The organism is Trinickia sp. (assembly GCF_051954495.1).
Classification (GTDB): domain Bacteria; phylum Pseudomonadota; class Gammaproteobacteria; order Burkholderiales; family Burkholderiaceae; genus Trinickia.
In genome coordinates this window covers 1-55,733 of record NZ_JBQCHR010000036.1, presented here as the reverse complement: position 1 = coordinate 55,733, position 55,733 = coordinate 1, and the positions used below count along the sequence as shown (strand labels likewise).

At 65.4% G+C, this 55,733-nt stretch carries 51 protein-coding genes, 1 pseudogene and 1 riboswitch (1 of these 53 running past the window's edge); of the genes and pseudogenes, 32 read left to right on the top strand and 20 right to left on the bottom strand.

Annotation, left to right across the window (positions count from 1 at the left end; translation table 11 throughout):
- From miaB to ACTHNR_RS06145, 3 genes are all read right to left on the bottom strand, one after another.
- Nucleotides 1-825: the 5' portion of a tRNA (N6-isopentenyl adenosine(37)-C2)-methylthiotransferase MiaB gene (gene miaB / locus ACTHNR_RS06155; RefSeq protein ID WP_440546677.1), read on the bottom strand. The gene continues 543 nt to the left of window position 1, outside the view; the window shows 825 of its 1,368 coding nt (coding positions 1-825); it begins with the start codon at nt 823-825; its stop codon lies beyond the left edge, outside the window.
- 202 nt (nt 826-1,027) lie between these two features.
- Nucleotides 1,028-2,449, bottom strand: coding sequence for a heavy metal sensor histidine kinase (locus ACTHNR_RS06150; protein ID WP_440546676.1), 1,422 nt, complete (start codon nt 2,447-2,449; stop codon nt 1,028-1,030).
- 8 nt (nt 2,450-2,457) lie between these two features.
- A complete protein-coding gene (locus ACTHNR_RS06145; protein ID WP_440546675.1) occupies nt 2,458-3,144 on the bottom strand; it encodes a heavy metal response regulator transcription factor in 687 nt (228 codons plus the stop codon).
- A 332-nt stretch (nt 3,145-3,476) separates the two neighbouring features.
- Between ACTHNR_RS06145 and ACTHNR_RS06140 the strand changes: the two genes are divergently transcribed.
- From ACTHNR_RS06140 to ACTHNR_RS06130, 3 genes are all read left to right on the top strand, one after another.
- Complete coding sequence (locus ACTHNR_RS06140) at nt 3,477-3,815, top strand: DUF4148 domain-containing protein (RefSeq protein ID WP_440546674.1); 339 nt, start codon at nt 3,477-3,479, stop codon at nt 3,813-3,815.
- A gap of 76 nt (nt 3,816-3,891) precedes the next feature.
- The gene (locus tag ACTHNR_RS06135) at nt 3,892-4,557 is read left to right on the top strand and encodes a carbonic anhydrase (RefSeq protein WP_440546673.1); all 666 of its coding nucleotides are present in this window, start codon (nt 3,892-3,894) and stop codon (nt 4,555-4,557) included.
- Nucleotides 4,558-4,580: 23 nt separating this feature from the next.
- A complete protein-coding gene (locus ACTHNR_RS06130) occupies nt 4,581-5,936 on the top strand; it encodes a SulP family inorganic anion transporter (RefSeq protein WP_440546672.1) in 1,356 nt (451 codons plus the stop codon).
- Nucleotides 5,937-5,989: 53 nt separating this feature from the next.
- Here the strand turns inward: ACTHNR_RS06130 and ACTHNR_RS06125 are convergent, their stop codons facing one another.
- Together ACTHNR_RS06125 and ACTHNR_RS06120 are read right to left on the bottom strand one after the other, a co-directional pair.
- The gene (locus ACTHNR_RS06125; RefSeq protein ID WP_440546706.1) at nt 5,990-6,250 is read right to left on the bottom strand and encodes a hypothetical protein; all 261 of its coding nucleotides are present in this window, start codon (nt 6,248-6,250) and stop codon (nt 5,990-5,992) included.
- 69 nt (nt 6,251-6,319) lie between these two features.
- The gene (locus ACTHNR_RS06120; RefSeq protein WP_440546671.1) at nt 6,320-7,258 is read right to left on the bottom strand and encodes a LysR family transcriptional regulator; all 939 of its coding nucleotides are present in this window, start codon (nt 7,256-7,258) and stop codon (nt 6,320-6,322) included.
- 105 nt (nt 7,259-7,363) lie between these two features.
- Between ACTHNR_RS06120 and ACTHNR_RS06115 the strand changes: the two genes are divergently transcribed.
- Together ACTHNR_RS06115 and ribB are read left to right on the top strand one after the other, a co-directional pair.
- The gene (locus tag ACTHNR_RS06115) at nt 7,364-8,548 is read left to right on the top strand and encodes an MFS transporter (RefSeq protein WP_440546670.1); all 1,185 of its coding nucleotides are present in this window, start codon (nt 7,364-7,366) and stop codon (nt 8,546-8,548) included.
- Between the two features lie 63 nt (nt 8,549-8,611).
- A riboswitch (FMN riboswitch) is annotated at nt 8,612-8,780 on the top strand.
- Between the two features lie 163 nt (nt 8,781-8,943).
- Entirely contained in the window at nt 8,944-9,645 is a 702-nt protein-coding gene (ribB, locus tag ACTHNR_RS06110) for a 3,4-dihydroxy-2-butanone-4-phosphate synthase (protein WP_440546669.1), read from the top strand.
- Nucleotides 9,646-9,669: 24 nt separating this feature from the next.
- On the opposite strand, the gene ACTHNR_RS06105 is transcribed toward ribB, so the two are convergent.
- From ACTHNR_RS06105 to glpD, 4 genes are all read right to left on the bottom strand, one after another.
- On the bottom strand, nt 9,670-10,356 hold the full coding sequence (locus ACTHNR_RS06105; protein WP_440546668.1) for an HAD family hydrolase: 687 nt from the start codon (nt 10,354-10,356) through the stop codon (nt 9,670-9,672).
- Between the two features lie 124 nt (nt 10,357-10,480).
- Complete coding sequence (locus ACTHNR_RS06100) at nt 10,481-11,188, bottom strand: MIP/aquaporin family protein (RefSeq protein ID WP_440546667.1); 708 nt, start codon at nt 11,186-11,188, stop codon at nt 10,481-10,483.
- 52 nt (nt 11,189-11,240) lie between these two features.
- Entirely contained in the window at nt 11,241-12,740 is a 1,500-nt protein-coding gene (glpK, locus tag ACTHNR_RS06095) for a glycerol kinase GlpK (protein WP_440546666.1), read from the bottom strand.
- A gap of 169 nt (nt 12,741-12,909) precedes the next feature.
- Entirely contained in the window at nt 12,910-14,463 is a 1,554-nt protein-coding gene (glpD, locus tag ACTHNR_RS06090; protein WP_440546665.1) for a glycerol-3-phosphate dehydrogenase, read from the bottom strand.
- Nucleotides 14,464-14,660: 197 nt separating this feature from the next.
- On the opposite strand from glpD, the gene ACTHNR_RS06085 reads away from it, so the two are divergent.
- Entirely contained in the window at nt 14,661-15,029 is a 369-nt protein-coding gene (locus ACTHNR_RS06085) for a hypothetical protein (RefSeq protein ID WP_440546664.1), read from the top strand.
- A gap of 192 nt (nt 15,030-15,221) precedes the next feature.
- Here ACTHNR_RS06085 and ACTHNR_RS06080 read toward each other — a convergent pair whose 3' ends face one another.
- A complete protein-coding gene (locus ACTHNR_RS06080) occupies nt 15,222-15,419 on the bottom strand; it encodes a hypothetical protein (protein ID WP_206954244.1) in 198 nt (65 codons plus the stop codon).
- 297 nt (nt 15,420-15,716) lie between these two features.
- Nucleotides 15,717-16,502 (bottom strand): DeoR/GlpR family DNA-binding transcription regulator, encoded by a 786-nt coding sequence (locus ACTHNR_RS06075; protein ID WP_440546663.1) that lies wholly within the window; start codon nt 16,500-16,502, stop codon nt 15,717-15,719.
- A 98-nt stretch (nt 16,503-16,600) separates the two neighbouring features.
- On the opposite strand from ACTHNR_RS06075, the gene ACTHNR_RS06070 reads away from it, so the two are divergent.
- From ACTHNR_RS06070 to ACTHNR_RS06060, 3 genes are all read left to right on the top strand, one after another.
- Complete coding sequence (locus ACTHNR_RS06070) at nt 16,601-18,238, top strand: gamma-glutamyltransferase family protein (protein WP_440546662.1); 1,638 nt, start codon at nt 16,601-16,603, stop codon at nt 18,236-18,238.
- A 344-nt stretch (nt 18,239-18,582) separates the two neighbouring features.
- A complete protein-coding gene (locus ACTHNR_RS06065; protein ID WP_440546661.1) occupies nt 18,583-19,410 on the top strand; it encodes a ferritin-like domain-containing protein in 828 nt (275 codons plus the stop codon).
- Nucleotides 19,394-20,032, top strand: a complete 639-nt coding sequence (locus ACTHNR_RS06060) for a hypothetical protein (protein ID WP_440546660.1) — start codon at nt 19,394-19,396, stop codon at nt 20,030-20,032. The genes ACTHNR_RS06065 and ACTHNR_RS06060 overlap by 17 nt, the downstream gene beginning before the upstream one ends.
- Before the next feature lie 138 nt (nt 20,033-20,170).
- Here ACTHNR_RS06060 and ACTHNR_RS06055 read toward each other — a convergent pair whose 3' ends face one another.
- The 3 genes from ACTHNR_RS06055 to ACTHNR_RS06045 form a co-directional block, all read right to left on the bottom strand.
- Nucleotides 20,171-21,820 (bottom strand): DEAD/DEAH box helicase, encoded by a 1,650-nt coding sequence (locus ACTHNR_RS06055; RefSeq protein WP_440546659.1) that lies wholly within the window; start codon nt 21,818-21,820, stop codon nt 20,171-20,173.
- A gap of 210 nt (nt 21,821-22,030) precedes the next feature.
- A complete protein-coding gene (locus tag ACTHNR_RS06050) occupies nt 22,031-23,326 on the bottom strand; it encodes a c-type cytochrome (protein WP_440546658.1) in 1,296 nt (431 codons plus the stop codon).
- 20 nt (nt 23,327-23,346) lie between these two features.
- The gene (locus tag ACTHNR_RS06045; protein WP_440546657.1) at nt 23,347-24,078 is read right to left on the bottom strand and encodes a c-type cytochrome; all 732 of its coding nucleotides are present in this window, start codon (nt 24,076-24,078) and stop codon (nt 23,347-23,349) included.
- A gap of 621 nt (nt 24,079-24,699) precedes the next feature.
- On the opposite strand from ACTHNR_RS06045, the gene ACTHNR_RS06040 reads away from it, so the two are divergent.
- Nucleotides 24,700-25,617: a copper resistance D family protein gene (locus ACTHNR_RS06040; RefSeq protein ID WP_440546656.1), complete on the top strand. Its 918-nt coding sequence runs from the start codon at nt 24,700-24,702 to the stop codon at nt 25,615-25,617.
- Between the two features lie 295 nt (nt 25,618-25,912).
- Here the strand turns inward: ACTHNR_RS06040 and ACTHNR_RS06035 are convergent, their stop codons facing one another.
- Entirely contained in the window at nt 25,913-26,215 is a 303-nt protein-coding gene (locus tag ACTHNR_RS06035; protein WP_440546655.1) for a hypothetical protein, read from the bottom strand.
- 306 nt (nt 26,216-26,521) lie between these two features.
- Complete coding sequence (gene dgoD / locus ACTHNR_RS06030; RefSeq protein WP_440546654.1) at nt 26,522-27,670, bottom strand: galactonate dehydratase; 1,149 nt, start codon at nt 27,668-27,670, stop codon at nt 26,522-26,524.
- A 355-nt stretch (nt 27,671-28,025) separates the two neighbouring features.
- Here dgoD and ACTHNR_RS06025 point away from each other — a divergent pair, with 355 nt between their 5' ends.
- Both ACTHNR_RS06025 and ACTHNR_RS06020 read left to right on the top strand, forming a co-directional pair.
- A complete protein-coding gene (locus tag ACTHNR_RS06025; protein ID WP_440546653.1) occupies nt 28,026-28,706 on the top strand; it encodes a FadR/GntR family transcriptional regulator in 681 nt (226 codons plus the stop codon).
- A 157-nt stretch (nt 28,707-28,863) separates the two neighbouring features.
- Complete coding sequence (locus tag ACTHNR_RS06020) at nt 28,864-29,619, top strand: DeoR/GlpR family DNA-binding transcription regulator (RefSeq protein WP_440546652.1); 756 nt, start codon at nt 28,864-28,866, stop codon at nt 29,617-29,619.
- 30 nt (nt 29,620-29,649) lie between these two features.
- Here ACTHNR_RS06020 and ACTHNR_RS06015 read toward each other — a convergent pair whose 3' ends face one another.
- A complete protein-coding gene (locus ACTHNR_RS06015) occupies nt 29,650-30,759 on the bottom strand; it encodes a 2-aminoethylphosphonate--pyruvate transaminase (RefSeq protein WP_440546651.1) in 1,110 nt (369 codons plus the stop codon).
- A 200-nt stretch (nt 30,760-30,959) separates the two neighbouring features.
- Between ACTHNR_RS06015 and phnS the strand changes: the two genes are divergently transcribed.
- The 7 genes from phnS to ACTHNR_RS05980 all read left to right on the top strand — a co-directional run bounded on the left by phnS (nt 30,960) and on the right by ACTHNR_RS05980 (nt 38,605).
- Nucleotides 30,960-32,051: a 2-aminoethylphosphonate ABC transporter substrate-binding protein gene (gene phnS, locus ACTHNR_RS06010; RefSeq protein WP_440546650.1), complete on the top strand. Its 1,092-nt coding sequence runs from the start codon at nt 30,960-30,962 to the stop codon at nt 32,049-32,051.
- A gap of 34 nt (nt 32,052-32,085) precedes the next feature.
- On the top strand, nt 32,086-33,186 hold the full coding sequence (locus tag ACTHNR_RS06005; RefSeq protein ID WP_440546649.1) for an ATP-binding cassette domain-containing protein: 1,101 nt from the start codon (nt 32,086-32,088) through the stop codon (nt 33,184-33,186).
- Nucleotides 33,164-34,120 (top strand): 2-aminoethylphosphonate ABC transporter permease subunit, encoded by a 957-nt coding sequence (phnU, locus tag ACTHNR_RS06000; protein ID WP_440546647.1) that lies wholly within the window; start codon nt 33,164-33,166, stop codon nt 34,118-34,120. The genes ACTHNR_RS06005 and phnU overlap by 23 nt, the downstream gene beginning before the upstream one ends.
- Nucleotides 34,120-34,992 carry a 2-aminoethylphosphonate ABC transport system, membrane component PhnV gene (gene phnV, locus ACTHNR_RS05995; protein ID WP_440546645.1) on the top strand — a complete coding sequence of 291 codons (873 nt, stop codon included), beginning with the start codon at nt 34,120-34,122 and terminating at the stop codon, nt 34,990-34,992. Before phnU ends, phnV begins: the two co-directional genes overlap by 1 nt.
- Nucleotides 34,993-35,239: 247 nt before the next feature.
- On the top strand, nt 35,240-36,553 hold the full coding sequence (gene phnA / locus ACTHNR_RS05990; RefSeq protein WP_440546643.1) for a phosphonoacetate hydrolase: 1,314 nt from the start codon (nt 35,240-35,242) through the stop codon (nt 36,551-36,553).
- A 20-nt stretch (nt 36,554-36,573) separates the two neighbouring features.
- Nucleotides 36,574-38,028: a phosphonoacetaldehyde dehydrogenase gene (gene phnY / locus ACTHNR_RS05985; RefSeq protein WP_440546704.1), complete on the top strand. Its 1,455-nt coding sequence runs from the start codon at nt 36,574-36,576 to the stop codon at nt 38,026-38,028.
- A 4-nt stretch (nt 38,029-38,032) separates the two neighbouring features.
- Entirely contained in the window at nt 38,033-38,605 is a 573-nt protein-coding gene (locus ACTHNR_RS05980) for a phosphonate degradation HD-domain oxygenase (RefSeq protein WP_440546641.1), read from the top strand.
- A 20-nt stretch (nt 38,606-38,625) separates the two neighbouring features.
- Here ACTHNR_RS05980 and ACTHNR_RS05975 read toward each other — a convergent pair whose 3' ends face one another.
- Complete coding sequence (locus tag ACTHNR_RS05975; protein WP_440546639.1) at nt 38,626-40,065, bottom strand: sialidase family protein; 1,440 nt, start codon at nt 40,063-40,065, stop codon at nt 38,626-38,628.
- A gap of 433 nt (nt 40,066-40,498) precedes the next feature.
- On the opposite strand from ACTHNR_RS05975, the gene deoC reads away from it, so the two are divergent.
- The 8 genes from deoC to ACTHNR_RS05935 all read left to right on the top strand — a co-directional run bounded on the left by deoC (nt 40,499) and on the right by ACTHNR_RS05935 (nt 50,330).
- Nucleotides 40,499-41,503 (top strand): deoxyribose-phosphate aldolase, encoded by a 1,005-nt coding sequence (gene deoC, locus ACTHNR_RS05970; protein WP_440546637.1) that lies wholly within the window; start codon nt 40,499-40,501, stop codon nt 41,501-41,503.
- An 11-nt stretch (nt 41,504-41,514) separates the two neighbouring features.
- Nucleotides 41,515-43,905, top strand: a complete 2,391-nt coding sequence (locus tag ACTHNR_RS05965) for an aldehyde dehydrogenase family protein (RefSeq protein ID WP_440546635.1) — start codon at nt 41,515-41,517, stop codon at nt 43,903-43,905.
- A 63-nt stretch (nt 43,906-43,968) separates the two neighbouring features.
- Nucleotides 43,969-44,454, top strand: coding sequence for an RbsD/FucU family protein (locus tag ACTHNR_RS05960; RefSeq protein WP_440546633.1), 486 nt, complete (start codon nt 43,969-43,971; stop codon nt 44,452-44,454).
- Nucleotides 44,451-45,389, top strand: a complete 939-nt coding sequence (gene rbsK, locus ACTHNR_RS05955; RefSeq protein ID WP_440546631.1) for a ribokinase — start codon at nt 44,451-44,453, stop codon at nt 45,387-45,389. The genes ACTHNR_RS05960 and rbsK overlap by 4 nt, the downstream gene beginning before the upstream one ends.
- Before the next feature lie 64 nt (nt 45,390-45,453).
- Nucleotides 45,454-46,497: an ABC transporter permease gene (locus ACTHNR_RS05950; protein WP_440546629.1), complete on the top strand. Its 1,044-nt coding sequence runs from the start codon at nt 45,454-45,456 to the stop codon at nt 46,495-46,497.
- A gap of 95 nt (nt 46,498-46,592) precedes the next feature.
- On the top strand, nt 46,593-47,597 hold the full coding sequence (locus ACTHNR_RS05945) for an autoinducer 2 ABC transporter substrate-binding protein (RefSeq protein WP_440546627.1): 1,005 nt from the start codon (nt 46,593-46,595) through the stop codon (nt 47,595-47,597).
- Between the two features lie 76 nt (nt 47,598-47,673).
- Nucleotides 47,674-49,215, top strand: a complete 1,542-nt coding sequence (locus ACTHNR_RS05940) for a sugar ABC transporter ATP-binding protein (RefSeq protein ID WP_440546625.1) — start codon at nt 47,674-47,676, stop codon at nt 49,213-49,215.
- Nucleotides 49,216-49,295: 80 nt separating this feature from the next.
- Complete coding sequence (locus tag ACTHNR_RS05935) at nt 49,296-50,330, top strand: ABC transporter permease (protein WP_440546624.1); 1,035 nt, start codon at nt 49,296-49,298, stop codon at nt 50,328-50,330.
- 79 nt (nt 50,331-50,409) lie between these two features.
- On the opposite strand, the gene ACTHNR_RS05930 is transcribed toward ACTHNR_RS05935, so the two are convergent.
- A complete protein-coding gene (locus ACTHNR_RS05930; RefSeq protein ID WP_440546623.1) occupies nt 50,410-51,138 on the bottom strand; it encodes a DeoR/GlpR family DNA-binding transcription regulator in 729 nt (242 codons plus the stop codon).
- 213 nt (nt 51,139-51,351) lie between these two features.
- Between ACTHNR_RS05930 and ACTHNR_RS05925 the strand changes: the two genes are divergently transcribed.
- From ACTHNR_RS05925 to ACTHNR_RS05910, 4 genes are all read left to right on the top strand, one after another.
- Nucleotides 51,352-51,609 (top strand): DUF4148 domain-containing protein, encoded by a 258-nt coding sequence (locus tag ACTHNR_RS05925; RefSeq protein ID WP_440546622.1) that lies wholly within the window; start codon nt 51,352-51,354, stop codon nt 51,607-51,609.
- Nucleotides 51,610-51,878: 269 nt separating this feature from the next.
- Nucleotides 51,879-52,247 (top strand): response regulator, encoded by a 369-nt coding sequence (locus ACTHNR_RS05920; protein ID WP_440546621.1) that lies wholly within the window; start codon nt 51,879-51,881, stop codon nt 52,245-52,247.
- Nucleotides 52,240-52,869, top strand: coding sequence for a chemotaxis protein CheC (locus ACTHNR_RS05915; protein ID WP_440546619.1), 630 nt, complete (start codon nt 52,240-52,242; stop codon nt 52,867-52,869). The genes ACTHNR_RS05920 and ACTHNR_RS05915 overlap by 8 nt, the downstream gene beginning before the upstream one ends.
- A gap of 25 nt (nt 52,870-52,894) precedes the next feature.
- Nucleotides 52,895-53,848: a sensor domain-containing diguanylate cyclase gene (locus tag ACTHNR_RS05910; protein WP_440546618.1), complete on the top strand. Its 954-nt coding sequence runs from the start codon at nt 52,895-52,897 to the stop codon at nt 53,846-53,848.
- Between the two features lie 30 nt (nt 53,849-53,878).
- Here ACTHNR_RS05910 and ACTHNR_RS05905 read toward each other — a convergent pair whose 3' ends face one another.
- Complete coding sequence (locus ACTHNR_RS05905) at nt 53,879-54,409, bottom strand: TIGR00645 family protein (RefSeq protein WP_440546617.1); 531 nt, start codon at nt 54,407-54,409, stop codon at nt 53,879-53,881.
- 416 nt (nt 54,410-54,825) lie between these two features.
- On the opposite strand from ACTHNR_RS05905, the pseudogene ACTHNR_RS05900 reads away from it, so the two are divergent.
- Nucleotides 54,826-55,733, top strand: a pseudogene (locus ACTHNR_RS05900) (toluene monooxygenase); the annotation flags it as partial.

Below are 55,733 nucleotides of genomic sequence, written 5' to 3'. Positions count from 1 at the left end.
GATGCGATCCGAGCCGTGCTGCACGGGCAGGTGCAGATGCGAAACGAGCTTGTCGACTTTCGCGTAGACGTCGATGAGGCGCTGCGTGAATTCCTTCGGGTGCGACGTGGTATAGCGGATCCGCTCGATGCCGGGGATATCGGCGACGTATTCGATCAGCGTCGCGAAATCGGCGATGTCGGTCGAGCCGAGCGTGAGCGCGCCGCGATAGGCGTTCACGTTTTGGCCGAGCAGCGTGACTTCGCGCACGCCTTGATCGGCGAGGCCGGCAATTTCGGTGAGCACGTCGTCGAGCGGGCGCGAGACTTCGTCGCCGCGCGTATAGGGCACGACGCAGTAGCTGCAGTACTTGCTGCAGCCTTCCATGATCGACACGAACGCGCTCGGACCGTCGACGCGCGCGGGCGGCAAGTGATCGAACTTTTCGATTTCGGGAAACGAGATGTCGACCTGCGCGCGGCCGCTTTCGCGGCGCGCGTCGATCATCTGCGGCAGCCGATGCAGCGTTTGCGGGCCGAACACGAGGTCGACGTAGGGCGCGCGCGCGACGATGGCCGCGCCTTCCTGACTCGCGACGCAGCCGCCGACGCCGATCAGCAAACCGGGTTTCGCTTCCTTGAGCTCGCGCACGCGGCCCAGATCGGAGAAGACCTTCTCCTGCGCTTTTTCGCGCACGGAGCAGGTATTGAATAGGATGACGTCAGCGTCTTCGGGGGAATCCGTCTTGACGAGTCCTTCAGCGGCGCCGAGTACGTCGACCATTTTGTCGGAGTCGTACTCGTTCATCTGGCAGCCGAAGGTCTTTACATAAACTTTCTTGGTCATGAAGCTCGCCGTTCGCAGTGGTTGACCTGGGGGCGCGGGTAAGTCGTGGAAGCCGGCACGCGCGCCGCCTGGGGCGGGGGACGTGTCGCGACCGCGGGCGGTGCGGCCCGTCTCGCGCAGTGGGCGCGAAACCGCGGAACCGGGCCCAAAAGGCGCCAAACGGCCCGAGATGGCCCAAATGTGCCAGCCGCGTAACCACATATTATAGCGGGTCGACCGCTGCCGGGCCGTAGTGGCCGATCGCGGCTTGCGGCGGGGCCGGAAAGCGCAAGGAGAAGGCCGTTCTCACCCCGGGCTCGCTCTCGACGCCGCAGTCGCCGCCGTGCTCGTGCATGATCGATTTCACGATCGCGAGCCCAAGGCCCGTGCCTGAGGCGGGGTTGTGGCGCGCTGGGTCGACGCGGTAAAAGCGATCGAAGATGTGGGGCAGGTGTTCGCGGGCGATGCCGGGGCCGTGATCCACGACACGGATAACGGCGGCATCCGCTTCGTTACAACATTCGATCGTCACCGTGGAGCCGGCCGGCGCGTGCGCGCATGCATTCGACACTAAATTGCAGATCGCGCGCTCGACGAGCAGCGGTTCGCCGATGAAGCTGCACCGGCCGTCGACTCGGATCGCGACGTTCCGGTCTTCGCCGATCGCTTCGTAGTAGCCGGCTACCCGCGAGGCCTCTTGCTCTCCATCGAGAAGGCGCAGACGAGCATGGCGTTGACCCGCGTCGATACGGGCGAGCAGCAACATGTCGTCGATCATGTGCGAGAGGCGCTGCAACTCCTCGATGCTCGACTCGATGACCGCACGATACTCGTCGTTCGAGCGGGGCTGCGCGAGTGCGACCTGCGCTTGCGCCAGCAGATTCGTCAGCGGCGTGCGGATGTCGTGGGCGAGATCCGACGAAAATCGCGTGAGCCGCGTGAACGATTCGTGCAGACGTACGAGCATTCGATTGAACGCCTGGCTCAAGTCCAGGAGCTCGCCGGCGGCGAACCTATCGGGTAGCCGATGGGCGAGCCGGCTTGTCGAGATTTCATCGGCACATGCGGCGAGATCGGCGAGCGGCTCGAGCGCGAACGCTGCGATCCGGTGCGCGACGACGGCCGCGGCCAAGGCGCCGCCGAGCGTCGCCAGCGCGATGCACGTCGCGCACAGACGCAGGAACGCGCGTGTGCTGCGATAGTCGCCCTGGATGATGACGCGTATCTCGCTCGAGGCAGCATCGCCTAGGCGGGCCGTAGCGACGAGATAGCGCACCGCCCGGCGCCGGTCGTCCACCCATGCCGGGCTCTCGCCTGGGACCGCGCGCAGGCCTCGATCTTGCGCGATGAAGCCGTCGCTTTTCACGACGACGCTGCCGCTCTTGTCGAGGATCGCGAAGTCGAGATGTTCGTGCCCGTCGGGCACGGCATATACGAGCACGCCACCGGCCCGCAGCTCGTCCCAACTCTTAGCGGCAGCCACATGAGCGATCGCGCTGCGAACGCTGGACTGCATCTCGCTCGTCAAGGAGTGGGCCGTGGACGTGACGAGTACCCGATACAGCAGTGTGCCGCTGACGGCGAGGATCATCGACGTCGATAGGGCGAGCAGAACGGCAAACCGCGCCCGCATCGTTTTCGGCATGCCCCACCTCATTGCGAGTGCAGCGGCTCGCGCTCTTCGAGGACATAGCCCATGCCGCGCACGGTATGGATCAGCTTTTGCGGGAACGGATCGTCCACCTTGGCCCGCACTCTTCGAATCGCCGCGTCGACGACGTTGGTGTCGCAGCTGAAGTTGATGTCCCACACCTGCGAGGCGATCAGTGAACGCGACAGAATCTCTCCTTTTCGCCGCATCAGAAGCCACAGCATCGAGAACTCTTTGGCCGTGAGCAAAATGGTCTGACCTCCGCGCTTGGCTTTGCGGCGAACGAGATCGAGCTCGAGATCGCCGGTGATCAGCACGGATTCGTCGCGCGCGCGACCTCGACGCAGGAGCGATCGCACGCGTGCGAGCAGCTCGACAAAATCGAACGGCTTGGCAAGGTAGTCGTCGCCGCCCAGGTCGAAGCCTCTGACGCGGTCGTTCACATCGTCGCGCGCGGAGAGAAACAGCACCGGCGTACAGTGCGTTTTGCGCAATTCCTCAACGACGCTCCAGCCGTCCCTGCCGGGCAACATGATGTCGAGGATGGCGAGGTCGTACTCCTCGGTTCTCAACTGATGGAGGCCCGTCACACCGTCTTCCACGCAATCGCAAACGAACCCCGCTTCGGTCAATCCTTGACCGAGATACGTTCGCGTCTTTACTTCGTCCTCAACTACCAGGATTTTCATTGCTCATTCCTAATTCCGTTCAACATTGCTATCGACGCCGCTTAAATCGGCATTGAAAGATTCAGCGTCCACCGACGTCGATGCGCCCCGATAGTTTGGCACCAATATCGCTGAAAACGGGGGGCTTGGACGATCGCTACTTTTTGTCGCACGGTCTATACGAATAATCTGAAATGTGACATGCGAACCTCAAGTGATTGCTTCGATGAGGCCGTGAAAATGAAAAGAATTTCATGTTAAAAAAATCATCTTCGCGTCATGTTGGCGATGGGCCCGATTGCAACAATTCATCCCGTCGACACCGTTGTCGACGTCTTCAAAAAGGAGTGAATATGAAAGCGCGATCGGTTATGGCAGCGATGGTGGCGGCGAGCATCGGGATCGGCTCTTATGCCTATGCGGACACGATGACGGGCAAGACCCGGGCTCAGGTTCGTCAGGAATTGATCGAGGCGCAACAGAGCGGTTGGCGACACGTCACCGATGCGTCGTATCCGGCTATTTCGCCGATGCACGCTGGGCGCATCGAGAAGCAGGCCGCCGACACGCAAGCCGCTAGCGCGAACGAGCCGGCGCCGAGAGCGATATCGAGCGGGCGCGCCCAACCTGCGGCGCAGCAACCGGCTTGCCAAGGTCCGGTCAGCTTCTGCAACATCTATTTCGGTTCGTAGCGCCGCCGCCGGCGGGCGCGTGCTGCGACTGCCGGCGGCCTATCGTCGATGACCTGTGCCAACCGGTAGAAAAACCATGGAATTTGTGGAGCAACTGCTTTATCGCAATACGACCTGGGCGTGCGACGCGGCTCGCAGCGACCCGGCGGTGTTCGAGCGCATGGGCCGCGGGCAACAGCCCGCCGCGCTTTGGATCGGCTGCGCCGACAGCCGCGTGCCCGCGGAACTCGTGACGGGGGCGGCGCCGGGCGAGCTCTTCGTCCATCGCAACATTGCGAATCTATGCCTGCCCGACGACGAGAACGCGCTGAGCGTGCTGGAGTACGCCGTCCGTGCACTCGAAGTGCGCGACATCATCGTGTGCGGACATTATGGCTGCGGCGGCGTGCGAGCCGCGCTGACGGGCGCCTGTGCCGCACTGCCGCACGTCGATCGGCGGATCCGGGCCCTGCGCGAACTTGCTCGCCGCGAGCACGCGGCGCTCGCTGCCATCCCGCATTTCGAGGATCGCGTGAACCGGCTCGCTGAACTCAATGCCCTCGAGCAGGCGAGGACCATCGAAACGCTGCCGATCGTGCGTGAGGCGGTGACCCGTCCTCGTGTGCATGCTTGGGTTTTCGACGTCCGCAACGGGCGCATTCTCAGACTCGCACGCCCGCAAGCCGGCTCGATGAAGCCGGCCGCCGGCATGCGAAGCTGCGACGAGGGGCGCGGCACGTCGACGTCCGCCCGGTTGATTTGACGATCTCTCATTCAGGTGTCCAGATGACGAACGCCAAGTGGATGGCGACTTTGCCGAGCGATTGCCGTGCAGGCGTCGTGGTCTTTCTCGTTGCGCTACCTCTTTGCTTGGGCATTGCGCAGGCATCCGGCGTCGATGCGGCTGCCGGCCTTCTGGCGGGCGTCATCGGCGGCCTCGCCGTGGCGCTGCTGAGCGGGTCCCGGCTCAGCGTCAGCGGGCCGGCTGCCGGCTTGATCACAATCGTCGTGCAAGGCATCGCCGACGTCGGCGGCTTTCCCGCGTTCCTGAGCGCGGTCTTCATGGCCGGTGCGGCGCAATTTTGCTTCGGCGCCTTCAAGCTTGGCCGCTTCGCCGCCTACATCCCGTCGGCGGTCATCACCGGGATGCTTGCCGCCATCGGCCTGCTGCTGATCATCAAGCAAGTCCCCGTGGCCATCGGTTCGAATGCTGCCGACGGCCCGGCATGGCAGATCCAAACGTCGTTTGGCTCGATTTCGTTCTCGCTGGTTTCTTGCTCTATCGCGGCGCTCTCGTTCGCGATTCTCTGGTATTGGGATTCGAAATGGGTGCAAGGTCAACGACTGCTGCGCGCGATACCTGGCGCGCTCGTCGCGGTGCTGGCCGGCATTGCCGTGACGACGGTGCTCGGTGCGTGGGTGCCCGATCTCGCGCTGCGCGCGGGTCAACGCGTCAATCTCGCGCCGCTCGATTCGTGGGCGGCGCTCGAAGCCCTCGTGACGCTGCCCGATTTCTCGGCGCTGATGAAGCTCGAAGTTTGGCGTCTCGTCGTCACGCTCGCGATCGTCGCAAGCCTGGAGTCGTTGCTGAGTCTGGAAGCCATCCAGCAAATGGATCCGAGGCGGCATCGCGCATCTCAGGACCGCGAGCTGAAAGCCCAGGGTGTTGGCAATATGTTGGCCGGCATGCTCGGGGCCCTGCCCATCACGGCGGTTATCGTCCGCAGCTCGGCGAATCTCAACGCCGGGGCGCAAACCCGGGCGTCGGCGGTGATTCACGGCGTGCTGATTTTCGCGAGCCTGGTCGTGTTGACGCCGGTACTCAACATGATTCCACTCGCAGTGCTTGCCGCCATTCTGATCGCGACGGGTGCGAAGCTCGCCAAGCCGTCGGTCTGGATCGCAACGGCCAAGAGCGGGGCGAACCGTTTCGTTCCGTTTGTCGCGACGATCGTCGGGGTGTTAGCAACCGACTTGCTCGTCGGTGTCGCAATCGGGGCGGCTTGTAGCGCCGTGCCTTCGATTCGCGCTTGGCTGAGGCAGGCACTTGTCATCGAGCGGTACGCGGGCGAGTTGGTTTTGCGACTGCGCCGTCCACGCTTCGCGGCCATGCTGCAGCAGTTGCCCGCCGATTCGCGGTAGGCATGACTCGGCGCCCTCGTCTTCACTCCACAAGTGGCGCGGGCCGCGAGGCGTTACCGCGGGTGCCGGTTCGAAGCGCCGTTGCCGAGCAGCACGAGCAGCGCCGTGCCGAGGAAATCCGCGATTAAAGGCGACATGGTGATGCCTCCGGAGTGGCTATTGTTAGTGAATGGGTTGAAATGCTTTCTCTCAGGTCGCGTCGGCCCATGCCTTCGCCGCATTGATCGCGCGGCGCCGAGTACGTCGACCATCTTGTCGGAGTCGTACTCGTTCATCCGGCAGCCGAAGGTTTTTACATAAACTTTCTTGGTCATGAAGCTCGCCGTTCGCAGTGGTTGACCTGGGGGCGCAGGTGAATCGTGGAAGCCTCGTATGAAAGCCGGTCAGCGCTCGAGTCCCGGCAGCGCGGGCCACTCGCGCTCGATTTGGGCGAAGCGATCGATCAGGAAGTCGAGCAGCGCCCGCACGCGCGGCGGCCGGTAGCGGTTGCGGTGAAACAGCGCGTGCAGCGGCGTATCCCACGCGTACCGCCAGTCGGGCAGCACGATGCGCAGCCGGCCGGCGCGCAAATCGGCGTCGATATCCCACAGGGACTTGAGCGCGATCCCGTAGCCGTCGACGGCCCAAATGCGCGTGACGGCGCCGTCGTTCGTTTCGCGCGAGGTGTCGAGCGGCGCCGTATAGTCGGCGGTTTCCTCGCCGCGCACGAAGCGCCATTCGTTGAGCGGCCCCGATGCGATCGACAGCACGATGCAGTCGAGACGCGCCAAGTCCGCCGGCGAGGCCGGCTCGCCGCGGCGCGCCAAGTAATCCGGCGAAGCCACGAGCACCCGCCGGTTCGTCGCGAGCCGCCGCGCGATGAGCGAAGAATCCTCCTTCGGCGCGCCGAAGCGAATGGCCAAATCGATGTCGTCGTGCAGCAGGTTCGATACCGAATCGGCCAGCGTGAGCGCGAACGTGACCTCGGGATGAAGCGCGTTGAATTCGTCTAGCCATGCCATCAGCATGTTGCGGCCGAAATCGGACGTCGTCGAAATGCGGATCTTGCCGCGCACGACGGTGCGGCCCGCCTGCAGCGCGGCGTCGGCATCGTCCAGCGCCTGCAGCGCGCGCATGCAATGGCGCAGGTAGAGCCGGCCTTCGTCCGTCAGCCGCAATTGCCGCGTCGTGCGTTCGAACAGGCGCGTGGAGAGCGCCGCCTCGAGTTTGGCCAAACGCGCGCTGGCCGCCGCCGGCGTCACGCCCAGTTTTCTGCCGGCCGCCGAAATGCCGCCGAGCCGCGCGGCTTCGACGAAAAGGCGGATGTCACCGAGGCGATCCATGGATTATTCGGTTTCCTTTGAAAATGATTCAATCGCAGGGGTAATTATCAAACGCTCGCGCGATCCGGACAATACGGCACCAGATCCCGCTTTTGAGAGCCCATCATGCCTATCCCCTTGCTAGCGCTTGCGCTGAGCGCCTTCGCCATCGGCACCACCGAGTTCATCATCATGGGGCTGTTGCCCGACGTGGCGCGCGACCTAGCCGTTTCCATCCCGTCGGCCGGTTTGCTGGTGTCGGGCTACGCGCTCGGCGTGGCCGCCGGCGCTCCCGTGCTCGCGGTCCTGACGAGCAAGCTGCCGCGCAAGGCCGCGCTGCAGGCGCTCATGGTCGTGTTCGTCGTCGGCAACATCCTGTGCGCCGTCGCGGGCGACTATCGGATGCTGATGGTTGCGCGCGTCGTGACATCGTTCGCCCATGGTTCGTTCTTCGGTATCGGCGCGGTCGTGGCGGCCTCGCTCGTCGCCCGCGAAAAGCAGGCCAGCGCGATTGCGCTGATGTTTACCGGGCTCACGCTCGCCAACGTGCTCGGCGTGCCGTTCGGCACGTTCGTCGGGCAATCGTTTGGCTGGCGCGTCTCGTTCTGGATCGTGGCCGGGCTCGGCGTGCTCTCGCTCGCCGGCATTACGGCGCTGGTGCCGAACCATCGAGATGCGGGCCCGGTGGGTCTCGCCCGCGAAGTGCGCGTGCTCAAGGAGCCCCAAGTGTGGCTCGCTCTCGCCATGACGGTGCTCGGTTTCGGCGGCGTGTTCGTCGTGTTCACCTACATTGCGCCGATCCTCGAACAGGTCAGCGGCTTTTCGCCGAGGGCGGTCACGCTGATTCTCGTGCTGTTCGGGGCGGGGCTGACGGTCGGCAACGTCGTCGGCGGCAAGCTGGCCGATCGAGCGCTGATGCCCTCGCTCGCCGGCATCCTCGTGGCGCTCGCGCTCGTCATGGCGGTGTTCGCGAAGACGAGCCATGCAGCCGTGCCCGCGGCGATCACCGTGTTCGTCTGGGGCATCGCGGCATTCGCGACCGTGCCGCCGCTGCAGATGCGCGTCGTCGAAAAGGCGAGTCATGCGCCGCACCTGGCCTCGACCTTGAACATCGGCGCGTTCAACGTCGGCAACGCGGCGGGCGCTTGGCTCGGCGGCCTCGCGCTCACCCACGGCGCGAAGCTCGACGCGCTGCCGTGGGTGGCGGCCGCGGTGACGGTGGCGGCGCTCGCCGTGACGCTGGTTGCCGGATACCTCGACACGCGCCGCCGCGTGAGCGAGCCGCGCGCGGCGACCGAGTGCGTGTCCTAAAGCGGGCCCGGCGACGCTCGTGTATCCTCCGTCTGGCCGGCAAGGTGCCGGCGTATCACCTTAGTGCGTCTTCAGGGCGGGGCGAAATTCCCCACCGGCGGTAAGTCGGCCACGTGCCGGCGAGCCCGCGAGCGCCCGCGTCGAGCAGCCGGTTGCACGGCTTCGCGCGGGGTCAGCAGATCTGGTGCGATGCCAGAGCCGACGGTCACAGTCCGGATGGAAGAAGATGCGCAGGCAGTCACCCTGTTTGCAGGGGGCCAGGCGCACGCGTGCGCGGCCCTTGTCACCGTTCTCGGCTCGGCGTGTTTCGCCCGCGCCGGGCGCGATGACGTTCGTGTCTGTTTGCGATGCCCTGAAACGTTTTTCGCTTTTTTCTCTCGCGAGGAGCGTTTCACATGTCTCTACCCGTTTCCACGGCGTTCGCCGAACTTCCATTTCTCGATCCCGCTTCGATGCCGCCGCGCATTGCGCGCGCGCTCGATGCCTTGCGCGAAGGCCGCGCCGTGGTGCTGCAGGACGACCACGACCGAGAAAACGAGGCCGATCTCATTGTCGCGGCCGAGCGCTTGACCGTTCAAACCATGGCGCTGCTGATCCGCGAATGCAGCGGCATCGTTTGCCTATGCTTGCCCGAGGAGAAAATTCGCTCGCTGGCGTTGCCGCCGATGGTCGCGCACAACGAGAGCCGCCACGGCACGGCGTTCACAGTGTCGATCGAGGCGCGCCACGGTGTGAGCACAGGCGTGTCCGCCGCCGACCGCGTGACGACGATCCGCGCCGCCATTGCGAGCGAAGCGAAACCCGAGGACATCGTGCGCCCCGGACACGTGTTCCCGCTGCGCGCGCAGCCCGGCGGCGTGCTGGCGCGCCGCGGCCATACCGAAGGCACGGTCGACCTCGCCGTGCTCGCGGGGCTCGCCCCCGCGGGCGTGCTCTGCGAGCTCATGAACGAGGACGGCACGATGACGCGAGGCGCGGACGTCGAGCGTTTCGCCGCCCAGCACGGCATGCCGATGCTGACGATCGAAGAGCTCGTCGCGTTCCGACGCACGCTTGCCGCCGCGCGCGAGCGCGAGTGCTGCGCGAACGAGGCGTAGCGCTGCTCGGAGCCTGGGCGGGCGCTACGACTGCAGTTGCCCGAAGTCGCCGCGCAAGCCCGCGGCGATCAAGGCCGGCAACTGCTCCATGTGCTCGATGATGCGGGTGACGCCCAAATTGCGCAGCACCTGCGCATAGCCTTTCGGCACATGGCTCGCGCCGACGAACGCGATGGTCTTCATGCCGGCGGCGCGGGCCGCGGTGAGGCCCGTCACGCTGTCTTCGACGACCAGGCAGCGCTCGGGCGCGATGCCCAGCTGGCGCGCCGCATGCAGATAGACGTCGGGGTGGGGCTTGGGCCGGCTCACTTGCTCCGCGCTGAACACGCGGGGCCCGAAGATATCGGTCAGTCCCACGCGCGCAAGCGACGCGGCGACGCGCGTCAACCGGCTGTTGGAGACGACGGCCGCAGGCAGCGCCACGCGCACGAGGGCGTCGCGCACGCCCGCGATCGGCGCCAGCGAGCGCTTGAATTCGTTGTCGATTTCGCGCTCTACGTCGGCTAGAAATCCATCGGGAATCTCGATCTGAAAGCGCATTTCCAAATCGGCGAGAAACGTCGACGTGCGCTGGCCGAACGCCAGGTGGGCGACGGGGGCGAAGTCCAGGCTCGGGAACCGCGCCGACAATGCGGTGAGGAGCACGCGGTCGGCGATGACTTCACTGTCGACGAGCACGCCGTCGCAGTCGCAAATGAGATGGTCGAACATGAAGAAGGGGCGCACGCTAACTGGCTGGCCTAGGCCCGTGACGCGCTTTGTTGTGTAATGAGACGCCAATGATACGGACATCGGCGTCGTTGCGCTTCTTTTGGACGCGCCCCTTCGGCGTGGCTCAGTGCGCGTGCACGTACACCCACGATGCCATCGCGCCGCCCGCGAGCGGGCCGAAGACAGGCACCCAGGCGTAGCGCCAGTCGCTGCTGCGCTTGCCCGGAATCGGCAGCAGCGCATGCATGAGGCGCGGCGCGAGGTCGCGCGCCGGGCTCATCGCGTAGCCCGTGGGGCCGCCGAGCGAGATACCGATGCCGAGCACGAGCAAGCCCACGGGCAGCGCATCGAGCGCCCCGAGGCCCACTTGCGGCGAGGCGAGATAGAGCACGCCCAGGATCAGCACGAACGTGCAGATCATTTCGGTCAGCACGTTGTGCGGCACGCTGCGAATGGCGGGCGCCGTGCAGAAGCAAGCGAGTTTGATGTCGGCGTCTTCCGTCGTCGAAAAATGCTGGCGATAGGCCAGCCAGACGAGGAACGCGCCGGCCATGCCGCCGAGCATCTGCGCCGTGACGTAGCCCGCCACCTTGCTCCAGGCGAACTTGCCGGCGAGCGCGAGGCTTACCGTGACGACGGGGTTCAGATGCGCGCCGCTGAACGAGGCCGTCACATAGACGGCGACGAACACGGCCATCGCCCAGCCCCAGACGATGACGATGAGATCGGCGCCCTTGCCCTTCGTGCGCGCGAGCAGCACGTTGGCGACGGCGCCGTTGCCGAGCAGCACGAGCAGCGCCGTGCCGAGGAATTCCGCGATTAAAGGCGACATGGTGATGTCTCCGGAGTGGCTATTGTCGGTGAATGGGTTGAACTGCTTTCTCTCAGGTCGCGTCGGCCCATGCCTTCGCCGCATTGATCGCGCGCCGCCAGCCCGTGGTGCATGAATCGACGTCGGCGCGCTGCATCGACGGCGAAAAGCGGCGATCGAGCTGCCACTGGCTTTCGAGCTCGCCCACGTTGCTCCAGTAGCCCACCGCGAGGCCGGCAAGATACGCGGCGCCGAGCGCGGTGGTTTCGCTGATGCGCGGACGCACGGCCGCGACGCCGAGCAGATCCGACTGGAATTGCATGAGCAGATTGTTCGCGCAGGCGCCGCCGTCCACGCGCAGCTCGCCGATCTTGATGCCCGAATCGGCCTCCATCGCCTTGAGGACGTCGAGCGACTGGTAGGCGATCGAATCGAGCGCGGCGCGCGCGATGTGGGCGCTGGTCGTTCCACGGGTGACGCCAAACAGCGTGCCGCGGGCGCGCGGATTCCAGTGCGGCGCGCCAAGGCCGGCGAACGCGGGCACGAGGTAGACGCCGTCGCAATGTTCGACGCTCGCCGCCAGTGCTTCGATTTCCGATGCGCTCTTGATGATGCCGAGCCCGTCGCGCAGCCACTGCACGACCGCGCCCGCGATGAAAATGCTGCCTTCGAGCGCGTAGTTGACCTCGTCGCCGATCTTCCAAGCGATCGTCGTCACGAGGTTGTTCTTCGATTCGATCGGCTTCTCGCCGGTGTTCATCACGAGGAAGCAGCCCGTGCCGTATGTATTCTTGACCATGCCCGATTTCGTGCACATCTGGCCGAACAAGGCGGCGTGCTGATCGCCTGCGATGCCGCCGATCGGAATCTTCGAGGCGAAGACCGTCGTGACGGTATTGCCGTAGATTTCCGACGATGCGCGCACTTCGGGCAGCATGCTGCGCGGAATGTCGAGCGCTTCGAGCAGATCGTTGTCCCACTGCATGGTGTGGATGTTGAACAGCATCGTGCGCGACGCGTTCGTCACGTCGGTGATGTGCAGCGCTTGCTTGGTGAAGTTCCAAACGAGCCAGCTGTCGACGGTGCCGAACGCGAGCTTGCCTTGCTTGGCCTTCTCGCGCGCGCCCTCGACGTTGTCGAGAATCCAGCGCACTTTCGTGGCCGAGAAATACGCGTCGATGGGCAGCCCCGTCTTGGCTCGCACCTTTTCTTCGAGGCCTTGCGCCTTGAGTTGATCGCACAGGCCGGCGGTGCGACGGTCTTGCCAGACGATTGCGTTGTAGATCGGTTGGCCGGTCTCGCGATCCCAGACGATCGTCGTTTCGCGTTGGTTCGTGATGCCGATCGCGGCGATCGAGGTGCCGTTCACGCCTGCGCGCGTCACGGCCTCGGCCGCGACGCCGGCTTGCGTCGACCAGATTTCCTGCGGATCGTGTTCGACCCAGCCCGGCTGCGGATAGATCTGGCGGAATTCCTTTTGAGCCACCGAGACGATGTTGCCCTGGCGGTCGAACAGCATTGCCCGCGAACTCGTGGTGCCTTGGTCCAGCGCGAGGATGTATTGATCCTGCATTGTCTCTTCTCCATGTGTTGTCGTGATGTGCCGCGCGCCCTCCGCGCGGGTGTCCGGGGTACGACGGGTCATGCGGATGCAGCGGCGCCGCTGCGTTTTCCTCGTTGCCGCCCCATGCTCGCGGCGGCGGTGCGCCAAGAGGGGCGACGGGCGAGGTGCTCGCCGTCGGCTAAGTCGCCACGGCGGATTGCGGGTGCGGTGCGCCCGGCATCGGAGAGCGGGCGAACCAATGGTCGATTTCGGCTGCTACTGGCTTTGCGGCGCCCGGCGCCAAATGCAGACCGATCTTCGAGCGGCGCCACAGCACGTCGTGCGCGCAGCGGGCCCACTCGACGTCGCGCAAATAGCGCAGTTCTTGCTCGAACAATCCGGGCGCGAACTCGCGACCGAGATCGGACAAGGTCTTGGCCGAGCCGACGAGCGCGCGTGCGCGCGTGCCGTAGGCGCGCGCATAGCGCCGGGCGAGGTCAGCGGGGAGCCACGGATGTTCGTTTGCGAACTTCGACGCGAAAGGCTCGAATTTCGCATGGGCGATATCGCCGCCGGGCAGCGGCGCGTGCGCCGTCCAGGCGCCCTTGGCGATGGGCATGACGCTCGCCAAACGATCGACGGCCTCCTCGGCGAGCTTGCGAAACGTCGTGATCTTGCCGCCGAAGACGGACAGCAGCGGCGCCTCGCCCGCATTCGCATCGAGTTCGAGCCGGTAGTCGCGCGTCACGGCGGACGGATCGTCGGCGCCTTCCTCTTCGAGCAGCGGCCGCACGCCGGAATACGTCCAGCAGACATCGGACGGCGTGATTTTGCGTTTGAAGTAGCGGTTGATCGATTCGCACAGATAGCGCGTCTCGTCCTCCGTGATGGCCACTTCCGACGGATCGCCGCGGTACTCGACGTCCGTCGTGCCGATCAGCGTGAATTCGCGCTCGTAGGGGATCGCGAAAATGATCCGTTTATCGGGATTCTGAAAGATATAGGCGTGGTCGTGGTCGAACAGGCTGCGCGTCACGATGTGGCTGCCCTTGACGAGCCGCACGCTGTGGTGAGCGCCGCGTCCGAGGGCTTCGTGCAGCAACTGCCCGACCCACGGGCCCGCCGCGTTCGCCACGGCGCCGGCCCGCACATCGAAGCGCGAGCCGTCGGCGCGTTGCAGCTGCGCGTGCCACTCGCCGCCCGCGCGCACGGCGGCGACGAGCTTGGTCCGCGTGAGCACGGTCGCGCCGCGCTCGGACGCGTCGAGCGCGTTGAGCACGACGAGGCGGGCGTCGTCCACCCAGCCGTCGGAGTAGACGAAGCCGCGGGAGATGGAATCGACGAGCGGCGCGCCGGCCGCGTGACGCCGCATGTCGATGCCGCGCGAGCCCGGCAGCAGTTCGCGCCGCGCGAGATGGTCGTAAAGGAACAGCCCGGCGCGGATGAGCCAGGCCGGCCGCAGGTTCGGCATGTGCGGCATCACGAAGCGCAGCGGCCACATGATGTGCGGCGCCGCGCGCAGCAGCGTTTCGCGCTCCTGCAGCGCCTTGCGCACGAGGCCGAACTCCTTGTACTCGAGATAGCGCAGCCCGCCATGAATGAGCTTCGTGCTCGACGAAGACGTGTGGGACGCCAAATCGTCCTGCTCCACGAGCAGCACGGACAGGCCGCGGCCCGCAGCGTCGCGCGCGATCCCCGCGCCATTGATCCCGCCGCCCACGACGAGCAGATCGTACCGGCTGCCTTGCGTCACTTGCTCTGTCCCCTCTAATGCCTGCGACTATCGACGAAATAAAACGAACCTATCAATGTTCGTTTGCGAAATTTAATGAACAAATTCGAAAAAGTAAAGTGCGCGTTTAGGGTTCGGATTCGGTCGAAGCATGGGCAGCACGGTGTAACGGCCGCGCGAAGCGGCTACCATCTGAAAAACCAAAGACGAGGTGGGCGATGCGAGCATGGATGGCGGGAATGGCATGCATGGGGGCGATGCTGGTCGCCGCATGCGCCGGGTTGCCGGGGACGGCGGGCGGGCAGCGCTTCGAGGCGCTGCAAGCGTCGTGCGGGCCGGCTACCGATTACGGTGCGGATACGCAGTCGGTGTACGGCACGTTGTACGACGCCTACGTGGCCTACCGCCACGGTGGGCTAGCGCAGGCCGATTACTGTGCATTCGAAAACGACATCGCACGGCACTACCGCGCGCGCAGCGGCGGCGGCCCGGATGCCCAGCGCGCGTGGGCCGAGTATTTCAATGCTCAGCGGGCGAGAGCGATCGATTGGCGCGCGGCGGTCGACCCGACGCTTCGCGGGGGCTGACGCCCTGCGGTGAACGAAACTCGACTGGGTGGACTCGCGTGGTCAGGCGTGGAGACGCGAGTGAGGCCCCGAGTCAGGCTGAGAGGCGAGGTTCGTCTTCGCCTTCGCGTCGGCAAGGCTCGGCAACGCGTCGCGCAGGCTGCGCGAGGGCGGCGCGGGCGGGCCCGCACCAGGCGGAAACGAACGGGAAAACTAGGAAAAACGTTTGATGGCGCGGATGGCCGAATCGCCAGACTCGGTCAGGCGCCACTGCTGATGCCCTGAACCCAGGCTTTCAAGCTGCACCAGTTGCTGTTCGAGCAGGGCGTCGAGTTCTTCGCGGTCCATATCGACTTGGTTGGGAGCGTCCTTGACGAGTAGCAACGTGGCGAATTCATGCGGACTCAGCATTGTTCTCTCCATGGGGCAATCGGATTGCCTCGGCATGCGGTGATCGGCTGCCGCGCGCTCAACCTACCGGGAGTAGGAAAGCGATCGCCTCGGCGCGCGCGGCTTGCGCGCCTCGGGGAACTGGAGTGTAGTCAAGCGCCCGTTCATATCCAAATCGTCCCCTGAAAATTTTCCCTTTGACAGCGGGGCGACGAGCAAGCGGTTCACTCACCGCGCCGATTTCGCGAAATTACTTGAACTTTCGCGTGCGGCGCAGCATGGAATAAGGGGCCCGCGGGACGACGAGCGGCGGACGAATCAGTCGGCGCCGGCGACGTACACCTGGGTGCCGGCGGCGGCGAGCGTCTCGGCCATTTCCGGCGGCGCGTTTTGGTCGGTAAACAGGGCGTGGATCTGGTTCAGGTGACCTTGGCGAACCAGCGCCGGCCGGCCGAACTTAGAATGATCGGCGGCCAGAAACACCGTGCGCGCATGCTCGATGATCGCTTCCGATACGCGCACTTCTCGGGTGTCGAAGTCGCGCAACGTGCCGTCGCTCTCGATGCTGGACGTGCCGATGATCGCGAAATCGACCTTGAACTGCCGGATGAATTCGATCGCGAGTTCGCCGACGATGCCTTTGTCCCAAGGCCGCACGATGCCGCCCGTCACCAGCACCTCGCATTCGGGATAGCCGCTCATCATGTTGGCGACGTTCAGGTTGTTCGTAATGACGCGCAGCCCGCGGTGGCGGTTGAGCGCGCGCGCGACTTCCTCGGTGGTCGTGCCGAGGTTGATGAACAACGAAGCTTGGTCCGGAATGTGCGTGGCGACGAGCGCCGCGATGCGCCGCTTCTCGTCGTGAAACATGCGCTGGCGCGCGGTGTACGAGACGTTTTCCGAGCTCGTCGGCAAGCTCGCCCCGCCGTGGTAGCGGCGCAGCAGGTTCATGTCGGCGAGCCAGTTCACGTCGCGGCGTATCGTCTGCGGTGTGACGGCAAAGTGCGCAGCCAAATCGTCGACCGTCACGAAACCGTCGCGCTGCACCCAATCGAGCAACTCCTGTTGGCGGGCGTTCAGGGTGAGGCGGGGGTCTCGGCTCATGGATGGCGGCGGCAGGGCTGTCAAAGTGAGACTATTGTAAAACCTTCGCGTATTCGCCTTTTGGCGAAAGAAACGTTTTCAGAGCGAGAATGCGACACATGGATCGTTTCGATTGGCATAACCCGTATCCCACGCCCCGTCTGCCCGTGTTCGCGCGCAACGTCGTGTCGACCTCGCACCCGCTCGCGGCGCAGGCCGGCTTGCGTGCACTATGGCAGGGCGGCAACGCCGTCGATGCGGCGATCGCGGCGGCTGCCGCGTTGACCGTGGTGGAGCCGGTATCGTGCGGCTTGGGCGGGGATGCGTTCGCCCTCGTTTGGGACGGGGCCCAGCTACATGGTCTGAACGCGTCGGGCGTGGCGCCGGCGGCCTGGAACGTCGACTACTTCAAGCGCCGCTATGGCGAAGCCGGCGGCTTGGCCATCCAGCCCAAGCGAGGCTGGGATACGGTCACGGTGCCGGGCGTGGTGGCGGGCTGGGAAGCGCTGCATGCCCGATTCGGCTCGCTGCCGTTCGGCGATTTGATGGCGAGCGCGATCGAAATCGCCGAGCGCGGCCACGCCGTGGCCAGCATCGTGGCCCATAAATGGGCGGCTGCCGTACCCGACTTGAAGGACCAGCCCGGCTTCGCCGCTACGTTCATGCCCAATGGGCGGGCGCCGCTCGTGAGCGAACGCCTGTGCCTGCCCGATCATGCGCGCACGCTGCGACTGTTGGCGGCGAGGGGGCCGCGCGCCTTCTACGAAGGCGAGCCGGCCGAGCGGATCGCCGCGTTCGCGCTGGAAGGCGGGGGCGCGATGACGAAGGCCGACTTGCGCGATTATCGGCCGATGTGGGTGGAGCCGATCGGGAAAGACTACCGTGGCTACACGGTCCATGAAATTCCGCCGAACGGCCAGGGCATTGCCGCGCTGATCGCGCTGGGTATTCTCGAGCGGTTCAACCTTCGCGACTTGCCACGGGACGGCATCGTTTCACAGCATCTGCAGATCGAGGCGATGAAGCTCGCGTTCGCCGATGTCTACCGTTATGTGGCCGATCCGCTCGCGATGGATGTGACGCCCGAGCAGATGTTGGACGATGCCTACCTTGCTTCGCGCGCCGCGCTGATCGATCTGAAGCGGGCCACCCATTTCGCTTACGGCATGCCCCCGGCGGGTGGGACGATCTATCTCACCGCGGCCGACGAGCGCGGGGTGATGGTGAGCTTCATTCAATCGAATTACATGGGTTTCGGTTCGGGCGTCGTCGTGCCGGGCACGGGCATCGCACTGCAGAACCGCGGGTGCGGATTTTCGATGGACGAGCGCTCGCCCAATGTGGTCGCGGGCGGCAAGCGGCCGTTTCACACGATCATCCCGGCTTTCGTGACCGAGCGCGTCGATGGACGGCAGATGCCGGTGATGAGCTTCGGTGTGATGGGAGGCGACATGCAACCGCAAGGGCACCTGCAGTCGATCGTGCGCATGCTCGATTACGGCCAGCAGCCGCAGGCCGCTTGCGATGCGCCGCGGTGGAAGGTCAATCGGGATTTCACGCTCGATATCGAATCGACGTTCGACCGCGGCGTCGCGCAAGCATTGCAAGCGCGTGGCCATACGATTAAAGCGATCGACGATCCCTATATGGATTTCGGCTCGGGCCAATATATTTGGAAGCTGTCGCACGACGATCCGGAACGCGGGTATGTGGCGGCGAGCGACTCGCGGCGGGATGGGCTCGCGGCGGGGTTTTGAGATCGGGCGCTGTTTGCCGCCTTCCGCACGCAGCGCCGCCCGGCCAATCGACGGGTATGCGCAAACGCTAAGACTTTGTCCCAATTCGGCGCGATTCGAACCCGCCGTCTAATACTTCGTAATACGGTTCTTCCCCGGCACTGGGCCGGATTCGGAACCGCACTTCGGGCCCGACGGTCTGTGCAACTGTGAAAGCAGTTTCTCGGAACTCCGGCTAAGATCCGGAGGTATAAGGTTTAACAACATTTCACCGGTACCGCGTTTCGATCTTCGCAACAGGTTTTTGCGCGCTGGGGTGCGTCGCGCAATGCGGATCGATAGCGCGGTCTTGGGAGCGCAACGTCATGATCATCGATTCCACTCACGTGATGCCCTGGCGCATCGAGGACATCGACCTCACCCGTATCGACCGCCAGCGCGCGGCGGCCAATGAGGATCTGCTGCTGCTGCTGTGCGCGGCGTCGTTCATCGAAAGCGGCACCGACCTGTACACGAGCAACCTCACCGAGTACTTCGACGGCGATCCGGAGGTCTCCGCCTGGCTCAACCGCGAATGGGAGCCCGAGGAGCTGCAGCACGGGCGTGCTCTGAAGGCGTACATCGCCCATGTGTGGCCCGAGTTCGATTGGGACACGGCTTTTCGCCATTTCTTCGACGAATACTCCAAAACGTGTTCGCTCGAGGAATTCGAAAAAACCCGCGCCCTCGAAATGGTCGCACGTTGTGTCGTCGAAACGGGCACGGCCACGCTTTACCGCGCCATCAACGAATGTTCCGACGAACCCGTGCTCAAGGAAATTACCGATCACATCCGCACGGACGAGGTGCGTCACTACAAGCACTTCTTCAAATACTTCAAGAAGTACAACCGCATCGAGGGCAATGGCCGGCTGGCCGTGCTCGGCGCGTTGATGCGCCGTGTGATGGAAATCAAGAGCGAGGATTCGGAGATCGCATTGCGGCACGTGTTCGCGATTCGCTACCCCGAGCGGGTGCACGATACCGAGTACAACCGCGAGCGCGCGGCGCGCATCAGTTCGCTCGTGCGGCGTAATTTGTCCGCGGACATGTGCGTGAAGATGCTGCTCAAGCCGCTCGATATTCCGGCGCGTATCCAGCCGGGCGTGCATTATCCGCTCGCGAAAGTGGCGCAGCATGTCTTCTTCCGCTGAGCCCGGCGCCGCGCGCGCGCTGGTGCAGCGGACATTCGACGAGTGGCCGCCTGCGCTGCGCGCATTATTGGACGGCGCCTCGCTCGCGTCCAAAGTCGGATTCACCGCATCGTTGATCACCTGCGATGCGCTCGGGCATCTGCGCACGTCGCTGCTCGGCATCGGCGAGCTCTACGCGCCGAACGCGCGTTGCCTCGCGCTCGCGCTCTGGCCGACCTCTCGGGCCGCCCGTACGTTGTCGTCGCATGCGTCGTCATCCCCCGAACGCTCGGCGCCCCCGATCGAGCCGCATGGCGACCATCGTCGCGCTCGGGCGGCGCTGACGTTCGTTCATGACGGCGCGTTCTACCAAGTGCAGCTGACGATCGAGCCGCTAGGCCACGCCAGGGGAGACGCCGGGGCGGGGAACGCACTCGCGCATTTCATGGCGTGGATCGATGCGGGGGAGGTGCAGCAGGTGGACTACGCGCGCCTCACGGGTGGGATTGCATTCGAGCTTGCCGACGAGCCGTCGGCGCGCAAGGCCGTGCTCGAGCGCTGGGAGGGGCAAGTCGAAGCATTACGGCAAGCCGCTCGGGCCTGGCTTGCCGCCGGTTCTGAAACGAGCGGTCCGTCCCGCTGATCCGCAGGCGGCGTTGCCGCGGCGACTTGCTCGGTTGAGTGGCATGAGTGGCATGAGTGGCATGAGTGGCTCGCCGCGCCGCCCCCAGGAAGCCAACCTGCGCGATGCGCGGCCGGACGAAACCGGCCGCGCAGGCAATCAGCGACGATGCGCGTCGCGTCCGGGCCCACCCGTGCGCGGCTTGCCGCCGAGCAGCGCGCCCGGATCGCTCTGCCGGCGCTGGCGATCGCCTTGATTTTGATTCGCCCCCGAGCCTGAACGCGGCGTATCGCCCGCCCCACGCGGTTGGCCGTCGGCCTTGCGTTGGCCGCCCTGCGCTTGGCCTTGCCCCTGACCTTGCGGCTTGCGCTGACCGTGTTCCTGTCCGCCGCGCGCCGGCGAGCGGCCTTGGGGCTGGGACGGTTTGGCTTGACCCTGCTGCTTGCCTTGCGCCGGCTTGGCCTGCTGCGGTTTTTGCGGCTTTGCCGCGCGCTCCGCCTGGCCGCTGCCCGAGCCGGCTTGATTCTCGCGGCGCGGCGCGGGCGCGCGCGACGCCGGTTGCGCGTTTTGCCCGCGCGCGGCGTGCTTGGCCGGCTCGCCGCGCGGCTGACGCCCCGCGTTGCCTTGGCCGCGCCGCTGCTGGATCGGCTCGGGCTTCGCGTTCGGGTCGGGTTCGAAGCCCGGAATCACTTCCTGCTCGATCGAGCGCTTGATCAGCTTTTCGATGTCCTTGAGCAGTTGCCGCTCGTCGACGCAGACGAGCGAGATGGCTTCGCCGCTGGCGCCCGCGCGCCCCGTCCGGCCGATACGGTGAACGTAGTCTTCCGGCACGTTCGGCAAATCGAAGTTCACGACGTGCGGCAACTGGTCGATGTCGATCCCGCGCGCGGCGATATCGGTCGCCACGAGCACTTGCAGCGTGCCGTCCTTGAATTCGGCCAGCGCGCGCGTGCGCGCCGATTGGCTCTTGTTGCCGTGGATCGCGAGCGCGCTGATGCCGTCCTTCGTGAGCTGCTCGGCGAGGCGGTTCGCCCCATGCTTCGTGCGCGTGAACACGAGCACTTGGAACCACGCATGCTGGCGAATCAAATGCGTGAGCAGTTCGCGCTTGCGGTCGCGATCGACCGGGTAAATCTTCTGCGAAACGAGTTCGGCGGTAGTGTTGCGGCGGGCGACTTCGATCAGCGCCGGCGTATCGAGCAGGCTATCGGCGAGCGCCTTGATTTCGTCGGCGAAGGTGGCCGAGAACAGCAGGTTTTGCCGCTTCTCCGGCAAGCGGGCGAGTACGCGCTTGATGTCGTGGATGAAGCCCATGTCGAGCATGCGATCGGCTTCGTCGAGGACGAGGATTTCGAGACCCGATACGTCGATCGTCTTTTGCTGCATGTGATCGAGCAAACGCCCCGGCGTGGCGACGACGATGTCGACGCCGCGCTTGAGCGCGTCGATCTGCGGATTGATGCCTACGCCGCCGAACAGCACGGTGGATTTCAGCTTCAGATACTTGCCGTAGGCGCGCACGCTTTCCTCGACTTGCGCCGCGAGTTCGCGCGTGGGCGTGAGGATCAGCGCGCGCACCTTGCGCTTGCCGGCGGCCCCGGTTTGAGGCTGCGCCTCGCTCAATCGCTGCAGGATCGGCAGCGTGAAGCCGGCTGTCTTACCCGTGCCCGTTTGAGCGCCCGCGAGCAAATCTCCGCCGCTCAAGACGGCCGGAATGGCTTGCTGTTGAATCGGGGTCGGGCTCGTGTAGCCGAGCTCGTGGACGGCTCGCACCAGCGGTTCTGATAAGCCAAGGGAATCGAATGACATAGAGGGTTCGTTGCAATGCGGTGAGGCGGCTGGCTTTCGTATGAGCAAGCGTATGAGCAAGCGCTAGGCCGGCTCCTCCATCTTCCCTACTCGGCGCTGATGGCGCCGGCTGGCCGCTGGGGTCCGAGCGCGGCCGATGAGCCCGACGCCGGAAATGAGAAAGGCGCGGCCGCGGTTTCCCGCTTGGCCGCGCCTCGATGCTTCACGCGATTAGTCGAGCGGCGCCGAGCGCAGATCGCTCACTTGCTGCGGCGACACGGGCGTACCGTGGTTGCCCCACGACATCCGGATGTACGTGACGACCGCCGCGACTTCCTGGTTCGAGAGCGACTGCGCGAACGGCGGCATGCCGTACGGATGCGGGTTGCCGCCCGTGCTCGGCGGGTAGCCGCCGTTCAGCACCATGCGGATCGGGTTGACCGCGGAAGGCATCTGAATCGACTGGTTGTTCGCGAGCGGCGGGTAGGCCGGCGGCTTGCCGAGGCCGTTCTCCGCGTGGCACTTGGCGCAGTTGTCCCCGTAGACCTTCTTGCCCAGCTGCAGCAGCTCGTCACCGTACTTCTCCGACGTCTCGTACTGCATCGACTCGGGCGCTTCGCTCTTTTGCGGGATCGTCTTCAGGTACGTCGCCATCGCGCGGACGTCGTCGTCCGACATGTACTGCAGGCTGTTGTGGACGACTTCGGCCATCGGCCCGAACACCGCGCCGCGCTCGGACACGCCGTTCTTGAGCAGATCGGCGATCTCCTTGATGTCCCAATCGCCGAGGCCGGCTTCCTTGTTCGACGTCAGCGACGGCGCATACCAGTTCTGCAGCGGGATCAGGCCGCCCGCGAACGCCGCCGAATTGACCGGGCCGCCCATCAAGTTGATCGACGTGTGGCACATCGTGCAGTGGCCGAGACCTTCGATCAAATAGGCGCCGCGGTTCCATTCGACCGATTTCGTCGGATCGTCCTTATACGTGCCTTCACGGAAGAACAGCGTGCGCCAGCCGATCAGCAGGTTGCGGTTGTTGAACGGGAAGCGCAGTTCGTGCGGACGGCTCGGGACGGACGACGGCGGGACCGAGCGCAGGTACGCATAGATCGCATCGGAATCGGCGCGCGTGACCTTCGTGTAGCTCGCGAACGGGAACGCCGGATACAGCAGGCTGCCGTCTTTCGAGCGGCCCGTGTGCAGCGCGCGATAGAAGTCGTCCGACGACCACTTGCCGATGCCGTTTTGATCGTCGGGCGTGATGTTCGGGGTATAGAGCGTGCCGAACGGCGTGGCCATGGGCAGGCCGCCAGCGAACTGCTGACCGCCGCGCACCGTGTGGCAGGCGATACAGTCGCCGGCGCGCGCGAGGTACTCGCCGCGCTTGATGAGCGCGGCCTGATCGGCCGGCGTGGCGGCTTGCGCCGTACCATTGTGCAGATTGTCGGTGCCCGACCAGAGGATGGGCACGAGTGCGGCGGCGGCAACGACGAGCGCCGACAGTGCGAACAAAGACTTGCGTTTCATAAGTAGGTCTCTCCTCGCGCTTACTGCGGTTCGCTACCGCAGGCCAGCGGAGTCTTCATCGAGCGGGCCGGAGCCGGAACGGGGTTGGACGGGGCGCTTTGCGTCGACAGCCATGCCGCGACGGCCGTCACGTCCTCGTCGGTCAGGCGCGAGGCGATTTCGTGCATGCAATCGGGCGCGATCGCGTGACGCGTGCCCGAACGCCATGCGCCGAGCTGCGCGCTGATGTAATCGCTATGCAGGCCGACGAGACCCGGAATGGCGGGCTCCATGCCCGTCAGGCCCTTGCCGTGGCACGCGGCGCACGCGGGAATGTCCTTCGTCTTGTCGCCGTTCAGCACGATCTGCTTGCCGCGCGCGAGCACGTCGTTCGACACGGTCGGCTTGGCCGGCGCGGGGTACGGCGGACGCTGCTGCGAGAAATAGGTCGCGATCTGACGGAGGTAGTCGTCCGAGAGGTACGTGACGAGGTAGTTCATCGGCGGATACTTGCGCCGGCCAGCCCGGAAGTTCTCGAGCTGGTTATAGAGGTAGTCGGCCGGCTTTCCCGCCAGGCGAGGAAAGTAGTCGTTGTCGGTGCCCTGGCCGTGCGAACCGTGGCAGGCGGTGCAACCTTGCACGCGCGCTTCCATCGTATCGGGGGCCTTCGGCTGAGTCTGCGCTTGCGCGCTGCTTGCGACGCCGGCACCGCCAATCAACAGAAGGGCGAGTAGCGGGCGGAAAATGCGTCTGGAAGACACGCGTAACTCCATCGTTATTCGGGGACCTACCGGGCTTCGGTCGGCTCGGTATGGCTCTGTGGCTTGGAATTGACTGTTCGATGCGCGGTGTTGCAGCGGTCGGGACTGAGAACGACAGCCGGGTCGAGCGCTGAGTCGACAGACGAGGCACGGCGGCCGGTCCCGCGCTGCGACGCAGCATTCTATCATCGATGGGGAGCCCGGGCTATTTGCAGGAAGCGGCGCGGATCGGTCCGGATGCGACCGCGCGACAATTTGCCGCGTGTAACGGCGTCGCGGCGCAGCTTTGGCGGTCGCAGGCGTGCCGAACATGACTGTCTCCTTTTTGCACACGGCCGGATGCCGCCCGGCGCTCCCCGCACGCCCCGTGCCGGCTCCGTGGCCAAAGCCGTGGCGGGCCACGGTCGCGCGCGGCGTCCTTCACGTACACTCTCGCCTTGCGCCGTCGGCGCGCAACGCACCGTCGCGCGGGCCCCGTGCCTTTGGGCGCCTTTCGAATTGCTTCCAGCTTCCGATGACCTTTCTTTTCGCGCTTGAGCGCCGCGATCGCGGCATATCCCTTCCGTGCGCTTTGCCTCGTCGTGTATTCGGCGGGGCTCGTGCCGTGATGCAACGGCAAGGGCGTCTTCCCCGATGAACGCAATGGGACTCTCGATCGGACAGGTCGCACTGGCGGCCCTCGTGAACATCGCCTTTGCGTTCGCCATGGGTTCGGCGCTGCTCGAACGCTGGCTCGCGGTCGAGGGGCAGCCCGCGCGTATCGCCTGGCAGCGCTCGCGCGCGTCGCTCGTGGCGGCCACGTTCGCGCTCGTGCTCTCCGACTTGCTTTGGCTGCTTTATCAGTCCGCCTCGATGAGCGGCGTGGGACTCATGATGGCGCTCGGCGCCGTGCCGACGGTGATCGTTCAAACGCACGTAGGCCAGGCCTGGTGCGTTGCGTTCGGCGGGGCGGTGCTCGCGCTGGGCGCGGCGCTGGCTAGCCGCGGCGGCCGCGCCGGTCAGGCGGCGTTTTGGCTTGCCGCTGTCGTGGCGGCGGCGGGCAAAGCGTCGATCGGGCATGCGGCCGACGCCGGCCCCTGGTCGATCGCCGTCGCCGTGCAGGCGCTGCACATCCTCGGGACCGGCGCTTGGGGCGGCATCGTGTTGGCGGGCGGGCTCATCGTGCTGCCCGCGCTCGATTCCTCGACTACGCGCGGCGCGTTGATTCGCGTGGCGACGCGCGTATCGAGCGTGGCGGCGACGGCGCTGGGCGTCGTCGTGGCCACCGGCTTGTTCAACGCGCAGCGCGGGCTCGGCGGCTCGTTGGCGCCGCTTTCGGAGAGTACGTGGGGCCACGTGCTCACGCTCAAGGGCGCGCTCGTGCTGCTTGCCGTGCTATTGGGCGCGCTCAATCGGGGCTCGGCGTTGCCGCGGCTGCGTCGGACCGCGTCGACGACCGATACGCATACCTTCAACAACATCCTGCACTTGGAAGCGCTGGTGATGCTCGGCATCTTCGTCGTCGCGGCCGTGCTGGCGCATAGTTCGCCCGGCGCCGCGGCGATGCACTGATTGGATGGCCGCGATGGCGGCGGGCGCGCGGGCCGATCGCGTCATGGCCGTCCGCTATCCCCGGCCTGTCGGCAAAGCAGACCCCGGCGGCCCGACCGCGATGTCTCAAGAATGAGACATCGCCCCCCTTGCACTCGTGCGAGCGGTGACGCGCCATGCGGCTGGCGCCCCAGCCGTGGCCAGCCGTGCGCGGCGGGGCGATCGGTGGGGGCGGCGCGCTTGGCGTACCGGCGTGCGCGCGCTGCAAGCCGCATGGAACGGAGCGAGCACACAGGCGCGCAATGGTCGATTGCGGTTATTCATAGCCGAGCCTGTGACTGAGAATAGGTGAGAGAAAGAGCGCGATCGCCGCGCCGATCGCCTTGCCTTCCAGCTCGGCCATCGCCGAAGGCACGACGTAGCTGTGCGTGAGCAAGTCGATCAATTGCGGCGCGCAGTACAGGGCGGCGGCCGCTACCGCCCATTTTTCAAGCGCGGCGATCGGCCAGCCTCGGCCGAGCGCGACGATCGCGACCAACACGCGCAGCACGCCGAACATCACCAGTGCGCCGACCGCCGCTTGCTCGCGGATCAGATAGTCCGGTAGAAACTCCCCCATGGCCGCTCTCCCTGAGTTGTCGTTTTGCGGGAGGGCAAGCGCAAGAAGTGCGCCAAGGGTTCGACGAACGCCGCTGCAAAATGGCCGCATGCTTGCTTGGCAAGGCTTTGGAGGCGCATGGCCGATGTGGCCGGCGTACGCCGTTAGACCGCCGCGGGGCGCGAGCGGCGTTTGGCGGCAAAAAGTGTTACGTCCGTGAACGTGCCGTGTTACGGCTGGAAGCGTCCGAGGGGGTAACGCGCCGCGAGCGGGGGGGGGAGCATCCGCTCGCGGCGCGTCGATTCAACGAATCACGGCGTCAAGCGATCACCACTCGGCGACGCTGCCGTCGGCGTGCCGCCACACCGGATTGCGCCAGCGATGGCCGATTTTCGCCATCTCGCGCACCTTCGCTTCATCCACCTCGACGCCGAGGCCCGGCCCTTGCGGAATGGCGACGAAACCGTCCTCGTACTTGAACACCTCGGGGTTGCGCAGGTAGTCCAGCAGATCGTTGCCTTGGTTGTAGTGGATGCCTAGGCTCTGCTCTTGGATGAACGCGTTGTAGCTGACGGCGTCGAGCTGCAAGCAAGCGGCCAGCGCGATCGGGCCGAGCGGGCAGTGCAGCGCGAGGCCGACATCGTAGGCCTCCGCCATCGACGCAATTTTGCGACACTCGGTGATGCCGCCCGCGTGCGAGGCGTCGGGCTGAATGATGTCGACGTAGCCTTCGGCCAGGATCGATTTGAAATCCCAGCGCGAGTAGAGCCGCTCGCCGAGCGCGATCGGCGTGTTCGTCTGATTGACGATGTCGCGCAGCGCCTCGACGTTCTCCGACAGCACCGGCTCTTCGATGAACAGCAGCTTGTACGGATCGAGTTCCTTGGCGAGCACTTTCGCCATCGGCTTGTGGATGCGGCCATGAAAGTCGACGCCGATGCCCACGTGCGGCCCCACCGCGTCGCGCACCGCGGCGACGTTCGCGATCACGTGCTCGACCTTGTCGTAGGTGTCGACGATCTGCACTTCCTCGGAGCCGTTCATCTTCAGCGCCTTGAAGCCTCGCTCGACGACAGCGCGCGCATTATTCGCGACATCGTTCGGGCGGTCGCCGCCGATCCACGAGTAGACCTTGATGCGATCGCGCACCGCGCCGCCGAGCAGCGCATGCACGGGTACGCCGTGGTGCTTGCCGAGAATGTCCCACAGCGCCTGATCGATGCCCGCGATGGCGCTCATCAAGACCGGCCCGCCGCGATAAAAGCCCGCGCGATACATCACCTGCCAGTGATCCTCGATATGGCGCGGATCCTTGCCGACGAGGTAGTCGGAGAGCTCCTCCACCGCGGCTTGCACCGTGTGCGCGCGGCCTTCGACCACCGGCTCGCCCCAGCCGACGATGCCTTCGTCCGTCTCGATCTTGAGAAACAGCCACCTGGGCGGGACGACGAATGTCTCGAGCTTCGTGATTTTCATGGGCGCAACCTCTTTTCTATCTAGTCAACGATGACGGCCGTGCAGTGACGGCGCATGCCGATGCGCCGACTGTTTCCGATCTTCCAATCGTACAACATTTTCGCGTGAAGTACTATTAATAGTATTTAATAAGATAAATCGGCTCGACTGTGATGCTCCGGGGGGGGACGGAACACTTGCGCTTTGCCGTGCGGCCGCGATAATCGGGATCGATGCCGATGTGCCGGGTGGGGCGCGTTAAGACGCCTCGCCTCGCCGTTGGCCGCGCGTCGAGATCGAAGCGTCGAACGTCGAACGTCGAACGCTTCGAGCGCGGGCCGCTGGCGGCCATCGGTTAAAACCATCAGGGAGAATAATGATTCAACGCGATTTGCACGGGCGCGTCGCCTATATGCTGGCGACGGCCATTCTGCGCGGCGATTACGCGCCCGGGGCCTTGCTGCCGCGGGAGGCCGAACTCATGCAAAGCTTCGGCGTGAGCCGTACGGTCTTGCGCGAAGCGCTGCGCACGCTGACGTCGAAGGGCCTCGTCGAATCGCGGCCGAAGGTGGGCACGAAGGTGAGGCGTCGCAGCGCTTGGAATCTGCTCGATGCCGATCTGCTCGAATGGTATTCCCAGGTCGCGCCTCCCGTGGCGTTCGCGCTGAAGCTGCAGGAGATGCGCGAGATGGTCGAGCCGTACGCGGCCGAGCTGGCCGCGCGCGCGCACACGCCCGAATCGCTCGATGGGCTCGAGATGGCGCATGCCGCGATGGTCGCCGCGCGCAACATCGACGAATGGGTGCGCGCCGATTTGCGGTTTCATCTAGGCGTGCTCGCCGCATGCAGCAACGAATTGCTGATGCCGCTCGGTTCGCTGATCGAGCGCACGCTCGAAGCGCAGCTGCGTCTGAACGCCAAGCGGGCCGAGGTGTTCAACGCGGCGCTGAATCAACATACGGCGGTGTACGACGCGATTCGCACGCGGCGGCCAGACGCCGCGCGCGCGGCGATGGCCGATCTGCTCGGGGTGACGCGCAAGCGCATCGAGGCGTAGGCAGTCGCGCGCCGGCGGCCGTGAGCGCGGCGCGCTCGATCGATGCGCGAGGCGCCACGCGCTGCCCGGCGCCCCGGCGCGTCGCCCTACCTGACGCCGTACTACAATACGCGCGTTTTTCAGCCCCCATGCCGCCGCTCGTCGGCCCCTTGGCGCGATGCTCGCAGAACAACGTCACCAACACATCTTGTCGCGCCTGTCGCGCGACGGCGCACTGACTGTCGCCGAGCTCGTGGCCGAGCTCGACGTTTCGCGCGAAACGATTCGCCGCGATCTGCGCGTGCTCGCCGAGCGCGGGCTCATCGTGACGACGCACGGCGGTGCGCTGTCGGTCGACCGGCGCGAGCCCGATCTCGATGTCAGAGAGGGCGAACATGCGGCGGCCAAGCGCGCAATCGGGCTTCGCGCCGCCCAGTTCGTGCCGGACGGCGCGTCCGTCGTCCTGGATTCGGGCAGCACGACGCAAGCCGTCGCGCGCGCGCTGACGGGGCATCGCCGGCTCTCGATCTATACGAACGATTGGCGCATCGCGCTCCTGCTCGGGCGGCGCAACGAGAACCGTGTGACGGTGCTCGGCGGCGAGCTCTCCGACGGCGAGGACGCCGTCTTCGGTCTGGATACCGTGCAGCAGCTCGCGCAGTACCACGCCGATTTCGCGTTCGTCGGCGCGGGCGGCATCTCGGCCGACGGTGCGCTGACCGATTACTCGCGCATGGTCGCCGAAGTGCGCGCACGGATGCTGCGCGCGGCAAGTACGGCCATCGTCGTCGCCGATCATTCGAAGTTCGGGCGCGTCACCCCCGTGCGCATCGACGGGATGGAGCGTGTGCGCTATCTCGTCACGGAACGCGCGCCGGCCCGCCCGCTCGCCAAGGCGATCGCCGCACGCGGGCCGCAACTCGTCACGGCGTAAGGCGGCGCAGCCTGCTTTGCGAGCCGGGCCTCAGCGCACTTCGATCCCGAGCTGCTCCACCGCGCCCTCGATAGCGGCCACGGCCCCGCGCATGTCCGCCTCGTCGATAGCGCCGATGCAGCCTACGCGGAACGTCTCGACCTCGGTGAGCTTGCCCGGATAGAGGATATAGCCGGCTTCGCGCACGGCCGTGTAGAAATCGGCGAAGCGCCAGGCCGGATCGCGTGGGGCGTGAAACGTGACGATCACGTTCGATTGCACCTCGGCCGGAAGGAACGGCCGGAACCCTAGCGCCTTCATGCCCTCGACGAGCGTCGCGCAATTGCGCGCGTAGCGCTCGCCGCGGGCGCGTTGGCCGCCCTGCGCCGCGAATGCGTCGAGGGCGCGGCGCAGCGCGGCGACGACATGGGTCGGCGGCGTGAAGCGCCATTGCGTCGTCTTTTCCATGTACGCCCACTGATCGTGCAGGTCGAGCGCGAGCGACGGCGAGCGCCGCGCGCACGTTTCGAGCAACGCGCGGCGCACGATGACGAACCCCATCCCCGGTACGCCTTCGAGGCATTTTCCGCTCGCGGAAACGAGCGCGTCGATGCCCGAGCCGCGCAAATCGATCGGCGCCGCGCCGAACGAGCTCATCGCATCGACGATGAGCCGCTTGCCGTGGCGCGCACACACTTGTGCGATCTCGTCGAGCGGGTTCAGCAAGCCCGCGCTCGTTTCGAGGTGGACCTGCGCGACGTGGGTGATGCGCGGCGTGCGCAAAAAAGCCGCTTCGATCTCGCTCGCGCGTGCCGGTTCGTCTTCGCCGAGCGGCAGTGTCACGTAGGCGATGCCCATGCGTTCGAGCATGCGCACGATGCGAACGCAATAGGCGCCGTTGCTCGGCACGAGCACGCAGCCCTCGCGAGGCACGAGCGTGGCGAGGGCGGCTTCGACCGAAAACGTGCCGCTGCCCTGCATCGGCACGCAGACATACTCCTCTTCCCCATGCGCGATGCGGACCAGATCGGCGCAGACGCTCGAGGTCATCCGATTGAATTCGCCGTCCCACGATCCCCAATCGCGCAACATGGCTTCGCGCGTGGCGGGCGCGGTCGTGAGCGGGCCGGGCGTGAGCAGGATCGGCGAAGAAGCGGACATCGGAAGGTCTCCCATAAAGGTGTGGCGAACAGGGCGGCGGACGTGCGAAGCGCGTCGTTCGGATCGCGGTGGTTGCGCAGTTTATTGGCAAATTGTGTCAAAACGTGCATTTCCGGCGTTTAGTCATCGCGTTGTCACCAAACCCTGTAAATCTTGCAGCGCCCTAAAAAAATTCTCGCCTCACACCTTTGGAGATCGACATGACACAGCGCCCTTCCCTCCGTACGAAGGCCTGCCTTGGCCGTTTGCTCGCGGCGCTCGCCGCTTGCGCCTTGTTCGAGGGATTCGCCCTGCCGGCCCACGCTGCCGACGCAGTCGTGCTGTATACGGCCGACGGCCTCGAGAATCTGTACAAAGATGTCCTGCCGGCCTTCGAGAAGAAGGAAGGCGTGAAGGTGAACATCGTCACGGCGGGCAGCGGCGAAGTCGTGAACCGCGCCACGATCGAGAAGGATGCCCCGAAGGCCGACGTCATCGTGACCCTGCCGCCGTTCATTCAGCAGGCCGACCAGAGCGGCCTGCTAGCGCCGTATTCGAGCGTGAACTACAAGAACGTGCCGACGATCGCGAAAGCCGGCAACGGCGCATGGGCGACGTTCGTGAACAACTACTTCTCGTTTGCGATCAACCCGGACGTTGTCAAGAACCAGCCGAAGACGTTCGCCGATCTGCTGCACCCCGACTACAACGGCAAGATCGCCTACTCGAACCCGGCCACGGCCGGCGACGGCATGGCGGTGATCATCCTGACCACGTCGCTGATGGGTGAGGACAAGGCGTTCGATTATCTGAAGAAGCTGGAACAGAGCGCCAAATTCCACACGAAGGGCACGGGCTACCTCGACGTCCTGCTTTCGCGCAACGAGATTTCGGTGGCGAACGGCGACCTGCAGATGGACCTCGACGACGCGGCCAACGGCGGCCTGACGCTCAAACCCATTTTCTTGACCGAGAAGGCCGGCGGCCAGCCGACGACGTTCCAGCTTCCCTACGCGATCGGTCTCATCAAGAACGGACCGAACCAGGCCGAAGGCAAGAAGCTGATCGACTACTTGATGTCGGCCGACGTGCAGGCGAAGGTGCCCGATATTTTCGGCATTCCGGGCCGCACCGACGTGAAGCTGGCGGGCAAGAACGGCGAGGCCGTCAAGCAAGCGATCTCCGGCGTGAAGCTGATTCCCGTCGACTGGAGCAACGTGATGGCGAAGAAGGCCGACTGGACGGCACGCTGGAAGAACGACGTGATCGGCGCTTCGGGTAAGCAGACCGACGTCGTCAAGCCCAAGCAGTAAGCATCGATCCATCGTCGACGAAAGGACGCACCCGGTGAATACGGCAGGACTGGCTTATCGCGGCGCGCACGACGCGCTCGCGCGCTCGAGCGAAGAGGTGAACGTCGCGCGCGCGGGCGGTGTCGAGATCGAGCGCTTGAGCGTGCGCTTCGGCGCGCGCACCGTGCTCGACGACCTGTCGCTCCAGATCGGGCGCGGCGAGTTCATGACCGTGCTCGGGCGCAGCGGCTGCGGCAAGACGACGCTGCTGCGGTTCATCGCCGGGTTCGTCAAGGCGGATCACGTGGCCGGGCGCCTGCTCGTGGCCGGCCGCGATTTGACGCACGAGCGCGCGCATCGGCGCAACCTCGGGCTGCTGTTTCAAAATTACGCGCTGTTTCCGCATTTGAGCGTGTTCGAGAACGTCGCGTTCGGCTTGCGGGCGCGCCGCGAGAGCGGGGCCGAGATCGCGCGACGCGTCGCCGACGCGCTCAAGCTCGTGCAACTCGCCGATGCGGGGCACGTCATGCCGGCTGAGCTCTCGGGCGGCATGCAGCAGCGCGTGGCGCTCGCGCGCGCGCTCGTGATCGAGCCCGACGTGCTGCTGCTGGACGAGCCGCTGTCCGCGCTCGACGCCAATCTGCGCGCGTCGGTGCGCTCCGAATTGAAGGCGCTGCACGAGCGGTTGCCCAATCTCACCATCGTTTGCGTGACCCACGATCAGGACGATGCGCTCGTGCTGTCCGATCGCACGCTGCTGATGCGCGATGGCCGCATCGCGCAGATCGGCACGCCCCAGGCGCTCTACGATGCGCCTGTCGACGCATTCGTCGCCCGTTACCTCGGGGCGGCCAATCTCTTGCCGCCGCGTATCGCTTTCCCGATCGGCGATGCCCGCCACAGCGAGCGGGACCGGCTCGCGTGCGTGAGACCGGAAAGCTTGCGTCTCGCGCCGCTGGGCGGGGGCCATCTGCATGGCACGATCGCGTCGGTCGATTGGTACGGGCCGGCGCTGTCGGTTTCGGTCGAACTCGATGCGATGCAGGGCACCGCCGTGCTCGTCACGGCCGCCCGCGGACATGGCATGGCGCCCGAGAAGGGCGCGCGCGTATCGCTCAGTTATGAGGCGGATCATGTCGTCCTCGTCCAACCTTGACGCCGCGGCGCCCCTCGCCGGAATGGGGCATTCGCGCAGCGACGCGCACGGCGAAATCGAGGGCGCGGACGCAGCGGCGCATGCCGCCGCCGGCGCACGCCGCGAACGATTCGCTCAGCTGCACGTGATCTTCGTCGCCGTACTCGTACTCGGCCCGCTCGTCATCTACCCGCTCGCCCGTTTGGTGCTGTTGAGTCTGAGCGGCCCGCACGGCGAATTCGGGGTGCGCGCCTACACGGCTTTCTTTTCGAATCCCGATGCGAGCGGCGTGATCGGCACGACGATCGCCATCGTGTTCGCCAGCGCCGGCATCGCTTCGGTACTCGGCGTCGCGCTTGCAGCGCTGCTGTTTTTCAAGCCTTTTCCGGGGGCGGCGGTCATCACGCGATTTCTCGAATTGTTCGTCGCGTTTCCGTCCTTCCTCGTGGCCTTCACGTTGATCTTCCTTTACGGCTCGCAAGGCTCGGTCAGTATCGCGCTTCAGCGCCTGTTTCATACGAGCGCGCCGCCGCTCGATTTTCTGTTCGGCGCGGGCGGCATCGTGTTGGCGGAAGTCGTCTTTTACGCGCCGTTCGTCGTGCGCCCGACATTGGCCTCGTTCGCGATGATCGACATGAGGCTCGTCGAAGCGGCGCGCAGCCTCGGCGCGAACGGCTTCATGGTGGCCTTGCGCGTCATCGCGCCGCTCGCGTGGCCCGGCATCGCGGCCGGCACGATTCTGTGCTTCTTGCTGACGCTCAACGAGTTCGGCATCTTGCTCGTGCTCGGTAGTGCTCACCTCGTCACGCTGCCCGTCGCGATCTATAGCGCCGCCACCGTCGATCTCGACCTGCCGACGGCCGCGGCGGGCGCGGTCGTCATGCTCGCGATGTCGCTCTCGCTCTATGCGCTGTACCGCCGCGTCGATCGCCGGCAGGCGCTGGGGGCACGTTGATGGCGGCGAATATTCGAACGGATGTCGAAGCCGGCGCCATGGCGCGAAATGAAGTGGCTGCGCGGCCTGCCCGCCGCGTTTTCGCGCGCGTCGCGGCGGCGGCCGTCACGATCGTCGCCGCTTTGCTTTGCGTGTGGCTGTTCGTGCTGCCCGTCGCGGTCGTGGCGCTGTCGAGCGTCGCGTCGCATTGGTCGGGCACGATTCTGCCCGACGGATACAGCACGCGCTGGTTCGAGCGGCTCGGGTCGAGCGATTTCGACGCGGTGCTCGCCAGTCTCGAGATCGGCTTCGGCGTGGCCGTGCTCGGCACCGCGCTCGGCTTGTGGCTTGCGCTGGCGCTCGAAGGACGAACACGGCGGGGGATCGGCGCGCTCGTCGACACGATCGCGATGATGCCCAACGGCGTGCCGAGCGTGGTGCTCGGCCTTGGCGTGCTCATCGCCTATCACAAGGCGCCGCTCGATTTGTCCAGTTCGCTGGCGATCGTCGTGCTCGTCCAGCTCGCACTCGTGCTCCCTTTCAGCTACCGCTGCGCGGCCGCCGCATTGCGCCCTGAACTCACCGTGCTGCGCGAGGCTGCGGCCAGTCTCGGCGCGGCGCCGTGGATGGTGGTGAGGCGCGTCGTGCTGCCGCAGCTCGTGCCGGCCATCCGCGCCAGTCTCGCGCTCGCTTTCGCGCTGTCGCTCGGCGAGCTCGGCGCGACGCTGACCGTCTACCCGCCGGGCTTCGCGACCGTGCCGATCGTCGTCGTCGGGCAGGTCGAGCGCGGCTATTACTTGCCGGCCTCGGCGTTGTCTTTGATTTTGCTGCTCACTTCGCTCGCGGCGCTTTCGCTGATCGCGGCGCGCGCGCCGAAGCGCCGCGCCGGCTAAAAGCCGCCGGCGTCACATACTTTTCATCTGCGTCCCTGCCCGCCGCACGGGGACCGGCGCACGTCCGGAAATGTGGCAAAATGTGGCAAATTGACGAGACGTATGCAAATGGCCGCACCGGGATCGATCGAGGCGGCGCGTCGCTAGCCTCCGACGCCGCTCGCGCGCAACACGAGCAGCGGGGCGGGGCGCGTCAACGAGGGCGGCGAATCCAACGGCAACGAACCGCACGACATCGAGGAATACCATGCTGCAAGCGAATGAACGAGTGGAAAGGGCGGGGCTCATCGAAGTAAACGGCCGCGCCTATAATTTGTCGGATCTTGCCGCGCGGCCGGTGGCCGTCGTTTGTGTGGACGGCTGCGAGTTCGACTATCTTGAAGCGGCGGCAGCTGCCGGCGTTGCGCCGTTCATCGCGCGCTTGCTGAGCGGATCGGACGCCACGGCCGTCCGCGCGGACTGCGTCATGCCGTCGTTCACGAATCCGAACAACCTGTCGATCGTCTGCGGCGTGCCGCCGGCCGTGCACGGGATCTGCGGCAATTACTTCTGGGATCCTCGCGCGAACGACGGCCAAGGCGCGGAAGTCATGATGAACGACCCCGCCTACCTTCGTGCGGGCACGTTGCTCGCGGCCGCGGCGGGGGGCGGTGCGCGAGTGGCCGTGGTGACGGCGAAGGACAAATTGCGGCGCTTGCTCGGCTGGCAATTGAAGGGGATCTGCTTCTCGGCGGAGAAGCCAGACTGCGCGACGCTGGCCGAGAACGGCATCGAAGACGCGAGGGTCTTGACCGGCCTGCCGGTGCCCGACGTCTACAGCGCCGAGTTGTCCGCATTCGTCTTTGCCGCGGGCGTGCGATTGGCCGAACGGGGCGACGTCGATCTGATGTATTTGTCGACGACGGATTACGTCCAGCACAAGTGCGCACCGGGCAGCGAGGGCGCCAACGCGTTCTACGCGATGATGGACCGCTACCTCGCCCGGCTCGACGCCCTCGGCTGGACGATCGGGCTCACGGCGGACCACGGGATGAACGCGAAGCATGACCCCCGCACCGGCGAGCCGAACGTCGTCTATCTGCAGGACGTGCTCGACGCCTGGCTCGGCGCGCAGCGTTCGCGCGTCGTATTGCCGATCACGGATCCGTACGTCGTTCACCACGGTGCGCTGGGATCGTTTGCAACGGTGCACCTCACCGATGCGGCGCAGCCGGCCGATTCGACGCTGATCGAACGGACCATGGCGCACGTCGCCGGGATCGACGGCATCGAACTCGTACTCGACAACGCGCAAGCCTGCGCGCGCTTCGAACTGATGCCCGAACGCACCGGCGATATCGTCGTGGTCTCGCGTCGCGACTTCGCGATCGGCTCGCGTCGCGCCGCGCATGACCTGTCGGGGCTGACGGTGCCGCTGCGCTCTCACGGCGGGCTCTCCGAACAAACCGTGCCGCTCGTCTTCAACCGGCGCGTCGATGACATCGAGACGCTTTACGGCGGTCGCCGTCTGCGCAATTTCGATGTGTTCGACATCGCGCTGAACCATGCGAGGCAATCGTGAACGCCATAGCCGAAGCCGAGATCAAACAAGCAGCGGTCAGGGATCATGATGCCTTCCGCGCGGAGGCGTTGCGGCTCTGCGGCGAACGGGCGCCGCGCGCGCGCACGTTCGATGTCTTCGATCCCTACACGGGCATGCGGGTGGGGACCGTACCGCTCGCCAGCGTCGATGACGTTCGCGCCGCGCTCGAATACGCCGCCGCCTATCGGCCGACGCTGACGCGTTTCGAGCGCGCGCACATTCTCGAGCGCGCCGCGACGCTGCTACGCGAGCGCACGGAAGTCGCCTCCGATTTGATCACGCTCGAGTCGGGTCTCTCGAAGGAGGACTCCCGCTACGAGATCGGCCGCGTGGCCGACGTGCTGAAGTTCGCGGCCATGGAAGCGCTGCGAGACGATGGGCAAAGCTTCTCGTGCGATCTGACGCCGCACGGCAAGAGGCGGCGCGTGTTCACGCAGCGCGAGCCGCTTGCCGGCGCGATCGTCGCGATCACGCCGTTCAATCACCCGATGAACCAGGTCGCGCACAAGATCGCGCCTGCGATTGCGACGAACAACCGCGTCGTCCTGAAGCCATCGGAAAAGGTGCCGCTTTCGGCGCTATGGTTGGCCGATCTGCTCTACGAAGCCGGATTGCCCGCGCCGATGCTGCAGGTCCTGACGGGCCAGCCCCGCGAGATTGCCGATACGCTCGTGACGCATCCGCTCGTGGAGCTCGTGACATTCACCGGCGGCGTATCGATCGGCAAGCACATTGCCGCGCGAGCCGGCTACCGGCGCTGCGTGCTCGAACTGGGCGGCAACGATCCGCTGATCGTGCTCGACGATGCCGATGTCGAACGCGCCGCCGCGCTCGCGGTGCAGGGCTCGTACCGCAATTCCGGGCAGCGCTGCACGGCGGTCAAGCGTATGCTGGTCGATCGACGCATCGCCGCCGCGTTCACCGAATGCGTCGTCGAGTTGACGCGCGCTTGGACCTACGGCGATCCGTTCGATGCGGCGAACCGCATGGGCACGGTCATCGACGAGGCCGCCGCCCGCTCGTTCGAGGCGCGCGTGAACGAGGCGGTCGCATCGGGCGCTCGCGTGCTCGCCGGCCATCGCCGCGACGGCGCGCTCTATGCGCCGACCGTCGTCGATCGCGTCGATCCGGCCATGACGCTCGTGCGCGAGGAAACGTTCGGTCCCGTCTCGCCCATCATCACGTTCGCATCGATCGACGAAGCGATCGCCCTCGCCAACGGCACCGCGTTCGGGCTCTCCTCGGGCGTGTGCACGAATCGACAGGACCTCATCGCCCGCTTCGTGAACGAGCTGCGCGTGGGCACCGTCAACGTATGGGAAGTACCGGGCTACCGGATCGAGCTGACGCCGTTCGGCGGCATCAAGGATTCGGGGCTCGGCTACAAGGAAGGGGTGCAGGAAGCCATGAAAAGCTTCACGAATCTGAAGACATTTTCGCTGCCGTGGGAGTGAGGCAATGGCATTGAGTCTCGACGATATTCGCGGGCTGTACGAACGGCACGGCGGCCTTGCCTACAGCGGCGAACCCGTAACGCAGCTCGAACATGCGCTGCAAAGCGGGGCCCTTGCCGAGGAGGCGGGCGCGGACGATGCGCTCGTCGCCGCGGCACTTCTGCACGACCTCGGTCACTTGCTGAACCTGCAAGGCGAGACGCCGAGCGCCCACGGCATCGACGACAAGCATCAGTACTTCGCACTGCCGTTCTTGCGTCCTGTGTTGCCCGATTGCGTACTCGAGCCGATTCGCTTGCATGTCGATGCGAAACGCTATCTGTGCGCCGTCGATCCGAGCTATCGGGCGAGGCTGTCGGCCGATTCCGTGCGCAGCCTGGCGCTGCAAGGCGGGGTATTCGACGACGCGCAGGCCAGTGCGTTCATCGCCAAGCCCTTCGCCGAAGATGCGGTAAGCCTTCGTCGATGGGACGATGCGGCGAAAGATGCCGGGAAGCGCACGCCCGATCTCGCGCATTTTCTCGGCATCGTCGCTCGCGTGATGCAAGCGTACGCGGGGGAGGGCGGGCCGCCGTAGCGACCCGCTGCGGCTCGCTTTCAGGGTGCGGCGAACACGTCCGTCGGGTTGGCGGTATTGCCCGAGTTCGTCTGCACGAAGAACGGCACGAACGTCGTTCCGCGTGCGTCGAGGCCCTCGTAGTCGCCGATGAAATACCCCTCGGCGTTAGGCGCCGTTTTGAGATCGAATGACCCGGCTAGATGCGTCTCGTTGCCGAAGGTCTTCCCGCCGTCGCTCGAGGTCGTCATCCAATAGTCGGTGGGTAGCGTCGTCGTGTCGCCTGCCTGCAAGTTGCGAATGTCGTAGTAGGTGAGCGCGACCGTCCCGGCCGAATTGACGTGCACGGAGGGGTTGAAGGCCAGGCGTCCGGTGGGGGTGCTTACGCGCGCGGGCGCGCTCCACGTCTTGCCGCCGTCGCTCGAAGTCGATAGGGCGATCTCGTCGTAATTGCCGCCGTTGAACCGCGCGTCCTGCCAAACGACGTAAAGCTGCCCCGTGGCCGGATCGATCGCGGGCTCGGGGATGATGTCGCCCGTGCGCAGCGCCTCGCCTGTGTTCGGATCGACGACATCGACGGTTTGCAGATCGGCGATGATTTTCGGCGAGGTCCAAGTGGCCCCGCCGTCGGTCGATTTGATGAAGGCGACTTTATACGGCGACGGCTTTTGCGGCGGCGTGATCAAGTCGAAGAAGTCGTAAAGCGTTCCGTCTTGCCGATTGACGACGATTTGGTTGCCGATCGTCTGCTGCCGCGACGGTACGGTGACGATTTGCGCCGGCGCGCTCCACGTCTTGCCGCCGTCGACGGTTTTGGAAAACAGCGTGGGTCCGCGATAGGCCTGCGCGTGCAAATCGGCGTAGGGGTTCGAATTCGGCTCTTCGAGTCGGTCCCAGACGGCGTAGGCGACGCCGGCCTTGAGCGGATCAGCCGTGACCGATTCCTTGTCGTTGAAAAATTGCGTCGACGGTTCGTTATCCGCGATCAGCACGCTGAGGTTGCCCCAGGTCTGTCCGCCGTCTTTCGATACGGCTGCGGCTACCGAATTGCTGTTGTTCGATTGATTGAACGAGATCGACACGCTGTAGGCCGTTCCGTCGGGCCCGATCGACACCCACGGATCCGACGCGCGTTCGTAGCCGAGCCCGCCCGCGCAGGCGCTGAACGGAAGGTTCGTCTGCCGCCACGTTTGCCCGCCGTCGAACGAGTAGCCCGCGACGAGGCCGTGTGCTCCGCCGTTCGACCACCGGTCCTGCTGCCACGCCCCGATGAGGTTCGACGGGTTGGCCGGATTGACCGCGACCCAAGGCTCGACCTCCGCATTCACGAAATTCGTACCGGGACCGCCGATCGTGCAAGTGGCGAACGGGCTAGGCCCCGACACGCGCACGGGCGCGGCCCAGACGGCGGTCGAGGTGAGCGCGAACGCGGCGATGGCGCTGCGCGCGAGACTGATTCGAGGCGAGTGATGGCGTCGCATGGAAGACCCTCTCTTCTTTGTAAGGCGGTCCGCAGCGCGAATCTCGCGACGCCGCCGGCAAGCGACGCGGCTCGCTTGCCGAACGCTCGGTCGTGACGACGGCCGGAACCGCAGGCGCTGGTAGCCGCCAGCGCGACGGTCAGACTTCATCGACGACTGCATACGGATCGAGGTGCGATCGCGCCTCGTTCCGCTTCAATGCCAAGAGAATGGAAATGCATCGTAGGTAACGCGCCGACGCTTCGCTCGGGATTTTTTGTAACAGAGTGCGCCATGGCGAAGCGGCTGCTCGGCTGAGCCGCGCGCAACGTCGCCGCCTTGAATTCGATGACGCTAAAATTGTAACGACAACTTGTCACGATCGTTTCATCCGGCTAGGATCGGTGCAAGCAAACCATCATGGTGTGTTGTGCGACGCACAACACGTCCGCACATGTCCGACGCTTCGACGCATTCGATCGTTCTGCCGCACGGCCTCGCGTTTCCGCTCGACGGGCGCAATCAAGGCGTGCCGTTCGACGCCGCCTGGTTCGATAGCCTGCGCGTCAACCCCTCCGCGGTCGAGCGGCGCACCGCCACGCTGGCCGCGCGCCGTTCGGTGAAGAAAGACGCGCAAGCCGCTTGGCTGCTCAAAGCCATCACCTGCATCGACCTCACGACGCTGAACGGCGACGACACCGAGGGCCGCGTGCTGCGCTTGTGCGCGAAAGCGCGCCGGCCCGTGCGCGCCGAGCTCATCGAGGCGCTCGGGCTCGAGCCCGATTCGATTTCCACGGGCGCCGTTTGCGTCTATCACCGCTTCGTCGCGGCCGCCGTCGATGCGCTGCGCGGCACGGATATTCCCGTGGCCGCCGTGTCCACGGGCTTTCCGGCCGGCCTGAACCCGCATCGGCTCAAGCTCGAGGAGATCGAGGCGTCGGTGGCCGACGGCGCGGCCGAGATCGATATCGTCGTGACGCGCGAGCACATCCTCACCGGCAATTGGCGCGCCCTCTACGACGAAGTGCGAGATTTTCGCGCCGCTTGCGGGGCCGCGCATCTGAAGGCGATTCTCGCGACGGGCGACGTACGCACGCTGACCAACGTGGCGAAGGCATCGATGGTCTGCATGATGGCCGGCGCCGATTTCATCAAGACGTCCACGGGCAAGGAAAGCGTCAACGCGACGCTCGACGTGTCGCTCGTCATGGTCCGGATGATTCGCGAGTTCCGCGAGCGCACCGGCGAGCGCGTCGGCTTCAAGCCGGCGGGCGGCGTGTCGAGCGCGAAGTCGGTGCTCGCCTACCAAGTGCTGATGAAGGAAGAGCTTGGCCGCCCTTGGCTCGAGCCGTCGCTGTTTCGCATCGGCGCATCCAGTCTGCTCGCCGATATCGAGCGGCAGCTCGAGCATCACGTCACCGGCCGCTATTCGGCTTTCAACCGTCACCCCGTAGCGTGAGTACAGTCACGATGAGCGTTGCCGAATATTTTGAAACGATGGATTACGCGAGCGCCCCCGAGGACGATCAAGCCGCGCGCGCCTGGCTCGCCCGGCACGAGGCGCGGTTCGGCCATTTCATCGGCGGGCAATGGCGCGCGGGTGCGTCGGGCGAGCGCTTCGCGGTACATGCCCCCGCCACCGGCGAGACGCTGGCGCACGCGGCGCAGGGCGATGCGGCCGACGTGGACGCGGCGGTCGCTTGCGCACGCGCGGCGCAGGGCGCGTGGCTTGCCGCCGGCGGCGCGCAGCGTGCGCGGCATCTCTACGCGCTCGCGCGCATGGTGCAGCGGCACAGCCGCTTGTTCGCGGTGCTCGAAGCGCTCGACAACGGCAAGCCGATTCGCGAAACGCGCGACATCGACGTGCCGCTCGTGGCCCGGCACTTTCTGCACCACGCAGGGTGGGCTCAGCTGCAGGAGAGCGAATTCAAAGGGTGGGCGCCGCTGGGCGTGATCGGTCAGATCGTGCCGTGGAATTTTCCGTTGCTGATGCTCGCGTGGAAAGTGGCGCCGGCGATCGCGCTCGGCAACTGCGTCGTGCTCAAGCCGGCGGAGTACACGCCGCTCACGGCGCTGCTGTTCGCCGAACTCGCCAAGCAGGCGGGCTTGCCGGACGGCGTCTTGAACGTCGTGACCGGCGACGGACGCACGGGGGCCGCCCTCGTCGACCACCCCGGCGTCGACAAGATCGCCTTCACGGGTTCGACCGAGGTCGGCCGCGCGATTCGCACGGCCACAGCCGGCTCGGGTAAATCGCTCACGCTCGAACTCGGCGGCAAGTCGCCGTTCATCGTGTTCGACGATGCCGATCTCGACGGTGCGGTCGAGGGTGTCGTCGACGCGATCTGGTTCAACCAGGGGCAGGTTTGTTGCGCGGGCTCGCGCCTGCTCGTGCAGGAAGGCGTCGAGGCGAGTTTCATCGCCAAGCTCAAGCGTCGCATGGCGACGCTGCGCGTCGGGCCTTCGCTCGACAAGACGATCGACATGGGCGCGATCGTCGATCCGGTCCAGCTCGAACGGATCCAATCGCTCGTCGAAGCCGGGCGGCGCGAAGGGTGCGCCATCTGGCAGCCGCGCGAGGTCGCGCTGCCGGCGGCGGGCGGCTCGTACTATCCGCCGACCCTCGTCACGAACGTCGCACCGTCCAGCACGCTGGCGCAAGAGGAGATTTTCGGGCCCGTTTTGACGACGATGAGCTTTCGCACGGCCGAGGAGGCCGTCGCGCTCGCCAACAACACGCGATATGGGCTGGCCGCGAGCGTTTGGAGCGAGACGATCGGTCGCGCGCTCGACATCGCGCCGCGGCTCGCGTGCGGCGTCGTCTGGGTCAACGCCACGAATCTGTTCGACGCGAGCGTGGGCTTCGGCGGCTACCGCGAATCGGGCTATGGCCGCGAAGGCGGGCGCGAGGGCGTCTACGAGTACTTGAAGCCGGTCGGCTGGGGCAAGGGCCCGCTGCGCGAGGCAGGGGCGCTCTCGGCGGGCAGCGTGGCGGCGGATTCCGTCCTCGGCGCCGAGTTCATCGATCGAACGGCCAAGCTGTTTATCGGCGGCAAGCAAACGCGCGCCGACGGCGGCGATTCGCGCGTGGTGTGCGCGCCGAGCGGCGCATGCGTCGGCGAAGTGGCGGACGGCAACCGCAAGGATGTGCGCGACGCCGTCGCGGCGGCGCGAGGCGCGGGGAAGTGGTCGCAGATGAACGGGCATGCCCGCGCGCAAGTGCTCTACTACCTCGCCGAAAACCTCTCGGCCCGCGCGGACGAATTCGCGCGTCAGCTCGCCCGGCGCACGGAGTGCGACGCGAGCGCGGCCGAGGCTGAGGTTCAGGCATCGATCTCGCGGCTATTCACCTACGCGGCGTGGGCGGACAAGTTCGACGGCGCCGTGCATACGCCGCCGCTGCGCGGCGTGGCATTGGCGATGCACGAGCCGCTCGGGGTGATCGGCATCGCCTGCCCCGACGAGGCGCCGCTGCTCGCGCTCGTGTCCCTCGTGGCGCCGGCGCTCGCACTCGGCAATCGCGTGGTCGTGCTGCCGAGCGAAGCGTGCCCGTTGATGGCCACCGATCTGTACCAAGTCGTGGAGACGTCGGACGTGCCGGCGGGCGCGCTGAACATCGTTACGGGCGCGCGCGACGCGCTGCTGCCGCCGCTCGCCAAGCACGACGACGTCGATGCCCTTTGGTGCTTCGGCCGCGCGGGCGATTCCGAACGCGTCGAACGCGAATCGGTCGGCAATCTCAAACGCACGTTCGTCGATTACGGCCGCCGCATCGATTGGTTCGATCGCGAGAGCGAGGGCATTGCCTTCTTGCGCCAAGCGGCGCAAGTGAAGAATATCTGGATTCCGTACGGCGATTGAGCGGCGGCGCCTGAGCCGCGCATAAGCCTTGTCACGGATTTCGCATTACATCTTGGAGACGCCGTGCTGAAACATCTGGACCCGCTTCTGAACGCCGACATCCTTCATGCCCTGCGCGCGATGGGCCACGGCGATGAGGTCGTCATTTGCGACGCGAATTTTCCGGGCGATTCGGTCGCGCGCGCGACGGTGCTCGGCAAGCTGCTGCGCATGGACGGCGTCGATGCGGCTCGCGCCGTACAGGCCGTGCTCTCGGTACTGCCCCTCGATACGTTCGTCGAAGCGCCCGCGATGCGGATGGAAGTCGTCGGCGATGCGCAGGCGCTGCCTGCCGTTCAGCGCGAAGCCCAAGCGGAAGTCGACCGTGCCGAAGGCCGAGCGGTGCCGTTCGCGCCGATCGAGCGCCATGCCTTTTACGCGCGGGCGCGCAAGGCCTACTGCGTGATCGCGACGGGCGAGACGCGCGGGTACGGCTGCTTTATCTTCACGAAGGGCGTCATCCTCGCCCCGGACGCACCGCTTCGCCGGAGCGAGGAGCGCGGCAAATGAATGGGCGCGTCGTCATCCTCGGCATCTATGTGACCGATCTGGCGTTTCGGGCGGAGCGCATGCCCGTGATCGGGGAAACGATCGCCGGTTCGGCGTTCGCGATGGGGCCCGGCGGCAAGGGCTCGAACCAAGCTGTCGCGGCCGCGCGCGCGGGCGCCGACGTCGTGTTCTGCACGCGGCTGGGCGACGACGCGTTCGGCGCCATCGCGCGCGAGACGTGGCGCGCGGAGGGGATTACGGCGCGCGCCACGCTCGTCGACGGCATGGCCACGGGCGCCGCGCACATCTTCGTCGATGCGGCGACGGGTTCGAATGCCATCATCGTCGCGGCGGGCGCCGCGGGCACGCTCGGGCCGGCCGACGCCGACGCGATCGAAGCGGACATCGCCCGCGCCCAAGTATTCGTGACGCAGCTCGAGCAACCCGTGGCCGCGGCGCGGCGCGGCTTGGAGCTTGCCCGCAAGCACGGCGTGACGACGGTGCTCAACCCGGCCCCGGCCCTGCCGCTGCCCGACGACATCTTTCCGCTGTGCGATTACGTCACGCCGAACGAAACCGAGGCCGCCGCGCTGACCGGCATCGAGATCGCCTCGCCCGACGACGCCCGGCGCGCGGCCGACGTGCTGCTCGCCAAGGGCGCGGGCGCCGTGATCGTGACACTCGGCGAAGCGGGGGCCCTGCTGCATTCGCGGACGGAATCGACGCTGGTCCCGGCGTTTCGCTGCGGCCCCGTGGTGGAAACGGCAGGCGCGGGCGACGGCTTCACGGGGGGCTTCGCTGCGGCGCTCGCACGCGGCGACACGCCGCTCGCGGCCATGCGCTTCGGTTGCGCGCTCGCGGGCATCTCGGTCACGCGAGCCGGCACGGCGCCGTCGATGCCGAGCTTGGCCGAAGTCAACGCGCTGATCGGCGCGGGATCGGCCATGCCGGCCTAACGGCGTGCGCGGCTTGCATCGAAAAAAGGCGAAAGGGAAGAAGCCATAAAGGAAGGGCTTGAAAATGAAAGGCTCGTTGGTACTCGGCAAATGGTTCGGCGACCGGCAGTTGAATTTCCTGCTCGGCGTGAACGTGCTTGTCGTCGTCGTCGCAATCTGGCTCTCGCACGGCCAGTTCATCGATATCGACAATCTGCAGTCGATGGGTTCGCAATTGCCGGAAGTCGGCTTGCTCGCGCTTGGCATCATGCTCTCGATGCTCTCGGGCAACGGCGGCATCGATCTATCGGGTGTCGGGCTCGCGAACTTCTCGGGGATGGTCGCCGCCCTCGTCGTGCCGAAGTTCATCAGCGGCGACGATTCTCCCGTCGCCTACACGGCGCTCTTTTGCGCGATCGTCGTGGCGATGGGCTTCATCGGCGGCATGGTCAACGGCTTGATCATCGCGCGGCTGCGGCTCACGCCGATTCTCTGCACGCTCGGCACGCAACTGCTGTTCACGGGTTTCGCCGTCGCCCTGAGCAACGGTGCGTCGGTGCACGTCGATTACGTCGAGCCGCTGGCCGACATCGGCAACGGCGCGTTTTTCCAAGTGCCGATCTCGTTTTGCATCTTCATCGTCGCCGTGCTCGTGCTCGGCTGGCTGCTCAAGCGCACGCCGTTCGGCTTGCGGCTCTATTTGATGGGCACGAATCAGCGTGCGGCCTTCTATGCCGGCATCGGGCAGGCACGCATGCTGATCGCCACCTACACGATGTGCGGCGTGCTGGCGTCGCTGGCCGGCCTGGTCAGCGTGTCGCACACCCTGAGCGCGAAGTGGGACTACGGCAATTCGTACTTGCTGATCGCGATCCTCATCGCCGTGATGGGCGGCGTGAATCCGGCGGGCGGATACGGTCGCATCGTCTGCGTGTTTTTCGCCGCGACGGTCCTGCAGTTTTTATCTAGCCTGTTCAACCTGCTCGGCGTGTCGCAGTTCTTCGGCGATTGCACCTGGGGGTTCCTCTTGCTCGTCTCGCTCGCGTTCGCGGGCGGCGAGCGCATGCGCGCGATCTTCGGCTTCTCTCGGGCGAGTGCGGCGGCGCGAGGGCGGACGGATCGACGGTGAAGCGGCAACGAGTTCGGCAGTCGGCGGGCGCCTAGCCTCGGGCGTCCGTCAGCGCAAACAAGGGGCGATGCGGAACAAGGAAGGAGACAACGCAAATGAAGCTGAAACGAACGAGCCTCGCGCTCACGGCTTGCGCGCTCGGCGCGGGCGTCATTTTCGCCGCGCAGGCGGCGACGAACCAAACGATCGTCACGGTCGTGAAAGTGACGGGCATTAGCTGGTTCAACCGCATGGAAGAGGGCGTCAAGGAGTTCGGCAAAGACAACCCCGGGGTGACCGTCTATCAGACCGGCCCGGGCAAGGCCGACGCCGCGCAGCAGTTGCGCATCATCGAGGACTTGATCGCCAAGAAGGTCAACGCGATCGCGGTCGTTCCGTACGATCCGCCCACGCTCGAGCCCGCGCTGAAGAAAGCGATGGACCGCGGCATCAAGGTCGTCACGCACGAGGCCGACAACGAGAAGAACACGATGGTCGATGTCGAAGCGTTCGACAACTCGGCCTACGGCGCCGCGCTCAACGATCGGCTCGCAAGCTGCATGCACCAGGAAGGCAAATGGGCGACGTTCGTGGGTTCGCTCGGCAGCCGCTCCCAGGTGCAGTGGGCCGACGGCGGCATCGACAACGCGAAGAAGAAGTACGCGAAGATGCAGCTCGTCGAGACCAACATCGAGACGAACAACGACGGCGAGCATGCCTACGAGCAGGCCAAGGAAGTGCTGCGCAAGCACCCGGACATCAAGGGCTTCCAAGGTTCGTCTTCGCTCGACGTGCTCGGCATCGGGCGCGCCGTCGAGGAAGCGGGGCTCGTCGGCAAGGTTTGCGTCTACGGCACGGGCTTGCCGACGGAAGCCGGCAAGTACCTGGAAAGCGGAGCGATCAACGGCATCGCGTTCTGGGATCCGAAGCTCGCCGGCGAGGCCATGAACAAAATCGCCAAGATGCTGCTCGACGGCAAGACCGTGCAAAACGGCGCGAACCTCGGCTTGCCGGGCTATGAGAAGGTGACGGTGTCGAAGGGCCCCGGCAAGGGCATCATCGTACGCGGGCAAGGCTGGGTCAGCGTCGACAAGTCGAACTACAAGCAGTACAACTTCTGATGACGGCGGGGCGTGCACGGCATCCGATATCGGCCGTGCGCGCCCAACGTGCATTCACGCGAACGGAAGTCCATCGATGAACGATGCAAACGTGTCGGAGCCCTTGCTGCAAGTGATCGACGTGCATAAGCGCTTCACGGGCGTGTATGCGCTGCGCGGCGTCACGCTGACGTTCGAACGCGGGCAGATCTACCATCTGCTCGGCGAAAACGGCTGCGGCAAGAGCACGCTGATCAAGATTATTTCGGGCGCGCAGCCGCCCGACGAAGGCGAGCTCGCGATCGAGGGCCGGCGTCATGCACGGCTCACGCCGCTCGAGGCGCTCGGGGCGGGCATCGAAACGGTGTACCAAGACCTTTCCCTGCTGCCGAACATGAGCGTGGCGGAAAACGTCGCGTTGACCTCGGAGCTGGCCGAACACGATGGGCGGCTCGCGCGCACGTTCGATCGGCGCGAGCTGGCGCGTCGGGCCGCACGGGCGCTCGCGGCTGTCGGCTTGCCGTCCGACGCACCATTTCAATCGACGCTCGTCGAGGCGCTGCCGCTCGCGACGCGGCAGCTCGTCGCGATCGCTCGCGCCATCGCGAGCGAGGCGAAGTTCGTGATCATGGACGAACCCACGACCTCGCTCACGCAGAAGGAAGTGGCGAACCTCATCGAGGTGCTGACGAGCCTGCGCGCGCAAGGGGTGACGGTCCTTTTCGTGAGCCACAAGCTCGACGAATGCTACGCGATCGGCGGCGAGGTCATCGTGCTGCGCGACGGCCGAAAGGTCGCGCAAGGGCCGATTGCCGATTACACGAAGGCGCAGATCAGCGAACTGATGACGGGCCGCGAGCTCGCGCATGCGCGCTATCGCACGCAGCCGCCGAGCGAGGCGGAAAGCGACGTCGTGCTCGCCGTGCGCGAGCTAGGACGAGGCCGCCAGTTCCGCGACGTTTCGTTTGCTTTGCATCGCGGCGAGATTCTAGGCGTCACCGGGCTGCTGGATTCGGGGCGCAATGAATTGGCGCGCGCACTGGCGGGCGTGGGTCCGGCCGATACGGGTTCGATCGCGCTCGACGGCGCGCGCATCACGCTTGCGACACCGGCCGACGCGAAGCGCCATCGCATCGGCTACGTACCCGAAGATCGCTTGAGCGAAGGGCTCTTTCTCGACAAATCGATTCGCGACAACGTCGTCACGGCGATGATATCGAGCCTGCGCGACCGCTTCGGCCAGCTCGATCGCAAACGGGCGCGCGCGCTCGCGCAGCAGACGGTGACCGACCTGCAAATCGCGACGCCCGACATCGACAAGCCCGTTCAATCGCTGTCGGGCGGCAACCAGCAGCGCGTGCTGATCGGGCGTTGGCTCGCGATCGATCCGCGCGTGCTGATCCTGCATGGGCCGACGGTGGGCGTGGACGTCGGCTCGAAGGACATCATCTACCGCATCATGCAGGGTCTTTCCGAGCGCGGGATCGGCATCGTGCTGATCAGCGACGATTTGCCGGAGCTGCTGCAGAACTGCGATCGCATCTTGATGATGAGCAAGGGGCGCATGACGGGCGAATACCGTGCGGAAGGCTTGACCGAGGCCGCGCTGTATCGCGCGTTGTTGGCGGAAGCGGCGTGATGCGCAACGAAGCCGCGGCCGAACGCATGAACGTGAATAGCCATAGCCATAGCCATAGCCACAGTCACACCGAGTTACGCATGAACCAGACGATGAGCTCCTCCGATACCGTCGGCCCGACCGAGCGTCGCCGCCCGCTCGATTGGCGCGCGAAGCTCGCGCGCCGCCCCGAATGGCTGCCCGGCGGCTTGATCGTGCTGTCGTGCATCGTCGTCGCGGCGATCAACCCGCGCTTCCTGCAATGGGCGACGCTGTTCGATTTGCTGCATTCGGCCACGACGACATCGCTCTTCGCGCTAGGCACGCTCGTCGTGCTCGCCTCGGGCGGCATCGACGTGTCCTTCACCGCGATCGGCGCGTTGACGATGTACTCGATCACGAAGGCCGTGTTCGCTTGGTGGCCCGATGCGCCGTTCTGGTTGATTTTGCTCGTGGGCGCGGTGGGCGGCGTGCTGCTCGGGGTGATCAACGGCTTGCTCGTGCATCGGCTGAAGGCCCCTTCGCTGATCGTCACGATCGGCACGCAATATCTTTACCGCGGCCTGCTGCTGACCTTCGTCGGCACGACGTTCTTCATGAACATCCCGCACAGCATGGATCGCTTCGGCCGTATTCCGCTGATCGCCTATCGCACCGTCGACGGCCTGGACGCCGTGCTGCCGGTATCGGTGCTCGCGCTCGCGGCGGCGGCGGTGCTGACCTGGTGGTTGCTCAATCGAACGATGATGGGACGGGCCGTGTATGCGATGGGCGGCAGCCTGACGATCGCCGAACAGCTCGGCTACAACGTGCGCGCCGTGCATCTGTTCGTGTTCGGCTATACGGGGCTGCTCGCGGGCATCGCCGGCATCTTGCACGTCTCGAACAATCGGCTCGCGAATCCGTTCGATCTCGTCGGCTCCGAACTCGACGTGATCGCCGCCGTGATCCTCGGCGGCGCCCGCATCACGGGCGGCAGCGGCAGCGTGCTCGGGACGCTGCTCGGCGTGGCGCTCGTCACGCTCGTGGACAACACGCTCATTCTCGTCGGCGTGCCCAGCACGTGGCAGAAGGTCATCGTGGGCGGGTTCATCCTCGTCGCGGGCGTGCTGTTCGCCCTGCGCCGGCGCAGCTAGCGCCGGGCGCGGGCCACGGGCTCGCGCATCTGAAGTAGGCCCGCGCTAGCCGAAGGACGCCGCGATGGCCAGGCGGCGCTCACACGCCGCGCTTGCGCGGCTCTTGCCCTTTCTCGGTGATCACCGAATCGAACTCGTCGACTTGCGAAAAGCGCACGGCTTTCACGACGCCGAACTTGCTCGTATCGGCCACGAGGTGACGCTCGACGGCGCTCGCCATGGCCGCCTGCTTGATCGCCACTTCATGAAAATTCCAGCATGTGACGCCCCGCGCGGCGTCGATCCCGCCTGCCGAGATGAAGGCTTTGTTGATGCCCATTCGCCGCAGCATTTCGAGGCTTTCGTCGCCCGCGAACGAATCGGATGAGGGCACATAGACCCCACCGAGCAAAATCATCCGCACGTTGGGCATGCGCCGGAGGATCTCGGCGATGTTCAGCGAATAGCACACCACGGTGACTTGCATGTCCGCCGGGATCAAGCGCGCGAGCGTGGTGAGCGTCGTGCCGCAATCGATGAAGATCGTTTCGCTGTCGGCGACGAGCTGCACGGCGTGGGCCGACGCCTGCGCCTTGGCTTGCGCGAAGTGATCTTGCTCTTGCTCGAGCGAATAGCCGATGGCGTTGGGGACATTCGCGGCGCTGACGATATAGCCGCCGAGATAGGTGAAGCGTTCGGGGTTCGCGGCGATATCGCGCCGTACCGTCATCTCCGACACGCCGAGCAGCGTGGCCGCGTCGCGCAGCCGCATGACGCTGTGCTTGGCGAGGGCGTCGGCGAGCATGCGCAGGCGATCGGTTTTGACCATGGGTTCTTTGAATGAGCGCCGCATCGTGCATCGTGCGAACTTTGTCGAATGAGCGGGCGTTACTTTTATTGCGGACGTGTGATCGAATTATAACAAGCGGGACGCGTGCTTGCGTTGTTTTTGTCAAAGCCGATCGCTGAAGCGCGCGGAATAAACGCGCGCTCGCGCTGGTTCCTCGTGGCGTAGGTCCCTTTCACTCGTTGGAGAGCCGCCATGAAGAAGTTTGCATTCGTCGCCATGTCCATTGCCGCCGTGATCTCGTCGAACGCGTTCGCGCAGGCGAAGACGCGCGCACAGGTTTATCAAGAGTTGATCGAAGCGAGGCAAAACGGACTCGATTTCGTGACCGACGCGTCGTATCCCGACGTCGATCCGATGTTCCGAGAGCAAGTGGCCGGTATGAAGGCGCAAGCCGCGCACAACGCCATGCAGGCGCAGGCCAAATCGCATGCAGCCGATGCAATGGAATGAGGATCAGCGCCTCGCGCTTGCCTCCACGATCGACGCCGGCCTGAGCGATCGTGGAGACGTGGTGGTCGCAGCGGTTCAACTTGCCGATACGCTGCGACCCTAAATAGCCTGACAAAAACGGCTTTGTGTATCCGCGAGCGATCCCGCGAAACGTTTTCGCTAACGTTTGCGGGTTTTCGGAGTGAATTTTGCGTTGGGGTTTATAAGTACTTCAGGTTCGACCGCCTCGCGCCGTTATACCGGACGTGGTTATGAAGGAATTACCGATTATGGGATTGCCCGTTTTGGTCGTGGACGATTCGACGCTCGCCCGCAGACTGCTGATCAACGCTTTACCCGAAGCGTGGGACGTCGAAATAACGCAGGCCGCCAACGGCACCGATGCGCTGGCGGCCTATCGCGCGGGCCAAGCCTCGGTCATGTTTCTCGATTTGACGATGCCCGGCATGACGGGCTTCGACGTACTCGAGACCGTGCGCTCGGAAGGGCTCGACAGCTTCGTGATCGTCGTGTCCGCCGATATTCAGCCTGAAGCGAAAGCGCGCGTGAAAGCGCTCGGCGCCGTCGCTTTCATCGATAAGCCCGTTACGAGCGCGAAGCTGTTGCCGGTACTGAAAGAGTACGGACTGTATGAGTGAGCCGATTCTCACCGAAGACCAGCGCGACGCGCTGCAAGAAATCGCGAACATTGGCATGGGCCAAGCGGGCGCGCGTCTTGCCGCGCTGCTCGGGCGCTTCGTGCACCTGTCGGTGCCGCGCATCCGCATGGTCGACACGGACACGCTGCCTTCGGCGGTGCGCGACATGCTCGATTTCACCGAGCCGGTCACCGCGTTGCGTCAAAGCTTTCGCTGCGATATCGCCGGTGAGGCAATCTCTCTGTTCGACAGCCGCAGCGCCGCTCACATGAAGTTCGTCTTCCGTTCGGAAGATGCGCACGATGAAGCTGAACACGAAGACATGTCCGACGCGGAAGTGTTGTCCGACGTCGCGAATCTGATCGCGGGGGCGTGCTTGACGGGCCTGTTCGAACAGCTCGAGCAATTGCCGACGTTCACGCCGCCGCGCCTGATCGGCGAGCAGCTCGACTTGGAGGAAGTGTTGCATCCGTCGAAGCTGCCGTGGGACCGGGCGCTTTTGCTCGAAGTGAATTTGCAGACCGAGGACGGCGTGTTCGGTTCGCACTTGCTGACGCTGATGACGGCCAAGGCCGTGCAATCGCTCGTCACGGCGCTCGACGGTTTTCTGGCCAATCTTTGATTTTTTTGATTTGTCGACGTAGCAGATGGACATCCCTGGCACCGCTCGCTTGAGCGAGCTCGCATTGGAGCGCGTCGGGCTCGGCATTTTCGCCGTGGATCGCGATTACCGCATCGTGTTGTGGAATCGCTTCATGGACGAGCACAGCGGCCTCACCGCCGCGCAAGCGATCGGCCGCAGCTTCTTCGATTGCTTTCCCGATTTGCCGCGCGCGTGGCTCAAGCGCAAATTCGATACCGTCTTCCTGCTGCACAGCGGGTCATTTTCGTCATGGCAGCACCGGTCTTGGCTGCTGCCGTTCGAGCACGATTGCCCGATCACGGGCTCGCTCGATTTGATGCAGCAAGACTGTGCATTCATGCCGCTGATCGAGAATGGGGAAGTGGTCGCGGTGTGCGTGACGATCGCCGATGTGACCGAGCTCGCCGTGGCGTGGAAAGAGCGGGAGGTGGCCCTCGAGGCGCTGCGCGATTCGTCGGAACGCGACGCGCTGACGGGCCTCTTCAACCGGCGCCACGTCGATCGCCGTCTTCAGGCCGAATACAACAGCTGGTCGCGCCATCACGATTCGTTCGCGGTGCTGCTGTTCGACATCGACCACTTCAAGCGCATCAACGACACCTACGGTCACCCGACGGGCGACGCCGTGCTGCGCAATATCGCCACGACCGTTTCGCCGCAACTGCGCAACAGCGACGTCCTAGGCCGATACGGCGGCGAGGAATTCATGGTCGTCTTGCCGCATTGCGACGAAGCCGGCGCGGCCGTGGTGGCCGAGAAGATCCGTCATGCGATCGAGCAGAGCGCGCTCGAGCTGTCGTCGGGCGCTTTGAAGGTGACGGTGAGCGTGGGCGGCTGCGCCGCGTCCGTGGGGCTCACGGGCGTTGCCGCGCTCGTGGCCGAAGCCGACCAGGCGCTCTACGACGCCAAGCACGCAGGCCGCAATCAGGTGTGCATCGTGGCGCATCACGCGTCATAGGCACGCACCGGGCGGCGGCGCGGTTCTCGCTCAATGAGCTTCGGAGCGGGCGGCGATCCAGTCCATCGTCGCGAACAGGACGCCCGAAACGATGAAGGTCAGATGCAGGACGACGAGCCAGCGCAAGCGCGGTTCGTCGAGCGAGATGTCCTGCTCGGTCAAGCTCATGAACGCGCGCAGCAGCGAGATGGCCGAAATCGCGACGATCGAGCCGATCAGCTTCATCTTCAACCCCGAGAAATCGAGCGTACCCATCCAGCTCGGCCGGTCTTCGCTGTTGCCCGTGTCGATCTTCGAAATGAAATTCTCGTAGCCTGAAAAAATCACGATGACAACGAGGTTGGCCGCGAGCGAAAGATCGATGAGCCCCAGCGTCGCGAGGATGATCTGCTCGGGCGTGGCGGTTAAGAGCCCCTTCAACCCATGGACGAGCTCGCCCACGAAGGCGACGAGTAGCATGACGAGCGAGAGCACGAGACCGACGTAAAACGGCGCGAGCAGCCAGCGCGATTTGAAAAGAGAAAACTCGAGCAGTTTTTCGAAAGCGTTGCGTTGATGCATGGGGCGGTGTTCCTTTATGGGCGCGCATCGGCGGTGAATCAGACCGGGATTTTACAGTTTCCTTGTGACCGCCGGTCGTCGTGGCGTTCTCCCTGTCCTCGCTTCGTTGGTAAATATATGCATACATCACAAATATCGAGATTGTTGATCAAATGATGAATCGCTACGGCATGGTATCCGCGGCGTGATTTGATCACGGCATCAATAGATGGCGGAAAGCCTGCCCATTGTGACTGCCTCACACACCGCGTGCAACGCGCGCTCGTCTGCGCCAGCCGTGGGAATCTCGGGATTTTGGTCTTCTAGACAGCGTTGCCAACCGCTCGTTGGCATTGCCCTTGCATTGGAATGTGCGCCCGGATCGGCCACGAGGCCGCCGGATACACGAGACCTATTCCAATCACGGAGACAATCCCATGGCGTTACTCGAACGCGCGGCGTGGTACGACATCGCACGCTCCACCAACTGGACCCCGAGCTACGTGACGCAGTCCGAGCTCTTTCCCGAATTGATGTCGGGCGCGCAAGGCGTCCCGATGGACGACTGGGAAGCCTACGACGAGCCCTACAAGACTTCGTATCCGGAATACGTTCGCGTCCAACGAGAAAAAGATGCGGGCGCCTATTCGGTGAAGGCCGCACTCGAACGCAGCCGCATGTTCGAGGACGCGGACCCGGGCTGGCTCTCCATCCTCAAGGCGCACTACGGCGCGATCGCGCTGGGCGAATATGCCGCGATGAGCGCCGAGGCTCGCATGGCGCGCTTCGGCCGCGCCCCCGGCATGCGCAACATGGCAACGTTCGGCATGCTCGACGAGAATCGCCACGGGCAGCTTCAGCTCTATTTCCCGCACGACTACTGTCCGCGCGACCGCCAGTTCGACTGGGCGCATAAGGCCTATCACACGAACGAGTGGGGGGCGATCGCCGCACGCAGCACGTTCGACGATCTGTTCATGTCGCGCAGCGCAATCGAAATCGCGGTGATGCTGACCTTCGCCTTCGAAACAGGCTTTACGAACATGCAGTTTCTCGGTCTTGCGGCCGACGCTGCCGAAGCCGGCGACTTCACGTTCGCGAGCTTGATCTCGAGCATCCAAACCGACGAATCGCGTCATGCGCAGATCGGCGGGCCGGCGCTGCAGATCCTGATCGCCAATGGCCGCAAGGAGCAGGCGCAAAAGCTAGTGGACATCGCGATTGCGCGCGCCTGGCGCTTGTTCTGCCTGCTCACCGGCACGTCGATGGATTACGCCACGCCGCTCGAGCACCGCAAGCAGTCGTTCAAGGAGTTCATGCGCGAGTGGATCGTCGGCCAATTCGA

Excerpts from the sequence above, each read along its gene's own strand:
- ACTHNR_RS06150 (WP_440546676.1), bottom strand. The coding sequence starts at position 2,449 with ATGCCGAAAACGATGCGGGCGCGGTTTGCCGTTCTGCTCGCCCTATCG.
- ACTHNR_RS06145 (WP_440546675.1), bottom strand. The coding sequence starts at position 3,144 with ATGAAAATCCTGGTAGTTGAGGACGAAGTAAAGACGCGAACGTATCTC.
- ACTHNR_RS06140 (WP_440546674.1), top strand. The coding sequence starts at position 3,477 with ATGAAAGCGCGATCGGTTATGGCAGCGATGGTGGCGGCGAGCATCGGG.
- ACTHNR_RS06135 (WP_440546673.1), top strand. The coding sequence starts at position 3,892 with ATGGAATTTGTGGAGCAACTGCTTTATCGCAATACGACCTGGGCGTGC.
- ACTHNR_RS06130 (WP_440546672.1), top strand. The coding sequence starts at position 4,581 with ATGACGAACGCCAAGTGGATGGCGACTTTGCCGAGCGATTGCCGTGCA.
- ACTHNR_RS06125 (WP_440546706.1), bottom strand. The coding sequence starts at position 6,250 with ATGACCAAGAAAGTTTATGTAAAAACCTTCGGCTGCCGGATGAACGAG.
- ACTHNR_RS06120 (WP_440546671.1), bottom strand. The coding sequence starts at position 7,258 with ATGGATCGCCTCGGTGACATCCGCCTTTTCGTCGAAGCCGCGCGGCTC.
- ACTHNR_RS06115 (WP_440546670.1), top strand. The coding sequence starts at position 7,364 with ATGCCTATCCCCTTGCTAGCGCTTGCGCTGAGCGCCTTCGCCATCGGC.
- ribB (WP_440546669.1), top strand. The coding sequence starts at position 8,944 with ATGTCTCTACCCGTTTCCACGGCGTTCGCCGAACTTCCATTTCTCGAT.
- ACTHNR_RS06105 (WP_440546668.1), bottom strand. The coding sequence starts at position 10,356 with ATGTTCGACCATCTCATTTGCGACTGCGACGGCGTGCTCGTCGACAGT.
- ACTHNR_RS06100 (WP_440546667.1), bottom strand. The coding sequence starts at position 11,188 with ATGTCGCCTTTAATCGCGGAATTCCTCGGCACGGCGCTGCTCGTGCTG.
- glpK (WP_440546666.1), bottom strand. The coding sequence starts at position 12,740 with ATGCAGGATCAATACATCCTCGCGCTGGACCAAGGCACCACGAGTTCG.
- ACTHNR_RS06085 (WP_440546664.1), top strand. The coding sequence starts at position 14,661 with ATGCGAGCATGGATGGCGGGAATGGCATGCATGGGGGCGATGCTGGTC.
- ACTHNR_RS06080 (WP_206954244.1), bottom strand. The coding sequence starts at position 15,419 with ATGCTGAGTCCGCATGAATTCGCCACGTTGCTACTCGTCAAGGACGCT.
- ACTHNR_RS06075 (WP_440546663.1), bottom strand. The coding sequence starts at position 16,502 with ATGAGCCGAGACCCCCGCCTCACCCTGAACGCCCGCCAACAGGAGTTG.
- ACTHNR_RS06070 (WP_440546662.1), top strand. The coding sequence starts at position 16,601 with ATGGATCGTTTCGATTGGCATAACCCGTATCCCACGCCCCGTCTGCCC.
- ACTHNR_RS06065 (WP_440546661.1), top strand. The coding sequence starts at position 18,583 with ATGATCATCGATTCCACTCACGTGATGCCCTGGCGCATCGAGGACATC.
- ACTHNR_RS06060 (WP_440546660.1), top strand. The coding sequence starts at position 19,394 with ATGTCTTCTTCCGCTGAGCCCGGCGCCGCGCGCGCGCTGGTGCAGCGG.
- ACTHNR_RS06055 (WP_440546659.1), bottom strand. The coding sequence starts at position 21,820 with ATGTCATTCGATTCCCTTGGCTTATCAGAACCGCTGGTGCGAGCCGTC.
- ACTHNR_RS06050 (WP_440546658.1), bottom strand. The coding sequence starts at position 23,326 with ATGAAACGCAAGTCTTTGTTCGCACTGTCGGCGCTCGTCGTTGCCGCC.
- ACTHNR_RS06045 (WP_440546657.1), bottom strand. The coding sequence starts at position 24,078 with ATGGAGTTACGCGTGTCTTCCAGACGCATTTTCCGCCCGCTACTCGCC.
- ACTHNR_RS06040 (WP_440546656.1), top strand. The coding sequence starts at position 24,700 with ATGAACGCAATGGGACTCTCGATCGGACAGGTCGCACTGGCGGCCCTC.
- ACTHNR_RS06035 (WP_440546655.1), bottom strand. The coding sequence starts at position 26,215 with ATGGGGGAGTTTCTACCGGACTATCTGATCCGCGAGCAAGCGGCGGTC.
- dgoD (WP_440546654.1), bottom strand. The coding sequence starts at position 27,670 with ATGAAAATCACGAAGCTCGAGACATTCGTCGTCCCGCCCAGGTGGCTG.
- ACTHNR_RS06025 (WP_440546653.1), top strand. The coding sequence starts at position 28,026 with ATGATTCAACGCGATTTGCACGGGCGCGTCGCCTATATGCTGGCGACG.
- ACTHNR_RS06020 (WP_440546652.1), top strand. The coding sequence starts at position 28,864 with ATGCTCGCAGAACAACGTCACCAACACATCTTGTCGCGCCTGTCGCGC.
- ACTHNR_RS06015 (WP_440546651.1), bottom strand. The coding sequence starts at position 30,759 with ATGTCCGCTTCTTCGCCGATCCTGCTCACGCCCGGCCCGCTCACGACC.
- phnS (WP_440546650.1), top strand. The coding sequence starts at position 30,960 with ATGACACAGCGCCCTTCCCTCCGTACGAAGGCCTGCCTTGGCCGTTTG.
- phnU (WP_440546647.1), top strand. The coding sequence starts at position 33,164 with ATGTCGTCCTCGTCCAACCTTGACGCCGCGGCGCCCCTCGCCGGAATG.
- phnV (WP_440546645.1), top strand. The coding sequence starts at position 34,120 with ATGGCGGCGAATATTCGAACGGATGTCGAAGCCGGCGCCATGGCGCGA.
- phnA (WP_440546643.1), top strand. The coding sequence starts at position 35,240 with ATGCTGCAAGCGAATGAACGAGTGGAAAGGGCGGGGCTCATCGAAGTA.
- ACTHNR_RS05980 (WP_440546641.1), top strand. The coding sequence starts at position 38,033 with ATGGCATTGAGTCTCGACGATATTCGCGGGCTGTACGAACGGCACGGC.
- ACTHNR_RS05975 (WP_440546639.1), bottom strand. The coding sequence starts at position 40,065 with ATGCGACGCCATCACTCGCCTCGAATCAGTCTCGCGCGCAGCGCCATC.
- deoC (WP_440546637.1), top strand. The coding sequence starts at position 40,499 with ATGTCCGACGCTTCGACGCATTCGATCGTTCTGCCGCACGGCCTCGCG.
- ACTHNR_RS05965 (WP_440546635.1), top strand. The coding sequence starts at position 41,515 with ATGAGCGTTGCCGAATATTTTGAAACGATGGATTACGCGAGCGCCCCC.
- rbsK (WP_440546631.1), top strand. The coding sequence starts at position 44,451 with ATGAATGGGCGCGTCGTCATCCTCGGCATCTATGTGACCGATCTGGCG.
- ACTHNR_RS05950 (WP_440546629.1), top strand. The coding sequence starts at position 45,454 with ATGAAAGGCTCGTTGGTACTCGGCAAATGGTTCGGCGACCGGCAGTTG.
- ACTHNR_RS05945 (WP_440546627.1), top strand. The coding sequence starts at position 46,593 with ATGAAGCTGAAACGAACGAGCCTCGCGCTCACGGCTTGCGCGCTCGGC.
- ACTHNR_RS05940 (WP_440546625.1), top strand. The coding sequence starts at position 47,674 with ATGAACGATGCAAACGTGTCGGAGCCCTTGCTGCAAGTGATCGACGTG.
- ACTHNR_RS05935 (WP_440546624.1), top strand. The coding sequence starts at position 49,296 with ATGAACCAGACGATGAGCTCCTCCGATACCGTCGGCCCGACCGAGCGT.
- ACTHNR_RS05930 (WP_440546623.1), bottom strand. The coding sequence starts at position 51,138 with ATGGTCAAAACCGATCGCCTGCGCATGCTCGCCGACGCCCTCGCCAAG.
- ACTHNR_RS05925 (WP_440546622.1), top strand. The coding sequence starts at position 51,352 with ATGAAGAAGTTTGCATTCGTCGCCATGTCCATTGCCGCCGTGATCTCG.
- ACTHNR_RS05920 (WP_440546621.1), top strand. The coding sequence starts at position 51,879 with ATGGGATTGCCCGTTTTGGTCGTGGACGATTCGACGCTCGCCCGCAGA.
- ACTHNR_RS05915 (WP_440546619.1), top strand. The coding sequence starts at position 52,240 with ATGAGTGAGCCGATTCTCACCGAAGACCAGCGCGACGCGCTGCAAGAA.
- ACTHNR_RS05910 (WP_440546618.1), top strand. The coding sequence starts at position 52,895 with ATGGACATCCCTGGCACCGCTCGCTTGAGCGAGCTCGCATTGGAGCGC.
- ACTHNR_RS05905 (WP_440546617.1), bottom strand. The coding sequence starts at position 54,409 with ATGCATCAACGCAACGCTTTCGAAAAACTGCTCGAGTTTTCTCTTTTC.